At 63.2% G+C, this 55790-nt stretch carries 55 protein-coding genes (1 of these 55 running past the window's edge); 25 read left to right on the forward strand and 30 right to left on the reverse strand.

Features of this window, described 5'->3' with window-relative positions:
* On the reverse strand, nucleotides 1-524 hold a 524-nt coding region (locus AC2FL1_RS02030), incomplete at its 3' end, for a class I SAM-dependent methyltransferase (RefSeq protein ID WP_496875824.1).
* Between the two features lie 84 nt (nucleotides 525-608).
* On the opposite strand from AC2FL1_RS02030, the gene AC2FL1_RS02035 reads away from it, so the two are divergent.
* Entirely contained in the window at nucleotides 609-1493 is an 885-nt protein-coding gene (locus AC2FL1_RS02035; protein WP_496875825.1) for a LysR family transcriptional regulator, read from the forward strand.
* A gap of 55 nt (nucleotides 1494-1548) precedes the next feature.
* Here AC2FL1_RS02035 and pheT read toward each other — a convergent pair whose 3' ends face one another.
* The 3 genes from pheT to AC2FL1_RS02050 all read right to left on the reverse strand — a co-directional run bounded on the left by pheT (nucleotide 1549) and on the right by AC2FL1_RS02050 (nucleotide 6104).
* On the reverse strand, nucleotides 1549-3945 hold the full coding sequence (gene pheT / locus AC2FL1_RS02040) for a phenylalanine--tRNA ligase subunit beta (RefSeq protein WP_496826753.1): 2397 nt from the start codon (nucleotides 3943-3945) through the stop codon (nucleotides 1549-1551).
* A gap of 134 nt (nucleotides 3946-4079) precedes the next feature.
* The gene (locus AC2FL1_RS02045) at nucleotides 4080-5351 is read right to left on the reverse strand and encodes a lytic murein transglycosylase (RefSeq protein WP_496875826.1); all 1272 of its coding nucleotides are present in this window, start codon (nucleotides 5349-5351) and stop codon (nucleotides 4080-4082) included.
* A 63-nt stretch (nucleotides 5352-5414) separates the two neighbouring features.
* Nucleotides 5415-6104: a helix-turn-helix transcriptional regulator gene (locus tag AC2FL1_RS02050; RefSeq protein WP_496875827.1), complete on the reverse strand. Its 690-nt coding sequence runs from the start codon at nucleotides 6102-6104 to the stop codon at nucleotides 5415-5417.
* An 84-nt stretch (nucleotides 6105-6188) separates the two neighbouring features.
* Between AC2FL1_RS02050 and AC2FL1_RS02055 the strand changes: the two genes are divergently transcribed.
* Nucleotides 6189-6887, forward strand: coding sequence for a glutathione S-transferase family protein (locus AC2FL1_RS02055; RefSeq protein WP_496875828.1), 699 nt, complete (start codon nucleotides 6189-6191; stop codon nucleotides 6885-6887).
* A 247-nt stretch (nucleotides 6888-7134) separates the two neighbouring features.
* Here the strand turns inward: AC2FL1_RS02055 and AC2FL1_RS02060 are convergent, their stop codons facing one another.
* The 3 genes from AC2FL1_RS02060 to AC2FL1_RS02070 all read right to left on the reverse strand — a co-directional run bounded on the left by AC2FL1_RS02060 (nucleotide 7135) and on the right by AC2FL1_RS02070 (nucleotide 9358).
* The gene (locus AC2FL1_RS02060) at nucleotides 7135-7605 is read right to left on the reverse strand and encodes an Hsp20 family protein (protein ID WP_496826745.1); all 471 of its coding nucleotides are present in this window, start codon (nucleotides 7603-7605) and stop codon (nucleotides 7135-7137) included.
* Between the two features lie 125 nt (nucleotides 7606-7730).
* The gene (locus AC2FL1_RS02065) at nucleotides 7731-8549 is read right to left on the reverse strand and encodes a trypsin-like serine peptidase (protein ID WP_496826743.1); all 819 of its coding nucleotides are present in this window, start codon (nucleotides 8547-8549) and stop codon (nucleotides 7731-7733) included.
* Complete coding sequence (locus AC2FL1_RS02070) at nucleotides 8546-9358, reverse strand: trypsin-like serine peptidase (protein ID WP_496826741.1); 813 nt, start codon at nucleotides 9356-9358, stop codon at nucleotides 8546-8548. The genes AC2FL1_RS02065 and AC2FL1_RS02070 overlap by 4 nt, the downstream gene beginning before the upstream one ends.
* Before the next feature lie 205 nt (nucleotides 9359-9563).
* Here AC2FL1_RS02070 and AC2FL1_RS02075 point away from each other — a divergent pair, with 205 nt between their 5' ends.
* Nucleotides 9564-10733 (forward strand): YbfB/YjiJ family MFS transporter, encoded by a 1170-nt coding sequence (locus tag AC2FL1_RS02075; RefSeq protein WP_496875829.1) that lies wholly within the window; start codon nucleotides 9564-9566, stop codon nucleotides 10731-10733.
* Here AC2FL1_RS02075 and glcF read toward each other — a convergent pair.
* The 3 genes from glcF to AC2FL1_RS02090 form a co-directional block, all read right to left on the reverse strand.
* Nucleotides 10730-12052, reverse strand: a complete 1323-nt coding sequence (gene glcF, locus AC2FL1_RS02080) for a glycolate oxidase subunit GlcF (RefSeq protein WP_496875830.1) — start codon at nucleotides 12050-12052, stop codon at nucleotides 10730-10732. The genes AC2FL1_RS02075 and glcF overlap by 4 nt on opposite strands.
* A 3-nt stretch (nucleotides 12053-12055) precedes the next feature.
* A complete protein-coding gene (locus AC2FL1_RS02085; protein WP_496826735.1) occupies nucleotides 12056-13141 on the reverse strand; it encodes an FAD-binding protein in 1086 nt (361 codons plus the stop codon).
* A gap of 65 nt (nucleotides 13142-13206) precedes the next feature.
* Nucleotides 13207-14655: an FAD-linked oxidase C-terminal domain-containing protein gene (locus tag AC2FL1_RS02090; protein WP_496875831.1), complete on the reverse strand. Its 1449-nt coding sequence runs from the start codon at nucleotides 14653-14655 to the stop codon at nucleotides 13207-13209.
* Between the two features lie 81 nt (nucleotides 14656-14736).
* On the opposite strand from AC2FL1_RS02090, the gene AC2FL1_RS02095 reads away from it, so the two are divergent.
* Nucleotides 14737-15459, forward strand: coding sequence for a DUF599 domain-containing protein (locus AC2FL1_RS02095; protein WP_496875832.1), 723 nt, complete (start codon nucleotides 14737-14739; stop codon nucleotides 15457-15459).
* A 35-nt stretch (nucleotides 15460-15494) separates the two neighbouring features.
* Nucleotides 15495-15842, forward strand: a complete 348-nt coding sequence (locus AC2FL1_RS02100) for a hypothetical protein (protein ID WP_496826729.1) — start codon at nucleotides 15495-15497, stop codon at nucleotides 15840-15842.
* Nucleotides 15843-15915: 73 nt separating this feature from the next.
* Here AC2FL1_RS02100 and AC2FL1_RS02105 read toward each other — a convergent pair whose 3' ends face one another.
* The 6 genes from AC2FL1_RS02105 to AC2FL1_RS02130 form a co-directional block, all read right to left on the reverse strand.
* Nucleotides 15916-16836 (reverse strand): ABC transporter permease, encoded by a 921-nt coding sequence (locus AC2FL1_RS02105; protein ID WP_234138237.1) that lies wholly within the window; start codon nucleotides 16834-16836, stop codon nucleotides 15916-15918.
* Between the two features lie 6 nt (nucleotides 16837-16842).
* Nucleotides 16843-18126 carry an ABC transporter permease gene (locus AC2FL1_RS02110; RefSeq protein WP_496826727.1) on the reverse strand — a complete coding sequence of 428 codons (1284 nt, stop codon included), beginning with the start codon at nucleotides 18124-18126 and terminating at the stop codon, nucleotides 16843-16845.
* A gap of 70 nt (nucleotides 18127-18196) precedes the next feature.
* A complete protein-coding gene (locus AC2FL1_RS02115) occupies nucleotides 18197-19270 on the reverse strand; it encodes an ABC transporter substrate-binding protein (protein WP_496826725.1) in 1074 nt (357 codons plus the stop codon).
* Between the two features lie 117 nt (nucleotides 19271-19387).
* The gene (locus tag AC2FL1_RS02120; RefSeq protein ID WP_238904674.1) at nucleotides 19388-20488 is read right to left on the reverse strand and encodes an ABC transporter ATP-binding protein; all 1101 of its coding nucleotides are present in this window, start codon (nucleotides 20486-20488) and stop codon (nucleotides 19388-19390) included.
* A 203-nt stretch (nucleotides 20489-20691) separates the two neighbouring features.
* The gene (locus AC2FL1_RS02125) at nucleotides 20692-22086 is read right to left on the reverse strand and encodes an aspartate aminotransferase family protein (protein WP_496826722.1); all 1395 of its coding nucleotides are present in this window, start codon (nucleotides 22084-22086) and stop codon (nucleotides 20692-20694) included.
* Between the two features lie 76 nt (nucleotides 22087-22162).
* A complete protein-coding gene (locus AC2FL1_RS02130; protein WP_496826721.1) occupies nucleotides 22163-22843 on the reverse strand; it encodes a GntR family transcriptional regulator in 681 nt (226 codons plus the stop codon).
* Between the two features lie 146 nt (nucleotides 22844-22989).
* On the opposite strand from AC2FL1_RS02130, the gene AC2FL1_RS02135 reads away from it, so the two are divergent.
* The 5 genes from AC2FL1_RS02135 to AC2FL1_RS02155 all read left to right on the forward strand — a co-directional run bounded on the left by AC2FL1_RS02135 (nucleotide 22990) and on the right by AC2FL1_RS02155 (nucleotide 28280).
* Nucleotides 22990-24075, forward strand: a complete 1086-nt coding sequence (locus AC2FL1_RS02135; RefSeq protein ID WP_496875833.1) for a polyamine ABC transporter substrate-binding protein — start codon at nucleotides 22990-22992, stop codon at nucleotides 24073-24075.
* An 80-nt stretch (nucleotides 24076-24155) separates the two neighbouring features.
* Nucleotides 24156-25283 (forward strand): ABC transporter ATP-binding protein, encoded by a 1128-nt coding sequence (locus AC2FL1_RS02140; RefSeq protein WP_496875834.1) that lies wholly within the window; start codon nucleotides 24156-24158, stop codon nucleotides 25281-25283.
* Nucleotides 25283-26164 carry an ABC transporter permease subunit gene (locus AC2FL1_RS02145; RefSeq protein ID WP_496826715.1) on the forward strand — a complete coding sequence of 294 codons (882 nt, stop codon included), beginning with the start codon at nucleotides 25283-25285 and terminating at the stop codon, nucleotides 26162-26164. Before AC2FL1_RS02140 ends, AC2FL1_RS02145 begins: the two co-directional genes overlap by 1 nt.
* Complete coding sequence (locus AC2FL1_RS02150) at nucleotides 26161-26976, forward strand: ABC transporter permease subunit (protein ID WP_011049149.1); 816 nt, start codon at nucleotides 26161-26163, stop codon at nucleotides 26974-26976. The genes AC2FL1_RS02145 and AC2FL1_RS02150 overlap by 4 nt, the downstream gene beginning before the upstream one ends.
* Entirely contained in the window at nucleotides 26976-28280 is a 1305-nt protein-coding gene (locus tag AC2FL1_RS02155) for an NAD(P)/FAD-dependent oxidoreductase (RefSeq protein WP_496875835.1), read from the forward strand. The genes AC2FL1_RS02150 and AC2FL1_RS02155 overlap by 1 nt, the downstream gene beginning before the upstream one ends.
* 4 nt (nucleotides 28281-28284) lie before the next feature.
* Here the strand turns inward: AC2FL1_RS02155 and AC2FL1_RS02160 are convergent, their stop codons facing one another.
* Genes AC2FL1_RS02160 through AC2FL1_RS02170 form a run of 3 tightly spaced genes read right to left on the reverse strand, consistent with a single transcriptional unit; the run spans nucleotide 28285 to nucleotide 32175 of the window.
* On the reverse strand, nucleotides 28285-29184 hold the full coding sequence (locus tag AC2FL1_RS02160; RefSeq protein WP_496875836.1) for a phosphotransferase family protein: 900 nt from the start codon (nucleotides 29182-29184) through the stop codon (nucleotides 28285-28287).
* A 36-nt stretch (nucleotides 29185-29220) separates the two neighbouring features.
* Nucleotides 29221-29880, reverse strand: coding sequence for a flagellar hook capping FlgD N-terminal domain-containing protein (locus AC2FL1_RS02165; protein ID WP_496875837.1), 660 nt, complete (start codon nucleotides 29878-29880; stop codon nucleotides 29221-29223).
* 15 nt (nucleotides 29881-29895) lie between these two features.
* Complete coding sequence (locus tag AC2FL1_RS02170; protein ID WP_496875838.1) at nucleotides 29896-32175, reverse strand: flagellar hook-length control protein FliK; 2280 nt, start codon at nucleotides 32173-32175, stop codon at nucleotides 29896-29898.
* A 107-nt stretch (nucleotides 32176-32282) separates the two neighbouring features.
* Between AC2FL1_RS02170 and AC2FL1_RS02175 the strand changes: the two genes are divergently transcribed.
* From AC2FL1_RS02175 to AC2FL1_RS02200, 6 genes are all read left to right on the forward strand, one after another.
* Nucleotides 32283-32570 carry a rod-binding protein gene (locus AC2FL1_RS02175; RefSeq protein ID WP_496826705.1) on the forward strand — a complete coding sequence of 96 codons (288 nt, stop codon included), beginning with the start codon at nucleotides 32283-32285 and terminating at the stop codon, nucleotides 32568-32570.
* Nucleotides 32560-32919 (forward strand): flagellar biosynthesis protein FlgN, encoded by a 360-nt coding sequence (locus tag AC2FL1_RS02180; RefSeq protein ID WP_496826703.1) that lies wholly within the window; start codon nucleotides 32560-32562, stop codon nucleotides 32917-32919. The genes AC2FL1_RS02175 and AC2FL1_RS02180 overlap by 11 nt, the downstream gene beginning before the upstream one ends.
* 210 nt (nucleotides 32920-33129) lie before the next feature.
* On the forward strand, nucleotides 33130-34341 hold the full coding sequence (locus AC2FL1_RS02185) for a flagellin N-terminal helical domain-containing protein (RefSeq protein WP_496826701.1): 1212 nt from the start codon (nucleotides 33130-33132) through the stop codon (nucleotides 34339-34341).
* A gap of 68 nt (nucleotides 34342-34409) precedes the next feature.
* Nucleotides 34410-34787: a flagellar biosynthesis regulator FlaF gene (gene flaF / locus AC2FL1_RS02190; protein ID WP_496875839.1), complete on the forward strand. Its 378-nt coding sequence runs from the start codon at nucleotides 34410-34412 to the stop codon at nucleotides 34785-34787.
* Complete coding sequence (gene flbT / locus AC2FL1_RS02195) at nucleotides 34784-35188, forward strand: flagellar biosynthesis repressor FlbT (RefSeq protein WP_496826697.1); 405 nt, start codon at nucleotides 34784-34786, stop codon at nucleotides 35186-35188. Before flaF ends, flbT begins: the two co-directional genes overlap by 4 nt.
* The gene (locus AC2FL1_RS02200) at nucleotides 35185-35982 is read left to right on the forward strand and encodes a DUF1217 domain-containing protein (protein WP_496875840.1); all 798 of its coding nucleotides are present in this window, start codon (nucleotides 35185-35187) and stop codon (nucleotides 35980-35982) included. Before flbT ends, AC2FL1_RS02200 begins: the two co-directional genes overlap by 4 nt.
* A 12-nt stretch (nucleotides 35983-35994) precedes the next feature.
* Here AC2FL1_RS02200 and AC2FL1_RS02205 read toward each other — a convergent pair whose 3' ends face one another.
* The 3 genes from AC2FL1_RS02205 to AC2FL1_RS02215 form a co-directional block, all read right to left on the reverse strand.
* A complete protein-coding gene (locus tag AC2FL1_RS02205; RefSeq protein WP_496875841.1) occupies nucleotides 35995-37572 on the reverse strand; it encodes a DUF427 domain-containing protein in 1578 nt (525 codons plus the stop codon).
* A gap of 376 nt (nucleotides 37573-37948) precedes the next feature.
* Nucleotides 37949-38650, reverse strand: coding sequence for a winged helix-turn-helix domain-containing protein (locus tag AC2FL1_RS02210; RefSeq protein ID WP_496875842.1), 702 nt, complete (start codon nucleotides 38648-38650; stop codon nucleotides 37949-37951).
* Entirely contained in the window at nucleotides 38622-38909 is a 288-nt protein-coding gene (locus AC2FL1_RS02215) for a hypothetical protein (protein WP_496875843.1), read from the reverse strand. The genes AC2FL1_RS02210 and AC2FL1_RS02215 overlap by 29 nt, the downstream gene beginning before the upstream one ends.
* Before the next feature lie 179 nt (nucleotides 38910-39088).
* Between AC2FL1_RS02215 and AC2FL1_RS02220 the strand changes: the two genes are divergently transcribed.
* The 4 genes from AC2FL1_RS02220 (at nucleotide 39089) to AC2FL1_RS02235 (ending at nucleotide 43026) form a co-directional block, all read left to right on the forward strand.
* Nucleotides 39089-39565, forward strand: a complete 477-nt coding sequence (locus AC2FL1_RS02220) for a hypothetical protein (RefSeq protein ID WP_496875844.1) — start codon at nucleotides 39089-39091, stop codon at nucleotides 39563-39565.
* 97 nt (nucleotides 39566-39662) lie between these two features.
* Nucleotides 39663-40295 (forward strand): ribonuclease HII, encoded by a 633-nt coding sequence (gene rnhB / locus AC2FL1_RS02225; RefSeq protein ID WP_496875845.1) that lies wholly within the window; start codon nucleotides 39663-39665, stop codon nucleotides 40293-40295.
* Nucleotides 40296-40386: 91 nt separating this feature from the next.
* Nucleotides 40387-41490, forward strand: coding sequence for a site-specific DNA-methyltransferase (locus AC2FL1_RS02230; protein WP_496826685.1), 1104 nt, complete (start codon nucleotides 40387-40389; stop codon nucleotides 41488-41490).
* Nucleotides 41491-41649: 159 nt separating this feature from the next.
* A complete protein-coding gene (locus AC2FL1_RS02235) occupies nucleotides 41650-43026 on the forward strand; it encodes an adenylate/guanylate cyclase domain-containing protein (RefSeq protein WP_496826683.1) in 1377 nt (458 codons plus the stop codon).
* 6 nt (nucleotides 43027-43032) lie between these two features.
* Here AC2FL1_RS02235 and AC2FL1_RS02240 read toward each other — a convergent pair whose 3' ends face one another.
* Nucleotides 43033-44166 (reverse strand): alkane 1-monooxygenase, encoded by a 1134-nt coding sequence (locus AC2FL1_RS02240; protein ID WP_496875846.1) that lies wholly within the window; start codon nucleotides 44164-44166, stop codon nucleotides 43033-43035.
* A gap of 60 nt (nucleotides 44167-44226) precedes the next feature.
* On the reverse strand, nucleotides 44227-45282 hold the full coding sequence (gene mutY, locus AC2FL1_RS02245) for an A/G-specific adenine glycosylase (RefSeq protein ID WP_496875847.1): 1056 nt from the start codon (nucleotides 45280-45282) through the stop codon (nucleotides 44227-44229).
* 81 nt (nucleotides 45283-45363) lie between these two features.
* On the opposite strand from mutY, the gene AC2FL1_RS02250 reads away from it, so the two are divergent.
* Both AC2FL1_RS02250 and AC2FL1_RS02255 read left to right on the forward strand, forming a co-directional pair.
* The gene (locus AC2FL1_RS02250; protein ID WP_496826677.1) at nucleotides 45364-45870 is read left to right on the forward strand and encodes a DUF721 domain-containing protein; all 507 of its coding nucleotides are present in this window, start codon (nucleotides 45364-45366) and stop codon (nucleotides 45868-45870) included.
* A gap of 14 nt (nucleotides 45871-45884) precedes the next feature.
* Nucleotides 45885-46553, forward strand: coding sequence for a DsbA family protein (locus AC2FL1_RS02255; protein WP_496826675.1), 669 nt, complete (start codon nucleotides 45885-45887; stop codon nucleotides 46551-46553).
* 2 nt (nucleotides 46554-46555) lie between these two features.
* Here the strand turns inward: AC2FL1_RS02255 and lpxK are convergent, their stop codons facing one another.
* The 5 genes from lpxK to AC2FL1_RS02280 form a co-directional block, all read right to left on the reverse strand.
* Entirely contained in the window at nucleotides 46556-47557 is a 1002-nt protein-coding gene (lpxK, locus tag AC2FL1_RS02260) for a tetraacyldisaccharide 4'-kinase (protein WP_496875848.1), read from the reverse strand.
* Nucleotides 47544-48701, reverse strand: a complete 1158-nt coding sequence (locus AC2FL1_RS02265) for a 3-deoxy-D-manno-octulosonic acid transferase (protein WP_496875849.1) — start codon at nucleotides 48699-48701, stop codon at nucleotides 47544-47546. Before AC2FL1_RS02265 ends, lpxK begins: the two co-directional genes overlap by 14 nt.
* 237 nt (nucleotides 48702-48938) lie before the next feature.
* The gene (locus AC2FL1_RS02270) at nucleotides 48939-49742 is read right to left on the reverse strand and encodes an inositol monophosphatase family protein (protein ID WP_496826669.1); all 804 of its coding nucleotides are present in this window, start codon (nucleotides 49740-49742) and stop codon (nucleotides 48939-48941) included.
* The gene (locus AC2FL1_RS02275) at nucleotides 49729-51075 is read right to left on the reverse strand and encodes a TldD/PmbA family protein (protein ID WP_496875850.1); all 1347 of its coding nucleotides are present in this window, start codon (nucleotides 51073-51075) and stop codon (nucleotides 49729-49731) included. Before AC2FL1_RS02275 ends, AC2FL1_RS02270 begins: the two co-directional genes overlap by 14 nt.
* Nucleotides 51076-51204: 129 nt before the next feature.
* Nucleotides 51205-52731: a DUF2125 domain-containing protein gene (locus tag AC2FL1_RS02280; RefSeq protein ID WP_496875851.1), complete on the reverse strand. Its 1527-nt coding sequence runs from the start codon at nucleotides 52729-52731 to the stop codon at nucleotides 51205-51207.
* A gap of 131 nt (nucleotides 52732-52862) precedes the next feature.
* Here AC2FL1_RS02280 and AC2FL1_RS02285 point away from each other — a divergent pair, with 131 nt between their 5' ends.
* On the forward strand, nucleotides 52863-53615 hold the full coding sequence (locus AC2FL1_RS02285) for an SDR family oxidoreductase (RefSeq protein ID WP_496875852.1): 753 nt from the start codon (nucleotides 52863-52865) through the stop codon (nucleotides 53613-53615).
* Nucleotides 53612-54220 carry an enoyl-CoA hydratase/isomerase family protein gene (locus AC2FL1_RS02290; protein ID WP_496826661.1) on the forward strand — a complete coding sequence of 203 codons (609 nt, stop codon included), beginning with the start codon at nucleotides 53612-53614 and terminating at the stop codon, nucleotides 54218-54220. Before AC2FL1_RS02285 ends, AC2FL1_RS02290 begins: the two co-directional genes overlap by 4 nt.
* 95 nt (nucleotides 54221-54315) lie before the next feature.
* Here AC2FL1_RS02290 and AC2FL1_RS02295 read toward each other — a convergent pair whose 3' ends face one another.
* Entirely contained in the window at nucleotides 54316-54642 is a 327-nt protein-coding gene (locus tag AC2FL1_RS02295) for an HNH endonuclease (RefSeq protein ID WP_234138379.1), read from the reverse strand.
* Between the two features lie 47 nt (nucleotides 54643-54689).
* Between AC2FL1_RS02295 and AC2FL1_RS02300 the strand changes: the two genes are divergently transcribed.
* A protein-coding gene (locus AC2FL1_RS02300) for a mechanosensitive ion channel family protein (RefSeq protein WP_496875853.1) crosses the window boundary here: on the forward strand, nucleotides 54690-55790 show its 5' portion. 234 nt of this gene lie beyond the right edge of the window; the window shows 1101 of its 1335 coding nt (coding positions 1-1101); the start codon lies at nucleotides 54690-54692; its stop codon lies off the right edge, out of view.

Genomic DNA, 55790 nt, shown 5'->3' on the forward strand with positions numbered 1-55790 from the left:
GTCGAAAAGATAACCGGGGGTGCCTTGCCCAGCAGTTGCATCACCGGCAGGGCGAGGCGGATCAGGGTGAGCTTCAGGCTGTTGCGGCCCTTGCTCAAGCAGAAAGTCTTGGAGATGAACAACCCGCCAGGCTTTAGCCGGTCATGGATCGCGGCCAGGCTGGCATCGAGATCATCGACCAGATGCAGCAGGTTGAAGGCCAGTACCGCATCGAACGTCCCTTCGGGCGGTGTCTCGGCCCGGGCTTCTACAAACTCGACGTTCTCCACCCCCTGTTCCGCCGCCTTGCGCCGCCCCACGGCCAGCATTGCAGGCGCAATGTCGGTGGCGACGATCCCAGCCACCTTCGGCGCCAGCCGCAAGGCGGTGGTGCCGGTGCCGCAGCCCAGTTCTAGAACCCGGTCGATGGGCTTCAGGTGGGCGGCGGTGCGTTCGAGTGTATAGTCATAGGATGCCATGTCCGCGATCGGGCTGCGGGCGTATTTTTCGGCAATCCGGTTCCAGAATGTGACGCTGTCAACCATGCGTGTCTCCTTTTGGCGGCACAATAGATATACGCAGAGTCATTAGAAATTGCCGAAATTCGCAGTTTGCTTATACAGGAATGCATGAATGATCTGACCAAGCTGGACTGGAACCACATCCGCGCCTTTCTGAAAACCGCCGAGGCGGGATCGCTGTCGGCGGCCGCGCGGCGATTGAACCTGACACAGCCGACGCTCAGCCGCCAGGTCGCGGCGCTGGAGCAGGATCTGGGTGTCTTGCTGTTCGAGCGGATCGGGCGGGCGCTGGTGCTGACCGAGGCGGGGGCCGACCTGCTGGAGCATACGCGCGCCATGGGGGCAGCGGCGGAGCGGGTGGCGTTGGCGGCTTCGGGCCAGGCTCAATCCATCGAGGGCCGGGTCCGGATCACCGCCAGCGACGTAATGTCGGCCTATGTGCTGCCGGAGGCGCTGCGACGTATCCGCAATCAGGCCCCCCGGCTGGAGATTGAGGTCATCGCCGCCAACGATATCCGCGATCTGATGCGGCGCGAGGCCGATATCGCCATCCGCCATGTCCGACCCGAACAGCCCGATCTGATCGCCCGGTTGGTGCGCGAGGCGACGGCGCATTTCTATGCCGCCTCCTGCTATCTCGACTGGCGCGGGCGTCCGGTGACCAAGGATGATCTGGCGACACATGACTTCATCGCCTTTGGCGATGTCAGCGAGATGCTTGGGCACTTGGCGCCGCTGGGCTTGCCGCTGACGCGTGCGAATTTCCGGCTCGGCTCGCAAAGCGGCGTGGTGGCCTGGGACTATGTGCGGCAGGGGTTCGGCATAGCACCGATGAGCGATGATGTAGCCGCATTGACCGAAGGCGTGGAGCGGATATTGCCAGAGATGGAGCCGCTGGTGTTCCCGGTCTGGCTGACCGCGCATCGCGAGGTGCATACCAGCCGGCGCATCCGTCTGGTGTTCGACATATTGGCCGATTTTCTGGCCGCTTGAGACGCAAAAGGGCGCACCGGGAGGCACGCCCTTGTACAGTGATACGGGAGCCGGATCAGCCGCGCAGGGTTCCGCCGGTGGCCTTGGCGACCTTCTCGACGATCTTGGCGCTGACGGCCTCGATATCCTTTTCCTTGAGCGTTGCCTCGGTCGGTTGCAGGCGCACGGTGATGGCGAGCGATTTCTTGCCTTCGCCCAGCGAACCGCCAATGAACTCGTCAAAGACGCGCACATCCTCGATCAGCGCCTTGTCGGCCCCGGCGGCGGCATTGACCAGTGTCAGCGCCTCGACGCCTGCATCGACCACAAAGGCAAAATCGCGTTCGACCGCTTGCAGGTCGCGCAGTGCAAGCGCCTCGCGCGTGGTGCCCGATTTGCGGGGCAGCGGCACTTCTTCGGGCCAGAGCACGAAGGCGACCGCCGGTCCCTTGACGTCCATTGCCTGCAACACGCGGGGGTGCAGCTCGCCAAAGATGCCCAGAACCTTTTTCGGGCCAAGGCAGATACGGCCATGGCGGCCCGGATGCCACCAGCCCTCGGCCCCGCGCAGGATCTGCACCTTGGCGGGCGCCCCCATGGCGGCCAGTACCGCCTCGGCATCGGCCTTGGCGTCATAGACATCGACCGGGCGCGCGGCGCCATGCACGTCCTTGGGTCCGGTACGGCCGACCAAGAGGCCCGCGATCTGCGCCCGCTGTTCGCCCGGCTCACCGCCGTGGAACACAGGCCCCGCCTCGAACAGGGCCAGATCGGCAAAGCCGCGCGCCTGGTTGCGGGCAGCGGCAGCCAGCAGGCCCGGCAGCAGGTCGGGGCGCATGTGGCTCATTTCCGACGAGATCGGGTTTTCCAGCATGGTCGCATCAGTCCCGCCGCCGAACAGCGCGGCCGAGGCCTGGTCGATGAAGGTGTAGCTGACGCATTCGTTGTACCCCAGCGAGGCCGCCGTGCGGCGCGCCATCGACAGGCGGCGCTGTTGCGGTGTCATCACCGGTTTCGGCACGCCAGAGGTCAGACGCGGAAGCGGCTTGCCCACCAGCTTGGTCAGCGACGCGATGCGGGCCACTTCCTCGACCAGATCGGCCTCGCCCTGCACATCCGGGCGCCAGCTGGGCACATGCGCCATGTTGCCTTCGAGCCGGAAGCCAAGGCGCGTCAGCGTCTGGCGCTGTTCGCTTTCGGGGATGTCCATGCCGACCAGCGACCGCACGCGTTCGGCGTCCAGCTTGTAGGCGCGGGAATGGTTGGGAACCGCACCCGCGATCACCACGCTCGAGGCCTCGCCGCCGCAGATATCGAGGATCATCTGGGTCGCGTGTTCCAGCCCTTCGAGCGTGTATTCCGGATCGACCCCGCGCTCGAAGCGATAGCGCGCGTCCGAGTTGATCTTGAGTGCGCGGCCCGCAAGCGCGATCTGCACATTGTCCCAATAGGCGCTTTCGAGGAAGACATTCACCGTCTCCTCGGTACAGCCAGTGGCGTCACCGCCCATGATACCGGCGATGCTCTCGGGCCCTTCATCGTCCGAGATCACCATCATGCCGGGCTGGAAGGTGTATTCCTTCTCGTCCAGCGCCTTGAGCGTTTCGCCCCCTGCCGCGCGGTGGACGCGCAGGTTGCCCTTGACCTTGTCCGCGTCAAAGACGTGCAGCGGGCGGTTGTGGTCATAGGTCATGTAATTGGTGATATCGACCAGCGCCGAGATCGGGCGCAGGCCGATGGCGCGCAGCTGGTCCTGCAACCATTGCGGGCTGGGGCCATTGCGCACGTCACGGATCAGGCGGCCGGTGAACAGCGGGCAGCCGTCGCGGGTATCCTCGTCGATGGTGACCTTGATCGGGCAGTCAAAATCGCCTGGCACCGGCGCATAGGCGCGGGTTTTCAGCGTACCAATGCCGCGCGCGGCCAAGTCGCGGGCGATGCCCGCCACGCCCAGCGCGTCGGGGCGGTTGGGGGTGATCGCGATCTCGATCACCGGGTCGACCTTGGCCGGGTCGTTCTCGGCCAGCCAATCGATGAACAGCTCGCCCACCTCGCCCGAGGGCAGTTCGATGATGCCGTCATGTTCCTCAGACAGTTCCAGCTCGCGCTCGGAACACATCATGCCGTGGCTTTCGACACCGCGGATATTGCCGACCGAGAGGGTCACGTCGATGCCGGGCACATAGTCGCCCGGCTTTGCCAAAACCACGGTGATGCCTTCGCGCGCGTTGGGGGCGCCGCAGACGATCTGTTTCTCGCCCTCGTTGGTTTCCACCACGCAGACGCGCAGGCGGTCGGCATCGGGGTGTTGCTGGGCCGATTTGACATGGGCCAGAGTGAACCCGGCCAGACGCGCGGCTGGGTTCTCGATGCCTTCGACTTCGAGCCCCAGATCGGTCAGCGCCTCGGCGATTTCGTCCACGCTGGCGGTGGTGTCCAGGTGGTCCTTCAGCCAGGAGAGGGTGAATTTCATGTCGTCGTCCTGTCCTTGATGCGGGTCAGCCCGTCGCCGGTTCCGGTACGCTGCTGCCAAGGTTCGTTTTGGTCAGACCGGCTTTAGCGGATTAGGTCAGGATGGAAAAGAGTGGACCGCATATGTGCGGGCTGTCAGCTTGCGTTGCGCAGCCGTTCCAGCACCCGCAACGAGGCGTAGCCGTCAGGCGCCAGGCCCTGATCCAGCTGATAGTCGCGCACCGCGTTGATGGTCAGCGGTCCGATCTTGCCGTCGATCTTTTGCGTATCGAACCCGGCGGCGGTCAGGCGCTCTTGCAGCTCGATCCGTTCGTCCAGGGTCAGCGCCCGGTCGGCGCGTGGCCAGCTGCCCCGGATCGGCCCCCCACCGGCGATGCGGTCGGCCAGATGGCCGACCCCGATCACATAGGCATCGGCGGTGTTATAGGTCTCGATCACCGCGAAATTGTCAAAGATCATGAAGGCCGCGCCGCTATGCCCGGCGGGCAGCAGGATGCTGGCGGGGCCATGGTCGGGCACCGCGTGGCCCTGAACGTCGCGCACGCCCTGAGCGGCCCAATCCGACGGCATCCTTGTCAACTCGCGCCGTGCGCTTGTCAGGTCGAACCCCTTTGGCAACTGCACCTCGACCCCCCAGGGTTGGCCGCTGACCCAGCCATTGGCCTTGAGATAAGCAGCGGTCGAGGCCAGCGCGTCGCTGGGGTCGTCCGACCAGATATCGCGGCGCCCGTCGCCGGTGAAATCCACCGCGTGATCCTGATATGAGGTCGGCATGAACTGGGTATGGCCCATCGCGCCCGCCCAGCTGCCGCGCAGATCGCGCAGCCGGGCATCGCCTCTGTCAAGAATGCGTAGGGCGGCGATCAGCTGTTCTTCGAAGAACGCGGCGCGACGCGTGTCAAAGGCCAACGAAGCCAGCGAACGTAGGGTGCTGTCGCTCCCGCGTACCGCGCCATAGGCGCTTTCCAGTCCCCAGATGGCGGCGACCACATGGCGGTCGACGCCCCATTGTGCCTCGATCCGGGTCAGCAGGTCGGTATGGCGCGCGACGGCCTTGCGGCCATTGGCGATGCGGGCCTCGGACACGGCAGTGTCGAGGTAATCCCAGATCGTTTTGGTGAACTCCGCCTGGTTGCGGTCGCGCCGGACCACTTCGGCATCATAGCGGAGGCCGGGCAAGGCGGCATCCAGCGTAGCCGGGGTGATGCCGAGAGCCAGCGCACGGGCGCGAAACCCGGCCAACCAGGTTTGAAACTGCGCTTCGAGATCCTGAGAGGCAGGCGTGAGTGTAACCGGCCGCAATACTGGGCGCAGCGATTGCGCCACCGCCGGTATCAGCGTGGCGGGTGTTTCCGCCGCAACGCTGCCGCCCAGGCATAACGCCAGAGATGTCAGGAACCGGATCATGGGTCGCGCCCTGTTTTGCTGCTCGCCCCCAGACTACTGCGAAAGCGGCGGCGGACAAAGCACTCACACCTGTTGCGCGCGGATCTGTGCCAGTGCATCGCGCAGCATCGGCACCCTGCGCGGGCGAAAGCTCTGCCCGGTGACCTCCAGATCGCGCATCCGGTCCAGCCGGAACACCCGCACATCCTTTCGCAACAGGCACCAGGCAATCAGCACGCTGGAGCGATCCATATAGACGATGGACAGCGGATAGACAGTGCGCGAGGTGGCGGCGCCATGCATGTCGGTATAGTTGAAGCTGACCGCCATCTCGTCCCAGGCGGCGGCGCGCAGCTGGGCCACCGGGATTGTCGGTGGCTGGGGCCGGTCAAACCGGGTCGCGGTCAGCACCGCATGTGACAGGCGGTGCGACTGGCGCGGCGGCAGACGGCCCTGAAGCTTGCGCAAGGCGGCGCTGGCGGCCTGGCTGAGTGCCGGGTCGCCGATCAGTTCCGCCTCGCGCAGACCCAGAACCAGCGCCTCCAACTCGTCATCGGTAAAGCCGAGCGGGGGCAGGGTGGCGTCCTCGATCAGGGTAAAGCCAAACCCTGCTTCGCCGTCGATCACGGCGCCAAGACCGCGCAGCGCGTCGATGTCGCGATGGATGGTACGGGAAGAGACGCCCAGATCCTGTGCCAGCGCCGTCGAGGTATGCGGCGCCGGGCCCGAGCGCAGGGCCTGCATCAGCTGGAACAATCTTGCGGTTTTGGACATGGCGCAGGGTAACCCGATGCTGATGACAGAAACTGGCATTATGCTGCCCTATCCAGTCGGCAGTTGAAACCAAGGATCGGACAGATGTTGACCCTGATTATGTTTCCCAAGGCCTTCGGGCTATACTCTGCCAGCCCGTTTTGCGTGAAAGCGGCCTATCTGATGCAACTGAGCAGGCACACCTGGCAACGACAGGACATGAACGATCCGCGCCGCATGCCTCATGGCAAACTGCCCGTCCTGCGCACGCCGGAACGGCTGGTGCCCGACAGCGATGGTATCCGCGCCTGGCTGGAGTCGCGGGGCGCGGAATTCGACCGTGGTCTGACCGATGCCCAGCGGGCCAGTGCGCGGGCGCTGATCCATATGGCCGAGGATCACCTGTATCCCTATCTGGTGCTGGATCGATGGGGCGATGACGCGGTCTGGGCAATCATTTGCGACACATTCTTTGGTGAGATCCCGCGCCTGTTGCGCAAACCGGTCACCAATCGGATCCGGGCGCAAGTGCTGCGCGGGCTCGACTTTCAGGGCATGGGCCGGTTTTCCGAAACAGATCGGCGCGACCGGGTCGAGCGCAGTTTCGAAGCGGTGACCGCACTGTTGTGGCAGAAACCCTTCCTCTTTGGTGATACGCGAACCGGTGCCGATCTGTCGGTCGCGCCGATGCTGGCCGCGATGCGGGCGACACCGGTCGCGACCCCGCTGCAACGCCGCGTCGCGGGTGACCGGCTATTGTCGGACTATGTCGACAGGATGGACGCGACCATTCCCCTGACATGACCAGCCCTTTGGATTAAAAGCTTGTTTCGGTTTGCGGCCTGTCCGACCGCACAGCGCGGGTCTGGTCAACTTGCGCGCGCTGGCTGGCCATCTGTTGCGCCAACCCCGGATCACGGCTCGAAACGAACGGCGCGCCCCATGCCTGGAGGAACATGAGGCGCGCGCAAGGCGCGACAACCGAGGGAGGTCCGGTTTATCGCGAATGACCCGCGCGCCCATCAAACCGCAGGGGCGCGCGGATCGGAGGTTAGTTGACCGACTTTGCCTCGATCCGTTCGGGCGTGTCGGCGGATTTGACCGAAGCGATCTCGATCCGGCGCGGTTTCAGCGCCTCGGGAATCTCGCGCTTCAGGTCGATATGCAGCATGCCGTTTTCGTGGCTGGCTCCGGTCACGCGCACGTGATCGGCCAGAGTGAAGCGGCGTTCGAACGCACGGGTGGCGATGCCGCGATGCAGATAGGTCCGTTCGGCCTCGTCGGCGGCCTTGCGGGCCGAGATCACCAGGGCATTTTCCTTGACCTCGACCGACAGGTCGCTATCGGCGAAACCGGCCACCGCGATCGAGATGCGATAGGCGTCTGCGGCGGTTTTCTCGATGTTATAGGGCGGATAGCTGGGCTGCCCCACGTCGCTTGACATGACCCTGTCCATCAGATCGGCGATCTGGTCGAAACCGATGCTGGCGCGGTGCAGCGGGGCGAAATCGAAACTGCGCATATGTCGTAATCCTCTTCTTCGAGCGATTGATTCCAAAGCCCTCCGTCACGGACGGGCGGTTTCAGGCCCGGACCCCGCTTTGCGGCGGCCCGGTCAAATTGACATGGGAAAGCGCAGAAGTGTTTTCAAGAGCCGCCGGGACGCAGGAACTTGGCCCCAGAGGCGCCCGACGACAGGCCGCCGCCCACTTGCAGGCGGCGGATATTGGCCGCCGGCGCCAGGGCATTGGCGCGCAGCTTCTGTTTCAGGGCGGCGACGGTTTCGGCCAGTTCCATGCCATAGCCGATAGAGCGGCCTTCGATCACGGCACCGGCGGAAACCAGCGACAACACGCGGCCCCGGCTGCCTTCGCGCGCAAGGATGGCCGCGCCGGACGAGCCAAAGGTCACGTCACAGTCAAAGGCGATCAGCCCCTCTTGCCGCCAGAGCATCTGGCAGGCGCGCTGGCGCGATATCGCCTCGGCCCGACCGCGCCCGTAGGACGAGACGCTGATTTCGCTGCCGGTCACGTCGCCCGAATGCAGGGCGAAGGGGTCGGCCAGCGCGGTCGGCACCGGATTGTCCAGCCGCATCAGGGCGACATCGACCCGGATACGCTCGGCCGAGACAGCGCCCGCGGGCTGGAATTCGGAAGGTGTCACGATCTGCACGACACGGCGGTCGGCTATGGAGGTGCCATCGCGGAAACCGGCGCGAAAGGTGATCTCGCCCGCGCGGTAATGTGCGCTGGTGCGCCCGTCAAAGGCGCAATGGGCGGCGGTCAGAACCAGGTCGGGGGCAATCAGGGTGCCAGTGCAAAATCCCTGTTCGGCAATGTCAAGCCGCCCGACTGCCTCCCACCCGAACAGGTCGTCGCGGTCGGTCAGGCGGCGGAGCCCGGAATTCTGTGCCAGGGCAGGCAGGGCCAGCAGGGCCGAGAGTGCAAGGGCGCATAGTGCCTTCATGGTTTGACAAACTTGGCGCCCGATGCGCTGCCCCGATTGCTGACGGACAGGCGGTTGACGCGAGGTACCGTCGGATTGGCAACCCGTTTGCGACTGTCCAGTTCTCCCATCAGATAGGTCAGAGTGTCATCGAGCGAGGTGCCAAGCGCCACGCGTGCGCCATCGACCTCGGCCTTGGCCGAAACCACCGAGACGATGCGTGGTGTGGTGTCCGACAGGCTGAAGACCGGAGACCCCGAGGCGCCGAAGTCCACATCGCAGGTCATGACCAGCACGCCCTGCTGCCGGGCCATGACCGCGCAGGACCTTTGCAGCGAGGGCGCCTCGGCCCGGTCATGGGCATAGGAGACCACCTGGACCGCATCGCCCCGCATCGGGTGGCTGCCGGTCTCAAACGGGATGACGGTGGTGTTGCGGATCGGCTGGCTCAGCTTCAAAAGCGCCAGGTCGTTGCGTACCCGGTCGGCGGTGACCGAACCTTCGTAAAGATAGTCGGGGTGATGAACCGCCCGCGCAACCCTGCGATAGGCCGAGGCGCGCCCGCGCCGCCAACCTGCCAGGAACTCGATCCGGGCCGGGTCGATCCGCTGTCCGGTGGTTTTGTCGTAAAGACAATGGGCGGCGGTCAGCACCAGATCGGGCGCGATCAGGGCGCCGGTACAGAACCCGGTCCCGTCGATATCCAGCCGCCCGACTGCAAGCCAGCTGCGCCCGGCATCGGTGGTTTCAAGGCTGGTCAGCCCGCTGTCCTGCGCACCCGCGATGGTCGCCGCGGTGGCAAGAACGAATGCCAGTATGGATTTGCGCACGCGGTCCTCCGCACCTGTTGTCGGGGACAGAAGTAGTGGGCGCATTGGGCGAAAATGGGGCGCGGTCGGGACTTCTTGACGGATATGCGCGAGCTGCCGCTTGCGCCAAACGGTCAGGCTTGGCAGGGTCGCATCAGTTGCCGCGTGGCTGACGACACCGACATAACAAGGGTTCCGAATTGTCTCTGCATCTATCGGTCGAGCAATGACATTGTCTGCTACACGGTCATGGCTGGTGCTGGCGGGGCTGGCGCTTGGGGTGACAGTGACCAACGGGTTTGCCCGCTTTGCCTATGGTCTGCTGCTGCCAGCGATGAAATCGGAGATGCAGTGGAACTATGCCCAGGCGGGCTGGCTGAACACGGCCAATGCGCTGGGCTATATCGCGGGCGCGGTGCTAACCATGATGGCGATCCGGCGCGTCGGCCCGGTGCGCTTGTTCGTCATCGGTCTGATTGCCACCACACTGGCGCTGCTGGCTACCGGAGCGAATGCCGAACTGTGGTGGCAGACATCTTGGCGCATTCTTGCCGGGTTCTTTGGCGCGATGTCCTTTTCCACTGCCGGAACGCTGACCGCTGGCCTGTTCCGCGACGATCCGAGGCGTAACGCGCTGGCTATCGCGATCTTGTTCGGGTCAGGCGGAGGCTTCGGCATTGTGCTGGCCGGAGCCGCGCTGCCGCTGTTTCTGGAGGCATATGGCCCGGCAGCATGGCCGCTGGCCTGGTATCTGATTGGCGGCGCCAGCCTGACCTTCCTGCCGCTGGCCCTTTGGGCGGCGGTGCAACAACGCGCCCTTGTCCAGTCGCAGGCGGGGCAAGCCCCGTTGCCGCTGCGCCGGATGCTGCCGGAACTGGCGGGTTATGCCGGGTTTGGTCTGGGATACATCGTCTATCTGACCTTTCTGTCGGCCTGGATGACCGAGCAGGCGGCCAGCGCACCCTTCATCGCTCTGGTCTGGGTAATCCTGGGGCTGTGCATCTCGGTCTCGCCGCTGGTGTGGCGGCCGGTGCTGGCGCGCCATGCCTCGGGCCTGCCGTTGGCGATGATCCTGACCGGCATCGCCGTCGGCTCCGCCTTGCCGGTGGTGTTGCCCAATGGTCCGGCCCTGTTGGTCTCGGCGGTGGTCTTTGGTCTGTCGGTATTTATGGCGCCGGGGGCGGTGACCAATTTCGCGCGCCAGAACCTGCCGCCCGAAAGCTGGGGCCGGGCGATCAGCCTGTTCACGGTGGTGTTTGCCGTTGCCCAGACGCTCGGCCCCTATGGGGCCGGGTTGGTCGGCGATCTGGTCGGCGACATCGGCGTCAGCCTGCTGGTCGCCGCCGGCCTCTTGCTGGCCGGGGCGGCGATTGCATCGCGGCAGCGGCCGCTTTAACGCAGGATCGGTACTTCGGGCGCGCGCTTGCCCGGCGCGGTCATCGCCGGTGGCTGTGGCCCGCCCGTGGCCCAGTCCAGCAGTTCCACCGTGTGCATGATCGGCAGTTCGGTGCCCGAGCCAATCTGCATCATGCAACCGATATTGCCCGCCGCGATCAGGTCGGGCTTCTTTGCCTCAAGCGTGCGGACCTTGCGCGCCTTGAGCTTGCCCGAGATCTCGGGCTGCATCAGGTTATAGGTCCCGGCCGAGCCGCAGCAGAGATGGCTGTCGGCAGGTTCGACCACCTTGAACCCCGCGCGTTTCAGCAGGTCCTTGGGATAGGTCTTGATCTTTTGCCCGTGTTGCAGCGAGCAGGCAGCGTGATAGGCCACGGTCAGCCCCTTGTCGGTACCTTCGGGCAGGTCGAGCTGCATCAACAACTCGCTTATGTCCATCGCGATGGACGACACGCGGGCGGCCTCGGCTGCCAGCGGCTCGTTGCGGAACATGTGGCCGTAATCCTTGACGGTGGTGCCGCAGCCGCTGGTGTTGATCACGATCGCGTCCAGGCCCGCACCATCCATTTCGCGCACCCAGGCGCGGATGTTCTTTGCCGCCGTCGCGTGGCTTTCACCGGTGCGCCCCATGTGATGGGTCAGCGCGCCGCAGCAGCCCGCCCCCTCGGCCACCACGACCTCGCAACCCAGCCGGGTCAGCAGGCGGATGGTGGCGTCGTTGATATCGGTGTTCAGCGCCTTTTGCGCACAGCCGGTCATCAGGGCGACGCGTTTCTTGCGCGCGCCGGTCGGGGCAAAGCTCTGCGGATCGTCGTTGCGGCTCACTGGCGGGATATGTTTCGGCGTCATGTCGAGCATCGCGCGCAGCCGCGCATCGGGCATCAACCCGCGGAACGGACGGCCGATCTTGGCCCCCAGCAAAGCCAGCCGGAACCGTGTTGGATAGGGCAGGACGCGCGCCAGAATCCAGCGCAGCGCCCGGTCGCTGAACGGGCGGCGGTAATTCTGCGCGATATATTCGCGCGCGTGGTCGACCAGATGCATGTAATTCACGCCCGAGGGGCAGGTGGTCATGCAGGCCAGGCAGCTGAGGCAGCGGTCGATATGCTTGACTGTCTTTGCATCCGGTACCCGGCTGTTTTCCAGCATGTCCTTGATCAGGTAGATCCGTCCGCGCGGGCTGTCGAGTTCGTCTCCCAGCACCTGATAGGTCGGGCAGGTGGCGGTGCAGAACCCGCAATGTACGCAGGAACGCAGGATCTCGTTGGCGCGCTGGATGCCGGGATCGCTCAGCTGTTCGGCGGTGAAATTCGTCTGCATCGCTTACCCCATCAGTCCCGGGTTGAAGTGCCCTTTCGGGTCGAACCGCTGCCGCAGGCCGCGTGACAGCGCGGCAAGCGGGGCCGGTTCCGGCTGGAACATGGCGCGCTGCGTCCGATCCCCTCGGATCAGGGTCGCATGGCCCGCAAATTCGCCCAGCCGCGCGCGCAGGTCGGTGCCTTTGGGCATCAGCGCCCAGATCAACCCGCCGCCCCAGTCGAACAGCAATGCCTCGGCCTTGCAACGCGCGGCCAGCTCGGGCGCATCGCCCGGTTTCACCGAAATTCGCCAGACCTCGCCTTCGCGCCCGTGAAATGGCGCCACATCGCGAATACCCGGCCAGGGATCGTCCTCCAGCCGCGCGACGGCTCCGAATGGTGCCAACAGTCGGCTCAGCGCCTCTGCCCGATAGGCGACCGAGGCCTCGAAGCCCTCGATCCGAACCAGCGCCGATCCCAAGGCTGGGTCATAGGCCGCACCGGTCACCTCATAGGGAGAGCCAAGCCCGGCCGACAACGCGCGCACTGCGGATGCCGCATCGGGTACCGAAACGGTCAGAGTGGCTTGTGTCTCGGCCCTTGGCAGCACTTTCAGCGAGACCTCGCTCAGCACCCCCAACGTGCCCCAGGACCCGGCCATCAGCTTGACCAGGTCATAGCCGGTGACATTCTTCATCACCCGACCACCATTGCTGATCACCTGGCCCAGCCCGTCGACATAGCGCACCCCCAGTAGGAAATCGCGTGCCGCGCCCGCCTGTATCCGGCGGGGGCCCGAGATATTTCCGGCCACCACGCCGCCGATGGTGGGCGTGCCCTCGGTCCCCATCAATCCGCGATGATCCATCGGCTCAAAGGCGAGCCGCTGCCCCTCAGCTGCCAGCGCCGCCTCGATCTCGGCCACGGGCGTTCCCGCTTTGGCAACAAGAGTCAGCGCGCCGGGTTCATAAAGCGTGATGCCACTCAACCCCGAGATATCCAACTCGGCCTCGGGTCCCGGAATGCCGCGCGTGCCACCGCCCAGAATTCGCACCGGCCCGCTCAGCCCGGCCACGATCTCGGCCAGTTCAGCCTCTGTCTCGGGTTTCATCTTTTCACTTTGCTCCAAATACTCCGGGGGGAATTGGCCGCAGGCCAAGGGGGGCGGCGCCCCCGTTACTCTGCCGCAACCTGTACCGCGCGGCGGCTTTCCGAGACCGACAGTGGAAACACCTTGGCAGGGTTCAACAGCCACTGCGGGTCGAACACGTCCTTGACCGCCATCTGCGCCTCAAGATCTTCTGCTGCATATTGGTGCAGCATCAGGTCGCGCTTCTCGATCCCTACCCCGTGTTCGCCGGTCAGGCAGCCGCCCGCATCGACGCAGAGTTTCAGGATATCAGCACCAAATGCCTCACATTTTTCCAGGTCACCGGGCTTGTTGGCATCGAACAGGATCAGCGGGTGCATGTTGCCATCGCCTGCGTGGAACACGTTACCCACCTTCAGCCCGTATTCCTTGCTGAGTTCGCCAATCCGGCGCAGCACCATTGGCAGGGCGGAGACGGGGATGGTGCCGTCAAGGCACATGTAATCGTTGATCTGCCCCATGGCGCCAAAGGCCGATTTGCGGCCCAGCCAGATGCGGGCGCTTTCCTCGGCCGACTGGCTTTCGCGCAGTTCCAGCGGGTTATGGCGCCGGGCGATCTCGATGATGCGGGTCAATTGGTCGTCGATTTCGGCCTCGGACCCCTCGACCTCGACAATCAACAGCGCCTCGCATTGCGGATAACCCGCCTTGGCAAAGGCTTCGCAGGCCTCGATACAGAGCCGGTCCATGAACTCGATCGCCACCGGCAGGACGCCCGCCTTGATGATGTCGCTGACGCAGGCGCCCGCAACCTCGTTGCTGTCGAACGCCATCAGCACCGGGCGCGCACCCTCGGGCTTGCGCAGGATGCGCAGTGTGGCTTCGGTGACTACGCCCAATTGCCCCTCGCTGCCACAGATGACGCCGAGCAGGTCCAGCCCAGCCGCATCCAGATGCGCACCGCCGATCTCGACCACGGTGCCGTCCATCAGCACCATGGTGACGCCTAGCAGGTTGTTGGTGGTCACCCCGTATTTCAGGCAATGCGCCCCGCCCGAGTTCATCGCGATATTGCCCGCGATGGCGCAGGCCAGCTGCGACGAGGGATCAGGGGCGTAAAAGAAATCTTCGGCCTCGACCGCGCCGGTGACACTCAGGTTGGTACGGCCCGATTGCACCCGGATGATGCGGTTGTCATAGTCCGTCTCCAGCACCTCGTTCATTCGGGCCACGCCCAGGATCACGCTGTCGGCTGTCGGCAATGCCCCCCCCGCCAGCGACGTGCCCGAACCGCGCGGCACCACTGGCACGCCCTCTTCATGGCAGATGCGCAGCACGTCCGAGACGTCCTGTGTCGAGGCGGGCAGCACCACAAGCAGTGGCGGACAGCGATAGGCGGTCAGCGCGTCGCATTCATAGGCGCGGGTCTCGGACAGGTCGTCGATCACCGCATCGGCGGGCAAGACCTGCCGCAGACGTTGCACAAGGCGCGGCTTCTTGGCCAGAACGGTTGGATTCGGGGCGGGCATATCCATCGGGGATCCTCCATCTGGTAAAGTAATATTACCAATTTTGCGATCTGGCAAGGCAAAGCGGTAAGACGTACTGTCGCGCCCATGACCTGGATCGACCGCGCCCTTGCTTTTGCCCCGATGGACTACCTAGCCGTTGCCGTCTTGCTGGCGGGGTGGCTGTGGATCGGCTGGCGGATCGAGAATCCATCGCCGGGGAGGCCTTCGGTCTCGGCCTTGATGGCGGATTTCCGACGCGACTGGATGCGCCAGATGGTGACCCGGCAGCCGCGCGTTTTCGATGCGCAGCTGATCTCGATCATGCGGCAGGGGACATCCTTCTTTGCTTCGACCGCGGTGATTGCGGTGGGCGGCGGGCTGGCGCTGATCGGCAATACCGACCGGTTGTCGGACATCGCACAAGACCTTGCGATAACCAGCGCGCCGGCGCTGGTGTGGGAGGTCAAGATATTGATCGTGCTTCTGTTTCTGTCCAATGCCTTCCTGAAATTCGTCTGGGCCAATCGCCTGTTCGGGTACTGCGCGGTGCTGATGGCCGCCGTTCCGAACGAGCCCGAGGATGCGCGCTGTCTGCCGCGCGCGGCACAGGCGGCCGAGATCTGCATCACCGCTGCGCGAAGCTTCAACAAGGGGCTGCGCTCGACCTATTTCGCGCTCGCTTCGGTGGCCTGGTTGGTCGGGCCACTGGCGCTGATCGGGGCAGGGGTGTTGACGGTTGCGGTGCTCTACCGACGCGAATTCGCCTCCCACTCGCGAACGGTCCTGCTAACCCTGCCAGCCGAAGGGAGCCTGGACACGGCATCGTGAGCGTGCCGACGGGACGACCGGGTTAGGCTGTTGCTATGCGATTTCTGATTCCGTTCCTTCTCCTGGCGGCCCCGGTTCTGGCCGATCCGCCCGCGATCGAGAAAGTCACCGCGCACCAAAGTGGCGATGGTTGGCGCTTCGATGTCACCCTGCGCCACCCCGATACCGGCTGGGATCACTATGCCGATGGCTGGCGGGTGTTGGATATGCAGGGGCAGGAGTTGGGGATGCGTACCTTGTTCCATCCGCATGAGACCGAGCAGCCCTTTACCCGCTCGCTGGGTGGGGTGGCTGTCCCAGCGGGCACCCGGCAGGTACAGATCGAGGCGCGTTGCAATGTGGATGGTTGGGCGCCGCTGCGTCTGGTCGTGGACCTGCCTTGACCTGAACGGACACGGGCAGCAACGCAAAAGGGGCCGGTTGTCCGGCCCCTGCGTGTTGGTCCTGTGCCGGATTTCAGCCCGGCGACATGCCGCGCAGCTTTTCGGAACGACGCCGCAGCAGTTCCACCACGGTCAACAGCGCAATCGAGATCACGACGAGGATCGTGGCCACCGACAGGATTGCCGGGCTGATCTGTTCGCGGATACCGTTCCACATCTGGCGCGGGATGGTCTGTTCGTCCAGGCCGCCGACAAAAAGCACCACCACAACCTCGTCAAACGAGGTGACAAAGGCGAACAGCGCACCCGAAATCACACCGGGCAGGATCAGCGGCATCTGCACCTTGAAGAAGGTGGTGACGGGATCAGCGCCCATATTCGCCGCGGCCCGCGTCAGCGAATGGTCGAACCCGACCAGCGTTGCGGTCACAGTGATGATCACGAAGGGGATGCCAAGCGTGGCATGGGCGAGAATGATACCCAGATAGGGTATGCCCCAGTCCTGAATGCCGATCGACGAGTAGAAGAAGAACAGGCCCGTCGCGGTGATGATGATCGGCACGATCATCGGCGAGATCAGGATCGCCATGACCGCGCGCCGTCCGGGCATCTCGGGCCGGGACAGGCCCAGCGCCGCGATGGTGCCCAGCGTGGTGGCCAAGATGGTCGAGAAGAAACCGATGATGATCGAGTTCTTGGTGGCCTGGATCCACTGTGCGTTCGCCCATGCGTCGGCCCACCATGAACTGTCGCGCGGTGCCTCGGGTTCAAGCATGCCAAAGGTCAGCAGCAGATCATACCAGCGGGTCGAAAACCCCTCGGCATCAAAGGACAGCATCTTGTCGGTAAAGGTGAAATAGGGCTCGGCGTTGAAGCTGAGTGGAATGATCACCAGGATCGGCGCGATCAGGAACAGAAAGATCAGTGCGCAGATCACGAGATAGGCGTAGTGCCAGACCCGTTCCAGGGGCGATGCGTGTTTGGGAAGTGCCATGTCCGATTACCCCAGTTTCAGATTGTCGATGCCGATCAGGCGATCGTACAGCCAGTAGAGAAGCAGGACGCCGGCCAGCAGCAGCGCTGCCAAGGCGGCGGCGAGCGACCAGTTCAACGATTTCTGCATGTGGAAGGCGATCAGGTTCGAGATCAGCTGACCATCTGCACCACCGACCAGCGCGGGTGTGATGTAATACCCGACCGCCAGGATGAAGACGAGCAGCGCCCCGGCGCCGATCCCGGGCACGGTCTGTGGAAAGTAGATGCGGCGGAACGCGGTCCAGCTGGTGGCGCCCAACGAGCGCGCGGCGCGTACATAGGACGGGTTGATCATCCGCATGACCGAATAGAGCGGCAGCACCATGAACGGCAGCAGGATATGCGTCATCGAGATCACGGTACCGGCCCGGTTATACATCAGCTGCAAGCGGCCATCGTCGCCAAGGATACCGAGGCCAACCAACGTATCGTTCAGCACACCCTGACTTTGAAGCAGCACCATCCAGCTGGTGGTCCGCACCAGCAGCGAGGTCCAGAAGGGCAGAAGCACCAGGATCATCAGCAGGTTGGAATGGCGTAGCGGCAGCGTCGCCAGCAGATGTGCGATCGGATAGGCCAGGATGAAGGTCAGGAAGGTGATCAACAGTGACAAGGTCAAGGTCCGCATGAACAGCTTGACATAGACCTGCCGGTTCTCGGGCACCATGGTCACCGCGCCGCTGGCATCGCGTTCGCGGTCGATGGCGGCAAGGTAGAAGTTCGTCGTGTATGAGGACGAGGCCCCGCGCATCGCCTGCCAAAGCTCGGGATTGCCCCAATCCTTGTCCAGCTCGAGAATCGCCTCCTTGTAGGGCGGTTCCAGCTTTTTGGCGCTGCGGGCGGCCTTGGTGAACATCGAACGTGAGCCCGACAGTTCATAATTGATCCGGGTGCCCGCCTGACCGGGTGCCTTCAGATCGCGCAGCGTCACCAGATCGGCGGCCAGCGCGGCAAAAGCGGCCTCGTCTGGCACCGTGCCCGGCGGGTTGGCCTCGAACCAGGCGGCAAGGTTGGTCATGATCGGGGTGCGGTCGCCCGAGGTTACGTCCTCGTGCCAGGTGAACCCGTCGTTATAGACCGAGCGGTAAAGCATCTGCCCAATCGGGAACACGAAGGTGATCAGGATGAAAGCCAGAAGCGGCAGAACTAAGAGAAAGGCGCGGCGCCGCGCACGGGCCTGCGCCCTGAGCAGCGCGCCCTTGAGCGGTTTGCCGTCCGCAGTGGTCAGCGGCTGAGCGATATCGGTCATCGGGGCTTCGTCCTGGGAAACTTGTGTGGGAAAGAGCCGCCCCGGAGAGGGGCGGCCCGGCAGTGTCAGATCAGTTCGCCAGCCAGGCGTTGAACCGCTCGTTCAGTTCAGCGTCCTTGTCGACCCAGAACTCGAAGTTGTTGACCAGAGCATTCTTCAGGGCTGCTTCCGAGGTCGGCATATGCGGTGCCATCTCGGTCTTGCCGTCCTGGTAGAGGCCGACCAGCGCGCCCGAGGACTTGCGTGCCGGGCCATAGCTGATCCACTTGGCCTGATCCGCCAGCGCTTGGGTGCTGGTGGAGAAGGCGATGAACTGCATGGCGGCGTCCTTGTTCGGTGCGCCTTTGGGGACCACGAACAGGTCGAAGTCGAGGATCTGACCGTCCCACATGATTTCGAAGGGCTGGCCTTCGGCCACAGCGGCGTTGAAGATACGGCCGTTATAGGCGGTCGACATCACCACTTCGCCGTCTGCCAGCAGCTGCGGCGGCTGTGCGCCGGCTTCCCACCAGACGATATCGTCCTTGATCCGGTCCAGCACCGCGAATGCGCGGTCTACACCTTCGTCGGTATCCAGCATCTCATAGACGTCGCCGGCCGGCACGCCGTCACCCATCAGCGCCATTTCCAGCGTGGCCTTGGCGGATTTGCGCAGGCCGCGCTTGCCGGGGATCTTGTCGGTGTCGAAGAAATCGGCGATCGAGCTGGGGGCCATTGACACGTTTGCGGTGTTGTAGGCAACCGAGGTCGACCAGACGATGTTCGCGACGGCACAATCCTGCAGCGCGCCATCGATAAAGTCGTCGGTCGCGGCGGTGCCATCGGGGGCTGCGGACAGGATTGCGGGGTCGATCTCTTCCAGCAGACCCTCGTCGCACAGGCGCACGGCGTCCGAGAATTCAACGTCAGCGACGTCGACAGACACGTTGCCGGCCTCGACCTGGGCCTTGATCGGGGTTGCCGGGTTGTCGGCGTCGACCGAGTTCACCTTGATGCCGGTCGCGGCGGTGAACGGCTTGTGATAGGCTTCTACCTGGCTCTTGGTATAGGCGCCGCCCCAGGACATCACGGTGACTTCCTGCGCGGAAACGGCAAAGGCTGCCGAGGTCAGCGCGGTTGCCAGCAAAGCTGTCTTAAGTTTCATGGATTGCTCCCTTGTTGACCCGTTTGGTTTTTTTCACGGGACCGGCCGCGACGGGCGCTGCGGCCAGATCCGGTTGCATCCGCCCCGGTTCACGAGGCGAGCGTTTCCGGCGCTGGATCAGGCGTCCAGCGCGCGGCAATCTTCGGGCAGCCAGCCGATTTCGATCTGGGCGCCGGGTTCCAGTCGCACCTGATCGGGCGCGTTCCGTGTCTTGATGATGAATTCATCGTTGCCGGCAACGCGGACACGGGTGCGGAAGATGTCACCCATGTAGATGAATTCCATCACCTCGGCCTTGAGCGTGTGCGCACCTGCTTTCAGACGGCTCTTGTTGAATTCGACACGCTCGGGGCGGATCGACACACGGGTACGCTCGCCCGGGCGGCTGACATTGACCGGTTTGCAGTCGATCAACTCGCCGTCGTCGAGACGGACCACCGCGATACCGTTGCGGATCTCCTGCACCTCGCCTTCGAGAGTGTTGTTCTCACCGATGAACTGGGCAACGAAGCTGTTGGCAGGCTGCTCATAGAGCTCGTCGGGCGGCGCCAACTGCTGGATCACACCGTCGTTGAACACCGCGACGCGGTCGGACATGGTCAGCGCCTCGGTCTGATCGTGGGTCACATAGACCACGGTGATTCCCAGATCATGTGCCAGGCGGGTGATTTCGAATTGCATCTTTTCGCGCAACTGCTTGTCCAGCGCGCCCAGCGGTTCGTCCATCAACACCAGTTCCGGTTCGAAAACCAGTGCACGGGCCAAGGCAACGCGCTGCTGCTGGCCGCCGGACAGCTGTGCCGGGCGACGGCCGCCAAAGGCGCCCATCTCGACCATGTCGAGTGCGCGCTTGATCTTGGCCTCGCGGTCGGATTTGCCGATATTGCGCACTTCCAGCGGAAACGAAAGGTTTTCGGCAATCGTCATATGCGGGAACAGGGCATAGTTCTGGAACACCATGCCGATGCCGCGCTTGTGCGGCGGGATATTGTTGATGGGCCGCCCATCCAGCTTGATTTCGCCATGTGTGGCGGTTTCGAACCCGGCCAGCATCATCAGGCAGGTTGTCTTGCCGGAACCCGACGGGCCGAGCATCGTCAGAAACTCGCCCTTGGGCATGGTCAGGTTGAGATCTTTTACAACAAGCGTTTCGCCGTCATAGCTCTTCTGGACGCGTTCGAATTCAACGAACGCATCGTTGCTGGTGCGTGTGGTCAATGCCAGCTCCCCGTACACTTACACTGCGATCTTGGCCGCTATTGCCCTGAGGTTAAGCGCGCACTGGGGGGAGTTGCAACCGATTTGCGACAGTTTAGCGACGGATGCGACGCATTGCTAAGCTGTGACCGCTAATGCTGTCGGAATAAGCAAAGCCGGCCCCATTGGGACCGGCTTGAGATTCTGTGCCGATTGTCCGCCGATCAGGAGGCGGATTTCATCAGGCCCTGTTTCTCGATTTCAGCCTGCGCCTCGTCGAGTGATTTACGGATACGCACGAACATCTCGTCGATCTCGGCCGGCGTGATCACCAGCGGCGGCGAGATGATCATCCGGTCGCCCACGTGGCGCATGATCAGGTTGTTGCGGAAGCACCGTTCGCGGCAAATATAGCCGATGGTGCCTGGTTCCGACGCGAACTTGGCGCGGCTGGCCTTGTCCGGGGTCAGCGCGATCGAGGCCATCATGCCGACGATCTTGGCTTCGCCCACCAGCGGATGGTCGGTCAGCGCCTCCCATTTTTTCTTGAGATAGGGCGCGGCCACGTTGCGGACGTGGTCGATGATGTTCTCTTCTTCAAGGATGCGCAGGTTCTCAAGCGCGACGGCGGCGGCCACCGGGTGACCAGAATAGGTGTAACCGTGATTGAACTCGTCCATACCGATCACATGGGCGACCTCGTCACAGACAATCGAACCTCCGATGGGCGCATAGCCCGAGCTGAGCCCCTTGGCGATGGTCATGATATGGGGACGGATTCCCAGGGTCTGGATCCCGAACCAGTTGCCCGTCCGGCCAAAGCCGCAGATCACCTCATCCGCGATCAGCAGGATATCGTATTTGTCACAAATCCGCTGAACCTCGGGCCAGTAGCTGTCGGGCGCGACGATCACGCCACCGGCACCCTGTACTGGCTCGGCGATAAAGGCCGCGACGCGGTCTTCACCCAGTTCCTGAATGGCTTCTTCCAGCTCGCGGGCGCGGGCCAGGCCGAATTCCTCGGGGTCCATGTCGCCGCCTTCGGCCCACCAGTTGGGCTGATTGATATGGTGAACACCTGGGATCATGCCGCTTTGCGCATGCATGCCAGCCATGCCGCCCAGTGCCGACGACCCCACGGTCGAGCCGTGATAGGCATTCTTGCGGCTGATGATGACGTTCTTTTCGGGCTTGCCCTTGTTCTGCCAATAGGTGCGGACCATGCGGATATTGGTGTCGTTGGCCTCGGACCCGCCACCGGCAAAGAACACATGGTTCAGATCGCCGGGCGCCAGCTCGGCCAGTTTCTGCGCCAGCGCGATGGCCGGCACATGGGTGGTCTTGAAGAAGGTGTTGTAATAGGGCAGCTCGCGCATCTGGCGGGCCGCGACCTCGGCCAGTTCGTCACGGCCATAGCCGATATTTACGCACCACAGCCCGGCCATCGCATCGAGGATCTCTTCGCCCTCGCTGTCGTTGAGCCAGACGCCGCGGGCGCGGGTGATGACACGGGTGCCTTCTTCGCCGAGCGCGTTGTTTGCCGAGAACGGATGCAGGTGATGGGCCGCATCCAGCGCCTGCAACTCGGCGGTGGGCATGTGATTTGTGATGGTCGCCATCGGGTGAGTCTCCTGCAAAAACGGTCTTGATGGCAGAATATGATCAAATTTGATCGTGTCAAATCGAATCGTGATCTCAGACGTTTTCCGCCAGCACTCCGGCCATCTGTTCCATGCCCTGTTCGACGTCCTGTTCCATGGCGAGAGCGACCCCATTGATATCGCCTGCGCGTAATGCATCGAGCATTTCCTTGTGCCGGTCCGGCAGGTTCTGGGTGCCGAAACGACCACAGACCACCCTTAGCGACGGCCCGAATCGCAGCCATAGCCGTTCTGCCATTTCGGTGAGGATCGGAGCGTCCGCCACCTTATAGAGCAGAGCGTGAAAATCATAGTTCGAGCGAAGATATCCGCCCACATCGCCACTCTCGATGGCCTGATCAAGTGACGAATCCAGCTCCACCAGTTGTGCCACCGCCTCGGGCGTCATCCTCTCGGCCGCGCGGCGAGCCAGTTCTGCCTCGATTGATTTCCTTACGAAAATAACCTGCTGCAAATCGTTTTGGGTCAGCACCGGTACGATGACCCGCCGGTTGCCCTGAAATGACAGCGCACCTTCGGACATCAGGCGGCGGATCGCCTCGCGTACCGGAGTCATCCCGACACCCAGCGAATCAGTCAGCCCCTGGATGGTCACGGCCTGCCCCGGAGCCAGCTCTCCGAACAGGATTCGGGCCCGCAACATCTGATAAACCTGTTCGTGAACAGGCTGTTTTCCTTCACTGGGAGTGGGCCCGGATGCAGCTTTTTTGATCATATTCAAAGGAGTTGCCCCTATTTCGTCATGACGACTTGTCATACCTGCGACTAGGTGAAAACATAAACACTGTTGCCGCAGAAGGCAAAACTTGATCAAATCTACCGAGGTGGGAAAATACCCGCCACCTTGCAGGGAGACACTCAATGACATTCAAATCGCTGACACTCACGGCGGTGGTTGCGCTGGCAAGCTCGACGGCCTTTGCGGACGAAGTGCGCGTCTACAACTGGTCGGACTATATCGACGAGGAGCTGCTGGCCAAGTTCGAGGCCGAAACCGGCATCACGCTGATCTATGACGTGTTCGACAGCAACGAGGTGCTGGAGACCAAAATGTTGGCCGGCGGGTCCGGCTATGACGTGGTTGTGCCGACCGGGACCTTCCTGCAGCGCCAGATTCAGGCGGGCGCCTTCCAAAAGCTGGACATGTCCAAGCTTCCGAACCACGCTAACATGTGGGACCAGATCGAATCCCGTACCGCGCAATACGATCCGGGCAACGAGTATTCGATCAACTACATGTGGGGGACCACCGGCTTGGGCGTGAACGTCGGCAAGGTCAAGGAAGTGCTGGGCGACGACGCGCCGATGAACAGCATGGACCTGGTGTTCAAGCCCGAGAACATGGAAAAGCTGGCCGCCTGCGGCGTGCATTTCCTGGATGCGCCGACAGAGATCATCCCCGCGACGCTGAAGTATCTGGGCGAAAACCCCGACAGCCACGACGCCGATGTGATCGCCAAGACCGAACCGGTGCTGATGGCGGTACGCCCCTACATTCAGAAGTTCCACAGTTCGGAATACATCAACGCGCTGGCTAATGGCGATATCTGCGTGGCGATCGGCTGGTCTGGCGACATCCTTCAGGCGCGTGACCGAGCGGCCGAGGCCGACAATGGCGTCGAGATCGAGTATCACGCCTTCAAGCAGGGCTCGCTGATGTGGTTCGACCAGATGGCCATTCCGGTCGACGCACCGAACCCGGATGCGGCGCATGTGTTCCTGAACTTCATCATGGACGCACAGAACATGGCCGCCGCGTCGAACTATGTCTATTACGCCAACGGTAACAAGGCGAGCCAGGAGTTTCTGGTAGAGGACGTGATCGGCGACACCGCGATCTATCCGGACGCGGAAACCATGGACAATCTCTATACCACGACGCCTTATCCGGCGAAAATCCAGCGGACGGTGACCCGTCTTTGGACCAAGGTCAAATCGGGCACCTGATCCGGTCCGGACCTTATCAGGGGCGGGCCTGACGGCCTGCCCCAGTCTCAACCCCATTTAGCCGAATACGGGGGCCAGCCTTGCAATCATCGACCTTCGCGCCTTGGGAAGACCCCGATGCGAAACCGCTGATCCGTTTCAAGAACGTGACCAAGCGGTTTGGCGAATTCACCGCCATCGACAACCTGACGCTGGATATTTTCGAGCGCGAGTTCTTTGCCCTGCTTGGCCCGTCCGGCTGTGGCAAGACCACGATGATGCGCATGCTGGCCGGGTTTGAAACCGCCACCGAGGGCGTTATCGAACTGGCGGGTCAGGACATTGCGCCGGTGCCGCCGAACAAGCGCGCTGTGAACATGATGTTCCAATCCTATGCGTTGTTCCCGCATCTCAGCGTCTGGCACAACATCGCCTTTGGTCTGCGCCGCGACCGTAAATCCAAGGCAGAGATCGAAGCCCGGGTCGAAGAGATGCTGCGTCTGGTCCGGCTTGAGAAATTTGCCCATCGCAAGCCGCACCAGATCTCGGGCGGGCAACGGCAGCGGGTGGCGCTGGCCCGGTCGCTGGCCAAGGCGCCGAAACTGTTGCTGCTGGACGAGCCGCTGGGCGCGCTGGACAAGAAACTGCGCCAGGATACCCAGTTCGAACTGATGGACATCCAGGAAAAGACCGGCACTACCTTCGTGATCGTGACGCACGATCAGGAAGAGGCAATGACCGTGGCAAGCCGTGTCGCGGTCATGGATCAGGGCCAGCTGATGCAAGTCGCCACGCCTGACCGTATCTATGAAACCCCCAATTCGGTCTATGTGGCCGACTTTATCGGCGACGTGAACATCATCGAGGGCCGCGCCACGCCCGAGGGCGAAGACGGCTATCACATTGACTGGGCCGAGGGGCAGCCGGCGCTGACCGCGAAATCCTCTGCCAAGTTCGACAAGGGGCAGAAATGCCATCTGGCAATCCGCCCCGAAAAGGTGGCGATCAGCGCCGAACGCCCTGCCGATGCCGCCAACGCAGTGCAGGGCCGGGTGCATGACATCGCTTATCTCGGCAACCTATCCACCTATTATGTGGAACTTGCCGACGGCACGATCATCAAGGCGCAGACCTCGAACACGCGCCGCATCTCGCGTCGCAGTTTTACCTGGGAAGACACCGTCTGGCTGTCATGGACAGCCACGGCGGGTGTGCTGCTGGCAAACTGATGCGCCGGTTCCTGCTGATCGCCATTCCCTATGCCTGGCTTCTGGTGCTGTTCCTGGTGCCCTTTGTCATCGTGCTGAAAATCTCGCTGTCGGATGCGGCCATCGCCCGACCGCCCTATTTCCCGCAATTCGACTGGGCCGAAGGCATCATGGCCTTTGTCCGGGAGCTGGATTTCGAAAATTTCATCTTCCTGACCGAGGATGACCTGTATTGGAAAGCCTATCTGAGCAGTCTCAAGATCGCGGTCACCGCGACCCTGCTGACGCTGGTGGCGGGCTATCCCATCGCCTATGCCATGGCGCGCGCGCCCGAGGAATGGCGCCCGACCCTGATGATGCTGGTGATCCTGCCGTTCTGGACCTCTTTCCTGATCCGGGTCTATGCGTGGATGGGTATCCTGTCGAACGAAGGTTACCTGAACCAGATCCTGCTCTGGACCGGGATCATCAACGAGCCGCTGACCATTCTGAACACCAATACGGCGGTCTATATCGGTATTGTCTATACCTATCTGCCCTTCATGATCCTGCCGATCTATTCGGCGCTTGACCGGCTGGACGGGTCGCTGATCGAGGCGGCCGAGGATTTGGGCTGTTCGCGGGCGCAGGCCTTTTGGCTGGTCACCATCCCTCTGTCCCGGCCGGGTATCATCGCCGGCTGTTTCCTGGTCTTCATCCCGGTTCTGGGTGAATTCGTGATCCCCTCGTTGCTGGGTGGTTCCGGGACGCTGATGATCGGCAAGGTTCTCTGGGAAGAGTTCTTCTCGAACCGCGACTGGCCAGTCGCCTCTGCGGTGGCGGTGGTGCTGCTGTTGATCCTCGTGGTGCCCATCGTGCTGTTCCAGCGCAACCAGCAGAAACAGGCGGAGGCCGAGAAATGAACAGGATGAGCTGGTTCAACACCGTGTCGCTGACACTGGGGTTTGCGTTTCTCTACATCCCGATGCTGATCCTGATCGTCTACAGCTTCAACGAGAGCAAGCTGGTGACGGTCTGGGCCGGGTTCTCGACCAAATGGTATGGCGAGCTGTTTCAGAATGATGCGTTTCTGAACGCGGCCTGGGTCACGCTAAAGGTGGCGGTGATGTCCTCGACCCTTGCCACCATCCTGGGCACGATGGCGGCGCTGGTGCTGGTGCGGGCAGGGCGGTTCATGGGACGTACACTGTTCTCGGGCATGATCTATGCACCGCTTGTGATGCCCGAGGTGATCACCGGCCTGTCGCTCTTGCTGCTGTTCATCGGGATCGGCCTGGATCGCGGGGTGATGACCATCGTGCTCGCGCATACGACCTTTGCAATGTGCTATGTCTCGGTGGTGGTGTCCTCGCGGCTGGTTACTTTCGACCGTTCGTTGGAAGAAGCGGCGCTGGATTTGGGCTGTTCCGCAGCCGAGGCCTTTCGGCTGGTCACCCTGCCTATCATCGCGCCCGCGGTGATCTCGGGCTGGCTTTTGGCCTTTACCCTGTCGCTGGACGATCTGGTGATCGCGTCCTTTACCTCGGGTCCTGCCGCGACAACCCTGCCGATCAAGATCTTCTCGGCGGTCCGCCTGGGGGTCAGTCCCGAGATCAACGCGCTCAGCACGATCATGATTGGCATCGTCACCGTTGGCGTGATCAGCGCCTCGTTGATCTCGAAACAGGCGCTGGTGCGCCAGAAGCGGGATGAACAGGCGGCGGCCCGCGGCTGATGCGCCGGATCTTTTCGGATTACGCCTATGGCAACGGGCCGCGCGCGGGCTGCTGGTGGGACGAGACCATCGCCGCGCCAGACTGGCCCGTTGCTGCGGGCGACATCCGGGCGGATGTCGCCATCGTTGGCGGTGGCTTTACTGGCATATCGGCCGCTTTGCACCTTGCCGAAAACGGAGTGTCAGTGGCCGTATTCGAGGCCGAAACGCCCGGTTGGGGAGCGTCGGGCCGCAATGGCGGCTTTTGTTGCCTGGGCGGCTCCAAGCTGAGCGATGCCCAGAAACGCAGACGCTATGGTGAGGCGGGGGCCCGCGCCTACGATGAGGCCGAGAAAGAGGCGGTTGCTCTTGTCGCCAGCCTGATTGAACGGCACCTGATCAGTGCTGACACCCATTCGCATGGCGAAACGCAATTGGCGCATTCCGCCCGTGCCATGGAGGCTCTACGCCGTCAGGCCGACGCGGGGCAGGGTCGATTGCATGAGAAACACGAGCTGGCGACCGAAGGTCTGAACGGAAAGTTCCTTGGCGGGCTGACCAGCGATGTCGGCTTTGCCCTGAACCCGCGAAAATATCTGTTCGGCCTGACCGCTGCTGCGGCGGGGTCGGGTGCGCGCCTGTTCCAAAACAGCCCTGTCAACCGGATCGAGCAGAGCGCGCGGGGCCATATCCTGCATACGCCAAAGGCCCGGATCGAGGCAGAGACCGTACTGATCTGCACCAACGGCTATTCCAGCGATGACATTCCGCCCTGGCTCGCTGGCCGTTACATGCCCGCGCAGTCGAGCGTTATGGTCACCCGTCCCCTGTCCGAAGCAGAACTGCAAGCGCAGGGCTGGACCTCGGACCAGATGGCCTATGACACGCGCAACCTGCTCCACTATTTTCGCCTGATGCCGGACCGGAGGTTTCTGTTCGGTATGCGCGGTGGGCTGCTTTCCTCTCCCCGTGCAGAGGCTGGCATCCACGCCCGGTTGCGTCGGCATTTCGATTCGATGTTCCCAGCATGGACCGGAGTCGAGGCAACCAACCTGTGGTCCGGGATGGTCTGTCTGACGCGGGGGTTGATGCCCTATGTTGGCCCGGTGCCGGGGACGCCGGGCCTGTTTGCCGGGCTGGCCTATCACGGTAACGGGGTGGCGATGGGAACCTATTCAGGGCGCGCATTGGCGCGGATGGCGCTGGGCTCGGACCCCAGTTTGCCGCTCGCGATGAAGACGCCCTTGGCGCGTTTTCCCCTTGGCCGGTTCCGCCGAACCCTGATGCCGCCTGTCTATCTGGTGCTGGGTCTGGGCGATCTCTGAGCGGTCAGCAGGCCGCCAGCGCCGCGCGCTCGAACCGGAAGGCGGGGGCATAATCGGGCGCCCCGTTCTGAGCCCGCCAAAGGCAATAGGCCGCCATGCGCCAGTGAAACCACGGCTTCAGGACAAGATAACGAGCTACCGTTTCCCGGTTTTCATAGGCACCCAGAAACTGGCTCTCTTCGGTCGCGGTCAAGGGAACGCCCCGATAGACCTGCTGCATGGCCGGTGACAGGAACATGGCCAAATCCTCGGCCGGGTCGCCGATGGCGGGGCATTGCCAGTCGATCAGGACAGCCCGCGCGTCCGATACCAGAAGATTGCCCGCGACCGGGTCGCCATGGATCAGGCAGGTCGGCCCCGCTTCAACCGGTGCAGTGTAGGGGCGCATCCGAATGAGTTGGCCGCGCTCTGGTTCAGCGCAGCGCGTCAGAATGGCTAGGGCATGCCGACTGATGGCGGCGCTGCCGTTGCAACCGGGTGGTGCGGGGACATCGGGTGATTGCGCATGCAGGTCGGCCAGAACACGGGCCGCGATGGCGCAATCCGCTCGCCATGGGGCGCCGGGCGCATGATCGTAGACAACCCATGCCTCTTGCCCGTTGGTGCCAGAGGCGCGCAAGTGTGGGGCAAGGCCGGTTCCTGCCAGCCGTTCGAGGCAGAGCGCCTCAAGCCGGGCGTCATTTCCGAACAGGGGATTGTCGAAGTCCTTGCGATAGAGTTTCAGAACCAGATCGTCGGCCGGGCCGTGCAGCCGCCAGACACGATTGGTCCGCCCGCCATAGAGCGTCTCGAACCGGTCGCCGGCCTGCACCAGACCACGTTTGCGCAACTGCGCGACCAGCCCCTGAGGCGGGATATCCGGGTTCTCGATCAGCTCGACCTCGGGCTTTTGGGCGCAGATCAAACTAGACTGCGCCCGTGACCCCAGCGGGCCGCGAGATCAGCTGTTTGCCCGCACAGCGGTTACCATGCTGGCCAAAATCGCCTGTCCGCCGTCAAGGATCAAGATCACTTCGCCATTCTCGACCTGTGCTTCGCGCACCGTGTGATAGACGGCCGCAGCCTCGTCCAGCAGCAACTCGTCCGCCTTGTAGCTCTGGATGGTGAAACTGTAGAGTCCATGCGCGCGCTCACTCCCGTCGCTTTCCTTGCCAGTCCAGACAACCGGCTCCGCAGAGACCGGCACCTGGTAGCGGTCAACGATCTCGCCCTGTGCGTCGCGCACCACCAGATAGGCCTTGTCGGCGGCCGCAAGCGGGGCCGGTGATACGGTGACAGGCGCCCCCTTGAAATTGGCGGGGGCCACAGCGCGGGCCTGCTTGTCGATCCAGCTTGACAACTTGGCCATATCTGTGGCGCCAAGCTTGTCGACCAGCGCGGCGAGCATATCGTTGGTCTTGGTCTGTTGCTCAACCATCGAGAACTGCGCCAACTGCGCGGCATATTCAGAAGAATCAAGCGGCTCCAGAGGATCCTGATATTTCGCCTGAGTCGTCAGCATGCGGATGAACGTGTCGAAATCGGAACTTAGGCTGCGTTTTTCTTGCGGATTGCTGCTCTGCGCGGATTGCTGCTGCGCCGACGCAGATGTCGAATTCACGTTTGTGACCATGGCTCAAAGCCTCATGTCCAGTCCGTTGGCGGCGATACGCGGCCGATCTTCGGCAGTGTCCGGACGGTCTGTCTCTGCTGTTTCGGAAATCTGGCCCCTCCCACCGGAGCGCTGATGCGGGTCTCCGTTGGCACCGCCATGGGATCCCCCGAAGCTGAAGGTAACATCGGCATATCCCATCTGTCGGAACTCTGATGAAAGTTGGTCAATATTGCGTCTCATCAGCTCAACGGTCTCCGGTCGCTCGGCGACGATTGTCAGGGTCAGGACATCACCACGGGTTTTCAGGTTCATCTGGACGCGGCCCAACTCTTCAGGGTCCAAAGCGATCTCGACACTGTCCGCACCGGTCTGATTTGCAACCGCCGTTGCCAACTGCCCGCCGATATGGCGGGCCGAGTCGGCCTGGATGCCCGGTGCCGATGGTGTCGTGGGTACGCTGCCATGACCCGCCGACACAAATAGCGCGTCTGGCGGCAACTCGCTTCTGTGTTCAGGTCGCATCCCCAGTTCGGCGACGAACCCCGCCTTGACCAAGTTGTTGGCAGGGAACGGCCTTGCAGCGTCCCAGGTCCGGGACTGTGTAACAGGTGTCGTCGAAAACGCGCCCGATGCGGCTTGCGTAGCGGATTCCGTCCACCGCCGTGACATCGCGTCCGGCTGGCTGGTGCCTTCTGCTTCTGGCAGCAACCGATGAGAGAAGGTGGATATTCCGCCGGTTGACGCTTCCGCTGGAATGGTGGGTGCCCTTCCGGATTCCTGCGCGATGGCCTGCGGTTTATACTCCGAGCCGGGGCGTGTTGGTGCTGTATGTTCCGAAGTCCGGGCCCGTGTCATGTGGGGGAGGGGGGCTGACTGAAACCGATCCGGAGAGGTCGGTGTTGTGGCCAGCTCGGGCCGAACCGACGGAACGGAGCGTGGGAACGCTGACGATTCCGAACTTGACGCCATGTGCACATTGGCCAGGCCTGCGAGATAGCGGGGTTCGCCGCTGGCCTGCGCTTTTGGCGCGTGCAGAGATTTGTCGATACTGGCGGTTTCAGCTGTGGACGATGATTGTCCTGGTGATGGATCGGTATTTGGCGCTGCGTAACCGGGTTGTGCAGCGGTTCGATCAGTGAAACCTCTGGCGACAGCAGCCATGGCCACCGCCGGTTTGTCCGTTGCCGTGGTATGGGGGGCATGTCGGAGACGAGGCGTTTCGACTTCCCGTGACGTGACCGCGTCTACGAAGTCACGCGGTTCGGTTTGATCCGTCGATACTGCCTGTGCCTGGGCCTGGGCCGGCCGAACCGAGGGGGAATGGGACCCGATATCGGTTCTCGTGGGGATTGCCCGGCTTCGGTTGGTTGTGGTGATGTTGCGCACCCCGTCTACATTCGTTGCGGATGAAACGGCCGAATTTCGTGCTTCTGACACTGAGTGCCCACCGCTCGTTTGACCGGAAAGGCTCGTGCCAGGTTCGAAGATTTTCGCCTGGGTTTCGGTGGTTGCCACACCGCGCAGTTGCCGAGGTTCTTCGATTGCGTTTGGGCGAGGCACTGGTTCTTTCGGCAAAACCTCCGTCTGAATGCTGGTTTCAGATACACTCGTCTCGAGGCCGCCTGTCGGGCTGGGCGCCCGGTCCTCGGCCACGGGGGGGCGCTCGGACACTGATCGTGACCAGGACGACCGGTTTGAAAAAGCCGGCGGCGTGTCGGCATCGCCTGATATCATCGAAACCTTGTCCGATGTCTCGCCAACGATCGTCTCGCCGGACAAAGCTGAGGCCGCGGGGTCCGGTTGCCACCGATGCGTTATAATCGTTCGATCTGATGAGAATAGACGCGGCGGGGATGCCCCGTAGCCGTCACTGGAATCGTGTGGAAGCCGCTGTTGGTCCTTATTGCGCGCAATCTGCCCTGGGCTGATCTGCCCGCTTTCGGCTGGCTCAGAGACAATCGGCGCGGCGGTATCTGCTTGGGCCCCTTCCGGTCCAGCCTTGTCGCTGATTGCCCTTTGTCCATTGCCTCGCGTTTCATGATCAGAAGCGTGTTGGGGGGTCTTGCCCCCTTTGCGCCCAGACTGCCCCAAATCATCTGGCTGCGCCGAGGCTTCGGGGTCTTCGGAAACGACGGCTTCGACCGTTTCCTGGATTTGTTTGATCTCTTTTTCGTCGTCGAACACGGCAGCGAAATCCGCGTTCGGGATTCCAGCCACCATCTGTTGACGTGACGATACGATTCCCGCCTTGGCGGGTTGGCCGGCAAGCGGCGGAACATGGAAACTGGTCGGTCCGGTCATGCGAATTTCTTTCGTTGCAAGACCGACCATTGCCGCAAACCGGTTACGTTTATTTTAACCGCTTATCTGTCTGATCGGGAAAGTTCGAAACAATTTCGAGGCGCCCGATGGAGATACCCCTGACACCCCAGATCGTCCCCCGGCCCGGCAAGGCCCAGTCGTCCGACAGTGCCTTGCGTGCGGTTGCGGTCGAGCTTGAGGCGACGTTTCTGGCCGAGATGCTCAAGGCTTCAGGCCTTGGCAAGGCACGCGACGCATTTGGCGGCGGCGCGGGCGAAGAGCAGTTCTCTTCGTTCCTTGTGCGCCAGCAAGCCGATCAACTGGCCCAATCCGGCGGCGTCGGGTTGGCCGAATCACTCTTCAACGCATTGAAGGAGACCCGCGATGGACACTGAAGACCTCGACGATCTGATCGCCGCGCTTGATGAACTGCTGGAACTGGAGCGCGGCGCGCTGGTTCGAGGAGAGCTGGAACAGCTTGGGCGCATGACAGAGGAGAAGGAAAGGCTGGTCGCACGGATCAATGCGGCGCCGGACCTGAGCCGCGACCGGCTGGGTTCGCTTCACCTCAAGGTGACCCGCAACCAGGCGCTGCTCAGCAGTGCGCTGGAAGGAATTCGGGCAGTGGCCTATCGCATGTCCGAACTGCGCAAGGTCAGGCAGGCGCTCGAGACCTATGACAGCGCTGGACACAAGCAACGCTATGTGACGTCGGCCAAGACACGGCTGGAGAAACGGGCGTGAGCGGACAATTGAGTCAAATTCGCCGAAACCAGCATAGCCGCTTTAGCAAACCATTAGGAGATCGGGGGCAAATCTGGCGTCGCACCTCGGAATGAGCGTGGCGCGAGACCGGCTCCCGGACTTTCGCACTCGTCAGAAAGACGTTTCCGAACGCCTGAACGGGCGGATGCAACCCCGGGCCAAAGGCCCACAAGATCAAAGGATGATGCTATGTCCAGCATTCTGACGAACAATGGCGCAATGGTGGCGCTGCAAACCCTCAAGTCGGTCAACATGAACCTGGGGCAAACCCAGAACGCCATCTCGACCGGCAAGAACGTGGCCACCGCCAAGGACAACTCTGCCGTCTGGGCCATCTCGAAAGTGATGGAATCCGACGTCAAGGGGTTCAAGGCGATCAAGGACAGCCTGAGTCTGGGTGAATCGACCGTCGCAGTCGCCCGTAACGCGGCCGAAACGGTGACCGACCTGCTGACCCAGATGAAGGGCAAGATCGTTGCCGCTCAAGAGGACAACGTCGACCGCACCAAGATCAACGCCGACGTCACTGCGCTGAAAGACCAGATCGCGGCCGTTGTTGGCGCGGCCCAGTTCAACGGGCTGAACCTGGTCAATGGCTCCGCGGGTTCCGCTTCGATCCTGGCATCGCTTGACCGTGACAACGCCGGCAACGTGACCGCGTCCTCGATCACGGTGACGGGGCAGGATCTGTCTACTGGCGGTTACACTGCCAATGACATCTTCTCGGGCAGCTCGGCGGGTGCATCGACAAATGGCGACACCGTGGCCATCGCGCTCGACAATGGTGGCGGCAACGAGCAGATCGAGATTGCCGAGAATGGCGCGGCTTTTGTGGCCGGTGACAAGGTCAGCATCACCGTTGGTGACGAGACCGTGTCCTATACGGTGACCGCCGACGATGCGGCGGCGACCACCACGGCAGACATCGTCGCTGTGGCTCTGAAGGCCAAGATCGACGATCTGGGTGTCGCCGGACTTGTCGTCGATTACGACAGCGGTACGCCGGGCACGCTCGACTTTACCAATGGTGGCGCGAACGACCTGACCGTAAGTGGCCAGTTCACGAATGCCGGTTCGGGCGGATTGGGCGCGCTGAGCACGATCGACGTATCGACCGGTGTTGGTGCGACGGCCGCGCTCGCCACGGTCGAGACCCTGATCGACACCTCGATCGACGCCGCCGCAGCCTTTGGTTCGGTGCAGGGGCGGATCGAGACGCAAAAGACCTTCATCTCGAACCTGACCGACTCGCTGAAGTCGGGCATCGGTTCGATGGTGGATGCGGATATGGAAGAGACTTCGGCGCGCTTGCAGGCGCTGCAGGTGCAGCAGCAGCTGGCGGTTCAGTCGCTGTCCATCGCCAACCAGGCACCGCAGTCGATCCTGTCGCTGTTCCGCTAAGCGATCCTGCCGGGGCGTTCGCGCCCCGGCCCCTCACCGCCGATATCTCCCAACTGTAAGGACATCACGTGAACGCGCTTCTTCAGGCACGACAGGCCTATTCGGCCGCTTCGGCTCCGACCCGGACGCCACGGAACATGGAATACGAAGTCCTGTCCCGGATTACCCACCGCATGCACAGCGCTGCCAAGCAGGGGCGTGCAGGGTTCGGCGCATTGGTCGAGGCGTTGCACGAGAACAACCGGTTGTGGGGGGTCCTGGCGGCCAATGTGGCCGAGGCTGACAACGCTCTGCCGCCTGATCTTCGGGCCCGGTTGTTCTATCTGGCCGAGTTCACCCAGGTACATACCAGCAAGGTATTGCGCCGCGAGGCATCGCCACGCCCCTTGCTTGAAATCAACACGGCCGTCCTGCGCGGTCTGCGTCAAGGGGGCGCGACGGAATGAGCGGTTTGGTCCTGAAACTGGCGCCCAAGGAGCGGGTGCTGATCAATGGAGCGGTGATTGAGAATGGCGACCGGCGGGGCAGGTTGTCGATCATGACGCCGGATGCCAATATCCTGCGCCTGCGCGACGCCATCCATCCCGAAGAGGCAACGACGCCGGTTCGCCGGGTCTGTTATGCCGCGCAGCTGGTATTGTCCGGCGACAGCGAACCCGAGCAGGCCAGGATGTCGCTATTGCGCCGGATCGAGGAACTTAGCCAGGTTTTCACCGACCCCGACAGCCGCAAGGCGCTGGCCATGGCAACCGAGGCACTGGTCGCGGATCATCCCTATAAATGCCTCAAGGCGCTGCGTAGTCTGCTGCCCCGTGAAGAGCGCATCCTGGCGCTGCGGCCGCAATGAGTTACCAGCCGGTTCTGATATCGGGCGGCATTGCCGGCTGGCGGTTTCTGCAACGGACCTATGACGCCCAGGCGCAGAGTTTCTCCAGTTCCGCAGCACGCAATCGCGAAAGCTCCTACTTCATGGAGAAGATCGGTCAGGTGAAAAATGCCGAGGATCTGGTGTCGGACCGGCGGCTCCTGCAGGTGGCATTGGGGGCGTTCGGTCTCGGGGACGATCTGGACAATACCTATTTCGTGCGCAAGATCCTCGAAGACGGGACAACCTCGTCCGATGCCTTGGCCAACAAGCTATCGGACAAGCGCTATCGCGAGTTCTCCAAGGCGTTCGGACTGGGGCCAGGTGAGGTACGGACAACCGGTCTGGTCACCTTCATGGAGGATATCGTCGCCAAGAACGAGGTGGCAGGGTTCGAACAGGCGATCGGCGAACAGGACGAAACCATGCGGATCGCTCTTTATGCGCAGCATGAACTGAAGGCCCTTGCCGAAGACCGCTCAAGCGACAATGCCAAATGGTTCAGCCTGATGGGAGTTCCGCCGCTGCGCAAGATGATGGAGACCGCGCTGGGCCTGCCCTTGGGCCTTGGGCGTATCGACATCGACCAACAGCTGGAGATATTCGAGGATAAATTGCAGGCCCTGACCGGTTCGTCCAAAGTGTCTCAATTCACCGATCCGGAGATGCTGGACAAGGTGACTATTGCCTACCTGGCGCGATCACAGATCAACAACCAGTCGCTGGCAGCGTCAGCGGCCCAGAACGCTTTGACGCTGTTAGGCAATCTGCGGTGATCGGTGGGGCGCTCAGCTCTTGGTCTGTTGCGCCCGAAGGATTGTCCGTTCGACCTCGACCGCATAGCAGGTCACGGGGTGCGAGACATTGTGTAACGCGACTTCACCCAGCGGCAAGCAATTGCCGCAGGCGCTTTCGACCTCTTCCGAGACAACAATTCTGTGCCCGGTGGCTTTGCCATAGTCGCCCAGCCGCGCCGCGATATTCGCGGCCTGACCGATCACGGTGAAATCGAGACGTTCCTTCGATCCGACATTGCCATAGGTGACCCGGCCATAGGCCAGCCCGATGGCACAATCCAGCGCCACGGACCCCTCGGGTGTTTCGGCCAGCTTCGTAACGATCCCGGTTGCCGAGGTCATGGCCTGACGATGGGCGGTCTGGGCATCCGCACCGGCAGGAAATACCGCAAGCACCGCGTCGCCGATGAACTTCAGGACCTCGCCCTCATGGGCATGCACGATTTCGGACACCGTCTCGAAGAACCGGTTCAACGTGGCGATATAGCTGGCGCGCCCCAGCTCCTCTTCCAGCCGGGTCGAACCGCGCAGATCGCAGAACATGATCGCGGCGTCGATCTCGTCGCCGTCTCCACGGCGGATTTCGCCACCCAAAACCCGGGCCCCGCTGCGTTTGCCAACATAGGTCTCCAGCAGTGACTGCGCATTCTCGCGCTGCATGAACACCTCGTAATAGCGGCCGATTACGGCGGAGCATTCAAAGATGAGGCCCAGATTGGCGGTGGTGAACCCGTCCGGGTGATCGCAGCTCATGGTCAAGACGTTTATCCGGCCGTCGGAAAACGGCATCGGCATAGCGACATAGTCGGTGGCGCCCTGCGCGCGCAGCTCCTGCATGATCGGGAATTCTGTATCGGTCGGCCCGTCTGTCAGCCGCTGCCGGATGCCGCCCAGCCCGTTTGATACATGTCGCAGCGGGCTGTTGTTGAAGGCCGGATGATCGTGGATTTCATAGGTCGGCGCATACGTCGAGATCTCGGCCTTCCCCTTTTCCCAGATGTAATGCTTGCCTGCGATCAGCGGATGCAGCGACCAGGCCAGAACGCTCAGCCGCGAGACCGCGATCCCGTGATCCAGCATCTTCTCAGCCAGTGCGCGGGTGAATTCCTCGGCCGTGCGGAACGAGGCTGCACCGCGCAAGAGCCAGTCGACAAGCGGTCCGCTGACATGGCCATCCGCCCCCTCGTTCAGGCTGTTGTCGCCCAGTTCGATCCGCGTATGGGCCTGCGGCATGAACCCGACATAACCGCATATGCCGGCGCTCTCGGGCAAAGGCGTGTCGTAGGACCAGACCGCGTTGGGCACCTTTTCCTCGCCGACATACATGTCGCGGTAACTGGCCGTTCCCTTGAACGGGCAAAAGGTCTGAAGCTCGGTCGGTTCTCCCAGCGGCACCAGTACGTCGTCGCGTGGGATGTAGATTGCCGGTGCCAGGCGGGTCTCATACATCACCATTGCGCGGGTCGTTGCCGCCAGCAGTACATCATCGCGATACACCTCGACCTTTCCGTCGAGCGGCTCGATACTGATGTCATAGCTCTGGGCCCGTGGGGTGGTATGGACGTTCATCGACAACCTCCTTTTTGCCCGTCAGGTCATAGGATGGGGGCAGGGGGGGTGATTGCCAAGGGCACGAAACTGAAATTATCGGTGAGGCAGCTGATGCGATTTCTTCTGATGACAGCTCTTGTCATTGCGCCAATTGCACCGCTAGAGGCGCAACACAGCCGGATGCCCCAGCCGACGCGGGATCAATGTATCTGTATCGCGGTCTGCCAGGCGACGAACCGTCCGGCCTGGGTTTCGGGGCCGCCGCCTACCTGCCCACATATCCGTGATGAGTTGATCCTCGACAATCGCGCCAACTGCGCCTGCCCGGCCTGGCCGCCCGCGCAATCGCGCCAACGCCCGGCGCCGGGACGCGAGTCGCCCAATCACTGATGCGTCAGACCATCTGGATCACGCTTTTCTCGATCGCCAGCATATAACCGCGCTTGGCGATGTTCTTGACCAGTAGCGCGCTGATCATCTGGTTGCCCAGTGTGTCGCGCAGCCGCTTGATCCGGGTGGCCCCAGCGGCCTCGTCACAATCGGCGGCAGCCCGGCCCGAGATAACGGATTCGATCTGCGACCCCGATAGCACCTCGTCATCCATCCGCGCCTCGGCCAGCACGGCGAGGGTCTCGATGGCGGCGGGGGTCAGCTGGAACTCCATGTTGTTGAGGTAAACGGTGTTCTCCTCGCGGCTGATCAGCAGCGAGGTCACCTGAATGCCGGTGCGTTCGATCTGGGCCATGCGGCGGTTGAGCAGCACCAGCATCGCCAGAAAGGCCAGTGCCGCGATCATCATGGCGCTGGCAAAGACCAGCAGCACGAAAATTACCATGCGATAGCTCGACAGGGTGTCGGCAAAGGCGGTGCCGGATTGGGCCAGGATTTCCAGCAACCGGATCTCGGCCTGGGTGGTCAGATCGTTTTCGATGAAAACCCGCTCGACCCGTGCGTTGAACGCGTTGGCGTCGGGCAGGGTCAGCAGCAGAAAGGTGGCCGCAGTCGCCAGGATGACGACGATGGCGCCAATGCCGAACCCGATCAGCCGCGTGCCCGACCGGCGCGCCTCAGAAACGGAGAAAATAGTGTCCGGCATCGGCCTTCCTCTGGTCCAGTCCCTCGGGTCCAAAGACCGAAAGCACGTTGAGCAGGGTCCAGCCGGCGGCTTGCAGGCGGGCGGCGACCTCGGGTGTGGCCTGTCCCGCCGCGCAGCCGGAGACCTGCATGACACCGTAATGCAGCCGCAACGGCTGTTCCTGCTTGGCCTTGTAATCGGCATAGCATTCGGCGGCACCGGCGCTGGCGGGGGCCGCGATCAGGGCCAGAACGGCCAGGATTTGGGAGAACTGTTTCATGGCCATTATCCTGCGCCCTGAGGCGAGGATATTCAATAACCGCAGGGCGATAGCAGGGCTGATATCGGATAACAGCGAGGCGATATTGCTTGTCCGGACGGGGCGGGCGCAGGTTTGGCGCATCACAACCGCCCGTGACGATGCGGGCCAGAGAACAGACAACCGAAAGGATCCCTCTCATGCACCGCAAGTTCATCGCTCTTGTCCTGTCCACCGCCATTGCCGTCACCGGTGTCTCTGTCAGCCAGGCTCGTGCTGCCGATGCGCATGACATTCTGGGTGGTCTGGCGGCCATCGCCATCCTGGGTGCCGCCGTTCATCACTATGACAAGAAGAAGGATCGCCGCCGCCAGCAGCAGCATGCCACCCGCAACCAGCACAACCCGTATCCGACACATGATCCGCATCGCCGCGCCAAGCCGCTGCCGACGGATGTGGCACGGTATAACCTCCCGTCGCGCTGCCTGCGCGAGGCCGACGGATATCGCGGTCATGGTCCAGTGCTGGGTGCGCGTTGCCTGTCGCGCCATTACGGCCATGCCAACAGCCTGCCGCAGCAATGCAAGGTGTCCTATTGGAATGGCGAGCGGACCCGCAACGCGTTTGAGCCCAACTGCCTACGCCAGTTTGGCTATCGCGTCGCCTATTCCAACTGAAGTCGAGCAGGAGGCCCGTAAAGGGCTGTGGGGCAGGGGGCATGGCTCCCTGCCTTTTTGCTTGTCCCGGGGCGTGAATTGCGATCAATCAAGGGGCATGACACAGCCCGATTACCAACTAGAGGCGGCCCTGGCAGCGCAGGGCCATATCCGCATTGCCGGCGTTGACGAGGTCGGGCGCGGCCCGCTGGCGGGGCCGGTGGTCGCGGCGGCGGTGGTGCTGGACCCGCAGGCCATTCCCGCGGGGCTAAACGATTCCAAGAAACTGACGGCCGCCCGGCGCGAGCGGTTGTACGATATTCTGCATGCCACCGCCCAGGTGAGCATCGCCGAAGCCAGCGTCGAGGAGATCGACGCCCTCAACATCCTGCGCGCCTCGCATCTGGCGATGGAACGCGCGGTCGCCGCGCTGAACCCCGCACCCGATTTCCTGCTGATCGACGGAAACCTGATTCCCGCCGGGCTCAGCATCCCGTCGCAGGCGGTGATCAAGGGCGACGGGCGGTCGGTGTCGATTGCGGCGGCCTCGATTGTGGCAAAAACATGGCGCGATCGGCTGATGGTGGATTTGGCGCAACAGCATCCCGGCTATGGTTGGGAGCGCAACGCCGGATACCCGACAAAAGAGCATCGTGCCGCTTTGCAAGATCTTGGTGCAACCCCACACCATAGGCGTTCTTTCAAGACGGCGCACAAGATATTGTATCAAGAGCAAATCGTAACTCGCTGATTCAAAAAAGAAATTGACCGCGAATCCGGTTTGACTCATCCTGTCATCAACCAAATGAGCGCAAAAAGCGCCGTGGAACTTGAGGCAGACTATGACGACGACCAAGACAAAGGGCGCAACAGCGCTCCCTTTAAACACGATTATAGCCGGCGACTGCATCGACGTGATGAACGCGATGCCAGAGGCGTCGGTGGATCTGATCTTTGCCGATCCGCCATATAACCTGCAACTCAAGGGCCAGTTGCATCGCCCCGACAACAGCCAGGTGGACGCGGTCGATGACCACTGGGACCAGTTTTCCAGCTTTGCTGCCTATGACCAGTTCACGCGCGACTGGCTGAAAGCCGCCCGGCGACTGTTGAAACCCAATGGCGCGATCTGGGTGATCGGGTCCTATCACAACATCTTCCGGGTCGGTTCGGCGTTGCAGGATGCGGGGTACTGGATCCTCAACGACGTGGTCTGGCGCAAATCGAACCCGATGCCGAATTTCCGTGGCAAGCGGTTCACCAATGCCCATGAGACGATGATCTGGGCGTCCAAGGCCGAAGGCGCCAAGTACACTTTCAACTATGAGGCGCTAAAGGCGCTGAACGAAGGCGTGCAGATGCGCAGCGATTGGGTCATGCCGATCTGCACCGGGCATGAGCGGCTCAAGGATGAAAACGGCGACAAGGCGCACCCGACCCAAAAGCCCGAGGCGCTGCTGCACCGGGTTCTGGTCAGCTCGACCAATCCGGGTGATGTGGTGCTCGACCCGTTCTTTGGCACCGGCACCACCGGTGCGGTCGCCAAGATGCTGGGCCGCGAGTTCATCGGCATCGAGCGTGAGGAGGCCTATCGCAAGGTCGCCGAAAAACGTATTGCCAAGGTGCGCAAGTTCGACCGCGAGGCGCTGGAAGTCAGCGCCAGTAAGCGGGCCGAGCCCCGCATTCCCTTTGGCCAGTTGGTCGAGCGCGGTATGCTGCGTCCGGGCGAAGAGCTGTATAGCATGAACCAGCGGCACAAGGCCAAGGTGCGCGCCGATGGCACGCTGGTCGGCCAGAACATCAAGGGTTCCATCCACCAGGTGGGCGCGCATCTGGAAAATGCGCCGTCGTGCAATGGCTGGACGTATTGGTGTTTCAAGCGTGACGGCAAGACGGTGCCGATTGATGTTCTGCGCCAGCAAATCCGGGCAGAACTGGAAAACTGACCTCGTAAAATCCCAGGAATACCGCCGGTGCCTGTGGCCTGACACATGGCACTACACCTTGCCCCGCCGCATGTCGGCGGGGTTTTTTCTTTGTCGCACCCGGTACCCGCCCCGGCCTATTATGCCTATCTGTAAGGGCAGGAACGAAGGAAAGCACTCATGACCGACAGCACAGCCGCGCCCCCGCGCCGTGAGCGGTTCTTTTTTACCCAGCCCGACGAGTTCGATTTCGACAACCGATTTACCCAGGCGGCGCTGAGCAAGCACAAGCGCGAAGGGCTGGAACTGGCGGTGCGCGCGCGCTGGGTCGCGATGGCAGTGATCTCGGTGCTGCTGATCTTTGTGAACCCGCATTGGGACGTGATCTACTACCACGGCATACTGGCGCTGCTTGCCGTCAATGGCTGGTTCATCCGACGGGCGGGTCGTGTAGGGCAATCGCGGCTGGAACTCCTGCTGATTCTGGTCGATCTGCTGATCATGACGTTGGGCATGGTGATACCCAATCCGCTATCCGATGATGTGAGACCGCTGGCGATGCAGTACCGGTTCGACAATTTCCAGTACTTCTTTGTCATCCTGGCGGCAGGAACGCTGGCGTATTCCTGGCGTACGGTGATTACAATCGGCACCTGGACCGCGATCCTGTGGACGCTTGGCTGGGTTGTCGCCCGATGGCAGTCCGAGCCGATTGCCGAATTGTCCGACCGCGCGCGGGCAGCATTCGCAGGTTTCCCCGACGTGGCCGAGCTGATGGAGCCCAACAGCTTCATGGTTCAACTCCGCGTGCAAGAGGTGGTGGTGTTCCTGATCGTTGCGGTCACGCTGGGGGTGACCGTGCGGCGGTTCAACCGGCTTTTGACCACCAATGCCGGGCTTGAACGCGAACGCGCCAACCTGTCGCGCTATTTCTCGCCCAATGTGGTCGATGCGCTCAGCCAGAATGACGAGCCGCTGAAACAGGTGCGGCAACAGGATATCGCCGTTCTGTTCATCGACATCATCGGCTTTACCCGTTTTGCCGCAGGGCGAGACCCCTATGAGGTGATCGAGGTGCTGCGCGGTTTTCACGCCCGGATGGAGGGTGAAGTGTTCCGCCATAACGGCACGCTCGACAAGTATCTGGGGGACGGGCTGATGGCGACATTCGGCACCCCTGTGGGCGGCGAGACCGATGGCAGCAACGCGCTGGCCTGCGCCCGCGCCATGGCCAAGGTGATCGGCGATTGGAACCGCGAACGCCGCCGCCAGGGCGAGCCCGAGATCCGGGCCGGGATCGGTGTGCATTACGGCCCTGCGGTTCTGGGTGATATCGGTGCCAATCGGCTGGAATTCGCCGTGATCGGCAATACGGTGAATGTTGCTGCCAAGCTGGAAGCCCAGTCGCGGGTCTATGACGCCGGCATTGTGATCAGCGACGATCTGCGCCGCCAGGTTGAGGCCGAGGGCGGGGCGATCCTGATGGACGGGTTCGACGAACGCCGGGACGAGATGATCCCGGGTATGACCGATCCAATGGTGGTCTGGGTTCTCTGACAGAACTCAGCGCGGGGTCGGGTTCAGCGCCTTGTTATAGGGCTTCCAGTCGGTGATCTCGGGGTAATACCGGTGCCGCCAAGCCCGTACACGCGGGTTCATCACCCGGCGCCAAAGCGGCGGGATCATCGCGGCCACCGTCATCACCGGATATCCATAGGGCAGCTGCGGCGCGTCCGCCTCGGTATGGTTTTGCAACAGGGGAAACCGCCGGTCGGGCTTGTAGTGATGGTCCGAGTGGCGTTGCAGGTTGATCAGCAGCCAGTTCGAGGCCTTTTGCGCCGCGTTCCAGGAATGGCGCGGCATTACATGTTCGTATTTGCCGTCGCCCAGGTATTTGCGGGTCAGGCCGTAATGCTCGACATAGTTCACCAGTTCCAACTGCCAGATCGCAATGCCCGCCTGCACCAGGAACAGGCCGATCCCGGCCCAGCCCCCCAGCAGCCCGGCCAGCGCCAGCATCAGCCCCTGCAAAGCCCAATAGCGCCAGAACGGATTGGCCGGATCGGTCCAGCGCCGGTCCTTGCGGGCCAGCATCTCGCGTTCTGCGCGAAAAGCCGAGCGTAGGCATTGCACCAGGACGCGCGGATAGAAGCGGTGGAACCCTTCGTTGTAACGCGCGGTGACAGGGTCGCGCGGTGTGCCCACATGACGGTGATGCACCAGAAGGTGCTCGGACCGGAAATGCGAGTAAAGCACCATGGCCAGCAGGATATCGCCCAGCCAGCGTTCGAACCGGTTCTTCTGATGCATCAGCTCGTGGGAATAGTTGATGCCGATGGTCCCGGTAATCACCCCGACCCCAAAGAAAAGCGCGATCTTTTCAAGGGTCGACAGGTGTTCGGCGCGCGTGGCGTACCAGATCAGCCCGTAGAGCGTGACGAATTGCAGCGGCACCCAAAGCTTGGGCAGCAGGATGTACCAGCCCAACTCCTCGTCACCGGTCTGGGGATCGGCGTTTTCCTCGTTGAGGCCCGTTACCTGATCATAAATCGCAAACGCCCACCAGGTCGACAGCGGCACCACCAACAGCCACCATCCGCCCTGGCTGGCCACGATCCAGACCATCGGGATCAGAAGGAAGGACAGCCAGAACGGCAAGGCGCTTTGCCAACGGGCCAGGGTTTCCGTGGGGATCATCGCGGGCTCCACATCCGAGTGCCTGAAACATAATCGTTTTTTCGGGGTATGCCCATGATGCTATTGGCCGCGCCAGAGGTCGAAGGCCTTGCGCATTACTGTCGGCAGATCCGATGGGCGAAAGGCGTGTTTGTCGATGATGACCAGTCCCTCGGGCGCGGTGTCGACCTCCAGCGGCGCCGTATGAATGCGCAGGATCAGGTGGAAATGGGTAAAGGTGTGGCGCACCTCTGCGGGCAGTTCGCGCCAGTCGGCCTCGAATGGCGGTGAAGGTTGGGGCGCCTCGGACCAGTCCGAGCCGGGCCAACCCAGCATGCCCCCCAGCAGGCCCTTGTCCGGGCGCCGCTCCATCAGCCAGCCACCGTCAGAATGCTGCGCCAGATAGACATGCCCATGGCGGATCGGCTTGGGCTTCTTGGGGCTCTTGCGGGGCAGGTCGGACGCGGTGCCGCGCTGGCGTGCCAGGCAGGGGGGGCGCAGAGGACAGATCCCGCAGGCAGGTGCGCGCGGGGTGCAGATCGTCGCGCCCAGATCCATCACCGCCTGGGCGTGATCGCCGGGCCGCTTGGCCGGGGTTATCGCGGCGGCGTGCTCCTTCAGCACCGGCTTCACTCCCGGCAGCGGTTCTTGCACGTCGTGTAGCCGCGCCATCACCCGTTCCACATTGCCGTCCAGCACGGTCTCGGCCCTGTCAAAGGCGATGGCGGCGATGGCAGCGGCGGTATAGGGGCCGATACCGGGCAGGGCGATCAAACCTTCGTAGCTGTCGGGAAACTGGCCGCCGTGCTCCTCGGTCACCGCGCGCGCACATTTCAGCAGGTTGCGGGCGCGGGCGTAATAGCCAAGGCCCGCCCATTCGCCCATCACCGCCTCGTCCGGGGCGGCAGCCAGCGCCGCAACCGTTGGCCAGCGGGTGGTGAAGCGGTGGAAATAGTCGCGCACTGCCGCCACGGTGGTCTGTTGCAGCATCACTTCGGACAGCCATACGCGATAGGGATCGGGGCGCGTGCCTGCCGCGCGCGCCGCTGGCCCCACCCGCCATGGCATTTCGCGCGCGTGACGGTCATACCAGTCGAGCAGCGTGCCGCTCACGTCAAAGTGTTGGAGGTCGCGCACGAAAATTCCCTCGCTTCTATCGGTTTCACTGGTGCCGCAGTGCGTGGGCTTTAGAATAGCGGCAACAGAGTCGGATTCCAGATGGCAAGCAGACGTTCCTCGACCCGTGGCTTCAAGCGCACCGCCAGCGTGCTGGGTGATCAGATTCGCCGGGCTGGCGAAACACGCGGCTTTGCCGTGGGCCGGGTGCTGACCCACTGGGCCGAGATCGTCGGACAGGATCTGGCCGCCATCGCCCGACCGGTCAATATCGGCTATGGCAAGGGTGGCTTTGGCGCGACGCTGACCGTGCTGACCACCGGGGCCCAGGCGCCGATGCTGGAAATGCAGAAGGAGCAGCTGCGCGAACGGGTGAACGCCGCCTATGGCTATAACGCCATCAGCCGGGTCCGCATCACCCAGACCGCGCCCGTCGGCTTTGCCGAAGGTCAGGCCACATTCGAGCATCGCCCAAAGGCTGCAGCCAGCGCCCCGCGCCCCGAGATCGTGGCCGAAGCGGCGCAGGTGGCCGACGGCGCCAAAGATGAAGATTTGCGCGCGGCGCTTGAAAGATTGGCGCAGAACGTTTTATCGAGACAGAAATCTTGAAGAAGGGCAGAAAGATGAACCGTTTGGGAACTTTGGTGTTTGCCGGTGTGGCCGTCGTGGCGGGGGCCTATTGGCTGACCCTGCCCTCACAGGGCAACCTGCCCGCCAACCCGCTGATTGGCAGCGCCGAGGCGCAGCAGGCCGAAATCGATACTTCGACCATTGTCGAAATGGTGCAAGGGGCCGAGGACGCGCCGGTCGAAATCATCGAATATGCCTCATATACCTGCCCGCATTGCGCGGCCTTTCACCAAGGCCCCTACAAGCAGCTCAAGGCCGATTTCATCGACACAGGCAAGGTGCGCTTTGTCTATCGCGAGGTGTATTTCGACCGCTACGGTCTCTGGGCCTCGATGGTGGCGCGCTGCTCGGGTCCCGAGAAATTCTTTGGCATTTCCGACCTGATCTACAAAGGGCAGGCTGAATGGTCGCGCGCCGGTGGTCCGGCCGAGATCGCCGAGGAACTGCGCAAGATCGGTCGGCTGGCGGGGATCGAGAATGATAAGTTGGAGGCGTGTCTGGGCGATGCCACCATGGCACAGACGTTGGTCGCCTGGTATCAGGAACACGCGACCCGGGACGAGATCAACTCGACCCCCAGCTTCATCATCAATGGCAAGAAGGTCGAGAACCAGGCTTATGAAGGGTTCAAGGCCCTGATCGAGGCCGAACTGGGCAGCTGACCTCAGGGCGGCGGCGGCGCGGCGGCCAGCAGGATGCCGCGCAACCTGTCCTCGTCCCCTACCTCCAGCCGGACGGGCAGGGTGATTACCTTGGCGCGGAATGCTGGGGGCAGCCGCACGGCATCCTTCTCCGTCGTCACCATCTGGGCGCCCAAAAGCCGCGCTTCGTTCTCCAGCCGGGTCATCAGCGCTGGAGTCAGCGGCTGGTGATCGTCCAGCGCTTCGGCCCGGCGCAGATCGGCGCCCTCGGCCCGAAGCGTGCGAAAGAACTTGGCCGGGTTGCCGATCCCGGCAAAGGCCAGCACCGGCGTCGCGGTCCAGTCCATCCCGGTGCGCAGCGGTTTCAGCTCAGCGGTGACCAGCGGCACGGTCACGTCCGGACCCCAGGTTGCGCGGAACCGGTCCTGTGCCTGCGCATCTCCCAGGGCCAGAACCAGGTCGGCACGGGCAAGACCTGTTGCCACCGGTTCCCGCAAGGGGCCGGCGGGAATACAGTGACCGTTGCCAAAGCCCTGCGCCGCATCGACCACGATAATCGAGAGATCCTTGGCGACGCTCGGGTTCTGGAACCCGTCATCAAGGATGATTGCGGTGGCCCCCGCCGCTGCCGCCGCGCGGGCGCCGGCGGCACGATCCTTGGCCACCCAGACCTCGGCAAAGGCAGCCAGCAGCAATGGCTCGTCGCCCACCTCCTCGGCGCGGTGGCGGCGCGGATCGACCTGCACCGGACCTTCGAGCGTGCCGCCATAGCCACGGGTGACCACATGCGGTTCGTGCCCGGCATCACGCAGCCGCTCGGCCACCCAGATCGCGCTGGGGGTCTTGCCGGTGCCGCCCGCGTTCAGGTTGCCGATGCAGATCACCGGTACAGGCACCTTAACCGGATCACCGCCCGCCAGCCGCCGTGCGGTCGCCCGGGCATAGACTGCGCCCAACGGCGCCAGCAGCCGCGACTGCCAGCCCGGATGTGCGGGGTCGTTCTGCCAGAACTCAGGTGCTCGCATGAATTGCCTTTCGCCGGTCCAGCCGGTCCAGCACCATTTCGATCAATTCATCGGTCAGATGCGCGGTCTCGGTGGCCACCTGCCAGCCGGCCAGGGCCATGCGGGCCGCGGCGTCCGGGGCCAGCAGGTCGACGACCTCGCGCCCCAGTGCCTCGGCATCGCGCACCGAGCGCGCCGCGCCGGCAGAGGCCAACCGCACATATGTATCCATGAAACTGCGCACATTGGGACCGTAGAGCAGCGCCGAGCCCAGTGCCACCGCTGTCAGCGGGTCGCGCCCGCCGGTGCCGAACTCCAGCGAGCTGCCCATGAAGGTCAGCGGGGAGATCCGGTACCACAGACCCAGATCCTCGGCATGGGCGCTGATCACGACCTGGGTCGAATCCTCGATCCGGTCACCGGCATCCCAATCGGCACAACGCAGATCCATCGCCTCGAGCCGGGTCTGCAACGGACCGGCCTCATCAGGATCGGCCACATGCACAATCAGCAACAGCCTGTGCAACAGCCGCAGCGCATGGCGATGCGCGGTCAGTACCGAGATGAACTCCTTGGGCTGGGTCCAGGCCGACAACCAGACCGGCCTGCCGCCCAAGGTGGTGTTGGTTTCGACCAGTTCCTCTTCGGACCAGGGGGCGGGATTGGCACTGACCTGAAGCGGGTTCGATGCGCGGACCTTGGTTGGCGCGACACCGGTCCTGCGCACATAGCGCGCGGTCGCTTCGCCGTCGGTCAGGATCATGTCAAAACAATCCAGCATGGTACGGGTAAGATCGGGTAACCAGCGGTGGCGCCGGGCCTGCAACTCGCGTTCGGTGATGTCGATCAGCAGCATCGGTATGCCGCTGCCAGCGGTTTCGTCAATCAGGTTGGGTTTCAGGGCACCGCCAGACCAAAGGCACAGGTCGGGTCGCCAGTGATCCAGGAAACGCCGCGCAGGGGCGGGATGATCGTCGGGCAGCACCGAAATCAGGCCACAGGGCGCGATCCAGTCATCGATACGTGTCTCCGCCGGGATGGTGAACAGAAGGCTCAGATCTGGGCGAAGCGAGATCAGTCGCTGTGACAGATCGCAAAGCGCGGGAAACCGGCTGCGATCGGTGACATGTATCCAGATCAGCTCTCCCTTTGGACGGTCCGGCATGTCCCGGCCTGGCGGGTTCACCCCCCGCCAGTTCAGGACCCGGTACGCGGCAAGGCTGAGCGACCGCACCATGGCTCAATCCAGCCCAGATAGCGCAATGCCAACAGAGGCGCCGGTTCGCCGGTCTATGGGGACGGTGGCTGCCATGCGGCACTCCTGACGGAGGGGTTGAAATCGGCGGCACCCTAAGGGTTTGGCAGGCCGGGTCAAGGCATCGGGGGGCGAGGCCCGCATTCGTCAATGGGCCGGAATACCCGCGCTTGCCGGATCAAGGGCACCAAACAGGCCGCGATGCACGGTGTCGCCGCCTGCGATGACCCCATCCAGCCGGGGTCTGGGATTGTTGAACTTCAGCGCTGCGCCGGTCCGGTCGGTACAGCGCCCGCCCGCTTCGCGCAGGATCAGATCGCCAGCGGCGATATCCCATTCCCAGCTGGGTCGCAGGGTCAGCATCCCGTCGAACCGGCCCTGCGCCACCAGTGCAAGGCGATAGGCCAGCGAGGGGCGATAGTCGCGATGGAAGGCGGGTGCCTGACCGCCGGTCCAGTGTTCGGGGCGCAGATTTGGTCGCGCGGCCAGAATATGCGCCTGGGCCAGGTGGGTGGGCGCCGAGACCCGGATCGGTTGGCCGTTCAGAAAGGCACCACCGCCCGCTGCGGCGGTGAACAGCAGGTCGCGCTGGGGCAGATAAACGGCGGCGGCGGTAACCACGCCCCGGTCCGCGACCGCCAGCGCATGCGCCCAGGTGCGCGACCCTTCGGCAAAGCTGCGGGTGCCATCGATCGGGTCGATTATGAAAACACGGTCGTGATCCAGCCGCGCGGCGGTATCCTCGGTCTCTTCGCTGAGCCAGCCATAGCCGGGGCGGGCAGCGGGCAGCATTTGCGCCAGCATCGCATTCACCGCCAGATCGGCCTCGGTCACCGGGCCCGCGCCATCGGGCTTGTCCCAGCGCTGGGCATCGCGGCCTGAGTAGCGGGTGGCGATGCGCCCGGCCTCACGTGCAGCGCGGATCAACAGGTCGAGGTCAGTTTCCGGCAAGCGTCATCCCCTCGATCAGGATCGACGGCACCACCCGCGAAAGCCAGGGTCGGGCATCGTTCGCCGGGACCATCCGCAGCAGCATGTCGCGCAGATTGCCCGCGATGGTGCATTCGTTGACCGGATAGGCGATCTGGCCATTCTCGACCCAGAACCCCGAGGCCCCCCGCGAATAGTCGCCCGTGTTGGGGTTGATCGTCGACCCGATCAGCGAGGTCACCAGCAGCCCGGTTCCCATGTCACGGATCAGATCATCACGGCTGGCCGTGCCGGGCGTCAGCGTCAGGTTCCAGTTGCTGGGCGAGGGAGGACCCGACACGCCGCGCGTGGCATTGCCGGTCGAGGCCAACCCCAGTTTGCGCGCGCTGGCCAGGTCGAGCGTCCACCCGGTCAGCACCCCGTCTTTGACGATTGCGCGGGCCTGCGTTGGCAGGCCCTCGGCATCGAAGGGGCGCGACCCTGAAACGCGTGGGCGATGCGGATCCTCGACCAACGACAGGGCGGCGGGCAGCACCTGCTCGCCCAGATTGTCCTTGAGCCATGACGACCCCCGCGCGACGGAAGCGCCATTTGCCGCTGCCAGCAGGTGCCCGATCAGCGAGGCTGAAATACGTTCGTCAAACAGCACCGGATAGCTGCCGGTCGCCGGTTTGCGCGCCCCTTGCAGGGCAACCGCCCGTTCGCCGGCGCTGCGGCCGATGTCTTCGGGGCTGCGCAGGTCGGACTGATAGGTGCGGCTGTCGCCATCGGCGTCCCGCTCCATCCCCGTTCCGCTGCCCGAAATTGCCACGCAGGAAAGCGAGCGCACACTGCGCCCGTAGCCGCCGGAAAACCCGTTGGTGGCGGCCAGATGCACATGGTGCTGACCATAGGCGGCAGCGGCATCCGACACCTGAGACACGCCAACTACCGCTGCTGCGGCGGCCTCGGCGGCCAGCGCGTCCTGCATCAGCGCTTCGGGCCCCGGTTCGGCGGCGGGGTCGCGTAGATCGAGCGCGGCAAGATCCCAGTCGCGGGCCAGCTGATCGGGATCGGCCAGCCCGGCAAAGGGGTCCTCGGGCGCTTCGCGCGCCATCGCCACCGCGCGTTCGGCCATCGCGGCCATCGCCTCGGGGCGGCTGTCCGAACTGGACACGATCGCCTGCCGTTTGCCGACAAACACCCGCAGGCCCAGATCGGTCCCTTCGGAACGCTCGGCATGTTCCAGTGCGCCGCCGCGCACCTCGACCGAGACCGAAGTACCCTCGACCACCAACGCATCGGCGGCTTCGGCGCCAGCCTGGCGGGCGGCGTGCAAGAGGGCGTGGCTGAGGTCTTCGGCCTTGTGCGGCATGGGCTGTCCTTTGGCTGTTGTCAGGGAGGTAGCCCCCGCCGCCGCCCGCTGCAAGACCTACGGCGCGCGATGCGGGTGACCAAGGTGTCAGCAGGGCGCGCAGCCGATGCGCGCACCCCGCTGGAGCCGTTATTTGATACGCTGACCGTTTGCGAGGATATGGCCCTGTTCGTTGATCTCGATCTTCGAGTTCAGCGTATCGGGCGCATCGCCGGGTACTGCCAGCATGCCCATCATCATCCGCGCGCCCATGGCGTCATCCTCGGACACGAAACCCATGGCGATCAGCTTGTCGAGCAGCGCATTTGCCCCGGTCAGGGTCAGGTTCGCCACACCGGCAGGCGCCGGGATGCCGTCAAAGGTTTCGTAGTCGGAATTGTCAAACGTGAAAGCGCCAGTACCGGTCAGCTTGGCCCCCACCAGCGAGACCAGCAGCTGGTTGATGGTCAACTCGTTCAACTCGCCCGGCGCACCGCCGGTCGCTTCGAGCGTTTCGGCCACGGTCGGGTCGAGAAAATCGACCAGGACTGTCACCATGCCCGACAGATCAAGTGCGACGGTTGCCGGATCGCGCGGCAGTGCACCGGCGGGGTCGAACATGCCCCAGATCATGTCCGACATGGTGAAACCGGTCAGGTTCATGCCAAAGCCAAAAGGTTGCGGATCGTCGCCCGCCTGGGTGGGGATATCCAGCTTGAACCCCGATTCCGCCATGGCCAGATCGATCGGAAAGGGCAGGTTCTGTGTCGTCATGGAAATCTGCGACTGGCGGCCCTTGAGATCGTAGACCACGTGGCTGGCATCCATGGCGATCCGGAAATCACCGCCCTGCGATGAGGATGTCATGGCAAAATCGTCGCCATCACCCTTGGCCGCCATATTGCCGCTGCCAGCGCCATAGCTCATCAGTGCGTCAAAGGCGAAACCCGATTTCAGCATGTCCGAGAAGTTGGTCGCGTCAAAACTGCTCGGCAGGCTGCCGGTGCCGGAATAGCGTACATCCGAAAGCGTGCCCGAGAAGTTCCCCGCATCGTCCGAGTCGGGATCGTCGAAAGACAGCGCATATGTCAGGCCGGAGGCGGTGAAGCTTTGCACCAGATTGCGCATCTCGCCCAGAATCATTTGCGAGGTGCCGGTGACGGCGGTCATCTCCAACAGGAAACTCAGCGCATCGGCGGGCATCGTCTCGCCATCGGCCTCCAGCGAGGCAAGCCGCAGGCTGACCTGATCGGCGCTATAATCATAGGTCATGTCATCCGGGTCGCCGGTCGCGACCATGGACATGTTGCGGTTGGCATATGTGAGCGTGCCCGTTACCGGTGCCTCGTCCTCGACAGAGAAAACGAAGGTCAGCGGGAACTCTTCGGGCAGGCCGATCCGCACCGATCCGTCGCCCTGATCGGTCATGGTGATCTGTGGCATCGAGAAAGACATCGCGCTGTCCTGCTCGGGAATGCCCATGGACATGCTGAAATCGGTGATCGTCAGCGTGTCGCCCGATCGGCTTTCCGTGCCTGCGACCTCATAGCCCATGCCGCCCAGATAGGCGCTCCAGTCGGCCCAGACCTGTTCGGCGGTCAGATCGGCCCAGGCGCCCTGGGTTGCAATGGCATAGGCGAGTATGGCGCCGGACGTGCGGCGGAGGAAAACGGGCATCACAAGAACCTCTCTGGATCAATTTCGTCCCTATCGTGTTTCGGTGGGCAACGGGCGTCAAGGGGGCTGGTACTGGACCCTTCCCGCGTCACGGCGTAGGACTTGGCAGAGCAGACACGGGAGGAAGGTGGATGACCGGAATGCAAGGAAAAACCGTTCTGATCACGGGCGCAAGCCGTGGGATCGGGGCCGAGGCCGGGCGCGTCTTTGCCGCAGCCGGGGCCAATGTCGTCTTGTTGGCACGCAGCGCCGAGACGCTCGCCGAGCAGGCATCCGAAATCGGCGAGACCGCACTGGCACTGGCTTGCGACGTGGCCGACGCGGCGCAGGTGGCGGGTGCGGTGAACGCGGCGGTGTCGCGGTTCGGCGGGCTCGACGTGCTGATCAATAACGCAGGTGTGATCGAGCCGATCTCGCATTTGGCCAACTCGGACCCGGCAGGATGGGGGCATGCCATCGATATCAACCTCAAGGGCGTCTATTACGGCATGCGCGCGGCATTGCCGGTGATGCGCAAGGGGGGCGGCGGCACCATTCTGACCGTCAGTTCGGGCGCCGCCCATAACCCGGTCGAGGCCTGGAGCCACTATTGCGCCTCCAAGGCGGGGGCAGCGATGCTGACTGCCTGCCTGCATCTGGAAGAGGGCCATCACGGCATTCGCGCCATGGGCCTGTCGCCTGGAACCGTCGCCACCCAGATGCAGCGCGAGATCAAGGGGTCGGGCATCAACCCGGTCAGCCAGCTCGATTGGTCGGCGCATATCCCGGCCGACTGGCCGGCGCGGGCGCTCTTGTGGATGTGCGGGCCCGAGGCGGACCCGTTTCTGGGAACCGAAATCTCGCTCAGGGACGAGGATATCCGCAAGCGGGTGGGACTGGCATGATCGAGCTGGAAAAGGAGGGCGGTTTGTGGACCGTCACCCTGAACCGCCCCGACAAGGCCAATTCGCTGACCGTGGCCATGCTGGAACGGCTGGTCGAGATCGCCGAGGCGGCGGGCGAGGCACGGGCGCTGATCCTGACCGGGCGCGGTAGGGTGTTCAGCGCAGGCGCTGATCTTGAGGCCGCACGGGCGGGGCTCGCGACCTCGGACCTGTGGGAGCGGCTGTCGGGCGCGATCGCGGCGCTGCCTTGCCTGACGGTCGCGGCCCTGAACGGCACATTGGCGGGGGGCGCCAACGGCATGGCGCTGGCCTGCGACCTGCGCCTCGCGGTGCCCGAGGCCAAGGTCTTCTACCCGGTGATGAAGCTTGGCTTTCTGCCGCAACCTTCCGATCCGGCCCGCATGGCGGCGCTGATCGGCCCGGCGCGGACCCGGCTGATCCTGATGGCGGGCCAAAAGATCACCGCGCAGGAGGCCTATGACTTCGGCCTGATCGACCGGATCGTACCCGCCGAACAGTTGATGGAGACCGCCCGCGCGCTGGTGGCCGATTCCCTGGCCGCCGATCCGGCGGTTGCGGCAGGCATTTCCCGGCTCTGTTCCTGACCAGCCCTTCAGGAGAGCGCCGGTTTCGTGCAACGAAACCGGGCCGGAAACCTTGCAGGTTTCCGGTCGCCGTCGCGCGTCAAGGCTGTGAATCGCTAGCGTTTGCGCCGCCCGCCCGGCACTTTCGAGCGAAACCCGGGGGGTCGTTTGCGCACCCAGGCGAGGAACTTCGCCAACCGGGGATGGGCGCGCAGAGCCTCTACCGTGTGAAAGCTGCGCGCCAGTTCCGCCTCGGTCAGGGTGGCATGGATCTCCTTGTGGCAGATGACATGCAACAGGACCGTCGGTCCTCCCTTGCCACCCTTCAGCCGGGGGATCAGGTGGTGCTGGCTGCCGTCGCCTTCGGGTATCGGCCGTTCGCATAACGGGCAGACCCCTTCGGGTGGGGGGAGATCCGGGCACTTGTTTTCCTTGTCTGTCATGGGCAAGAGGATGCACCACCGTGCAAACGGCGCAAGTGGAGAGACCCATGGAATTCGGAACACAGGCCCAGACCGAGCTGCTGAACAGCCTGATCGAACAGGGCGAGCGTCTCTGGACAATTGCGCTGGGCTGGCTGTCGAGCCCGGCCGCCTGGTCGCAATTCGCCCTGTTGATGGTGGCCTATCTGGTGGCGCTCTATGCCGCGCGCCGGTTGCGTGAGCCACTGTCGCGCCTGCTGACCCCACCCTCGGGACAGATGGATCCGCTGTCGCGGACCCGCCGTTTCGTGTTGATCTTCGTGCCGCTGCTGCTGCCGCTCCTGGCCTATGTCTTTACCGGCATCGGCGAGAGTGTCACCCGCTCGCTGTTCGGCTCGGGCGCGGTGATTGCCTTTGGCAAGCGGGTGTTCCTGTTCCTGGCCGCCCGCATTCTGGTGCGCGAAATCCTCGACGATCCGCTGATGAAGCTGCTGGGCCGTTACGTGTTGATCCCGGTGGCGGCGCTCTATGCACTGGGCCTTCTGGAACCGGCCATGGCCAGGCTGGACCAGACCGTGGTGCCGCTGGGCAACCTGTCCTTTTCGCTGCTCTTCGCGTTGCGTTTCCTTGTCGTGGGCGGCGCCATTTTCTGGCTCGGGCGCTGGTCCAACGACCAATCGGCGCAATTCATCAAGCAACAGCGTGAAATGCGCCCGGCGATGCGCGAACTGACCGTCAAGGCGGTCGAGATCGGTATCTTCGGCATCGCCTTCCTGCTGGTGATGAACATCATGGGGATCAGCCTGACCTCGCTGGCGGTTCTGGGCGGGGTCATCGGCGTCGGTCTCGGCTTCGGCCTGCAAAAGATCGCGTCGAATTTCATCTCGGGCGTCATCCTGCTGCTCGAAGGGCAGGCAACCGTCGGCGATTACGTTGAACTCGACGGGGGAGAGGCGGGGACCATCGTCAAGATGACCGCGCGCGCCACCATCCTCGAGACATTCGACGGGCGCTGGATCGTGGTCCCGAACGAGGATTTCATCACCACGCGGGTGGTCAACTTCTCGGATCAGGGAAGCGCCAACCGGTACGAGGCGCCGTTTTCGGTGAGCTATGACACCGATATCAACCGGGTGCCCGCGATCATCGAGGCGGCGGTGGCGGCACAT

It is taken from the genome of Ruegeria sp. YKSF070 (genome assembly GCF_059612725.1).

Excerpts from the sequence above, each read along its gene's own strand:
- AC2FL1_RS02035 (WP_496875825.1), top strand. The coding sequence starts at position 609 with ATGAATGATCTGACCAAGCTGGACTGGAACCACATCCGCGCCTTTCTG.
- pheT (WP_496826753.1), bottom strand. The coding sequence starts at position 3,945 with ATGAAATTCACCCTCTCCTGGCTGAAGGACCACCTGGACACCACCGCC.
- AC2FL1_RS02045 (WP_496875826.1), bottom strand. The coding sequence starts at position 5,351 with ATGATCCGGTTCCTGACATCTCTGGCGTTATGCCTGGGCGGCAGCGTT.
- AC2FL1_RS02050 (WP_496875827.1), bottom strand. The coding sequence starts at position 6,104 with ATGTCCAAAACCGCAAGATTGTTCCAGCTGATGCAGGCCCTGCGCTCG.
- AC2FL1_RS02055 (WP_496875828.1), top strand. The coding sequence starts at position 6,189 with ATGTTGACCCTGATTATGTTTCCCAAGGCCTTCGGGCTATACTCTGCC.
- AC2FL1_RS02060 (WP_496826745.1), bottom strand. The coding sequence starts at position 7,605 with ATGCGCAGTTTCGATTTCGCCCCGCTGCACCGCGCCAGCATCGGTTTC.
- AC2FL1_RS02065 (WP_496826743.1), bottom strand. The coding sequence starts at position 8,549 with ATGAAGGCACTATGCGCCCTTGCACTCTCGGCCCTGCTGGCCCTGCCT.
- AC2FL1_RS02075 (WP_496875829.1), top strand. The coding sequence starts at position 9,564 with ATGACATTGTCTGCTACACGGTCATGGCTGGTGCTGGCGGGGCTGGCG.
- glcF (WP_496875830.1), bottom strand. The coding sequence starts at position 12,052 with ATGCAGACGAATTTCACCGCCGAACAGCTGAGCGATCCCGGCATCCAG.
- AC2FL1_RS02085 (WP_496826735.1), bottom strand. The coding sequence starts at position 13,141 with ATGAAACCCGAGACAGAGGCTGAACTGGCCGAGATCGTGGCCGGGCTG.
- AC2FL1_RS02090 (WP_496875831.1), bottom strand. The coding sequence starts at position 14,655 with ATGGATATGCCCGCCCCGAATCCAACCGTTCTGGCCAAGAAGCCGCGC.
- AC2FL1_RS02095 (WP_496875832.1), top strand. The coding sequence starts at position 14,737 with ATGACCTGGATCGACCGCGCCCTTGCTTTTGCCCCGATGGACTACCTA.
- AC2FL1_RS02100 (WP_496826729.1), top strand. The coding sequence starts at position 15,495 with ATGCGATTTCTGATTCCGTTCCTTCTCCTGGCGGCCCCGGTTCTGGCC.
- AC2FL1_RS02105 (WP_234138237.1), bottom strand. The coding sequence starts at position 16,836 with ATGGCACTTCCCAAACACGCATCGCCCCTGGAACGGGTCTGGCACTAC.
- AC2FL1_RS02110 (WP_496826727.1), bottom strand. The coding sequence starts at position 18,126 with ATGACCGATATCGCTCAGCCGCTGACCACTGCGGACGGCAAACCGCTC.
- AC2FL1_RS02115 (WP_496826725.1), bottom strand. The coding sequence starts at position 19,270 with ATGAAACTTAAGACAGCTTTGCTGGCAACCGCGCTGACCTCGGCAGCC.
- AC2FL1_RS02125 (WP_496826722.1), bottom strand. The coding sequence starts at position 22,086 with ATGGCGACCATCACAAATCACATGCCCACCGCCGAGTTGCAGGCGCTG.
- AC2FL1_RS02130 (WP_496826721.1), bottom strand. The coding sequence starts at position 22,843 with ATGATCAAAAAAGCTGCATCCGGGCCCACTCCCAGTGAAGGAAAACAG.
- AC2FL1_RS02135 (WP_496875833.1), top strand. The coding sequence starts at position 22,990 with ATGACATTCAAATCGCTGACACTCACGGCGGTGGTTGCGCTGGCAAGC.
- AC2FL1_RS02145 (WP_496826715.1), top strand. The coding sequence starts at position 25,283 with ATGCGCCGGTTCCTGCTGATCGCCATTCCCTATGCCTGGCTTCTGGTG.
- AC2FL1_RS02150 (WP_011049149.1), top strand. The coding sequence starts at position 26,161 with ATGAACAGGATGAGCTGGTTCAACACCGTGTCGCTGACACTGGGGTTT.
- AC2FL1_RS02155 (WP_496875835.1), top strand. The coding sequence starts at position 26,976 with ATGCGCCGGATCTTTTCGGATTACGCCTATGGCAACGGGCCGCGCGCG.
- AC2FL1_RS02170 (WP_496875838.1), bottom strand. The coding sequence starts at position 32,175 with ATGACCGGACCGACCAGTTTCCATGTTCCGCCGCTTGCCGGCCAACCC.
- AC2FL1_RS02175 (WP_496826705.1), top strand. The coding sequence starts at position 32,283 with ATGGAGATACCCCTGACACCCCAGATCGTCCCCCGGCCCGGCAAGGCC.
- AC2FL1_RS02180 (WP_496826703.1), top strand. The coding sequence starts at position 32,560 with ATGGACACTGAAGACCTCGACGATCTGATCGCCGCGCTTGATGAACTG.
- AC2FL1_RS02185 (WP_496826701.1), top strand. The coding sequence starts at position 33,130 with ATGTCCAGCATTCTGACGAACAATGGCGCAATGGTGGCGCTGCAAACC.
- flbT (WP_496826697.1), top strand. The coding sequence starts at position 34,784 with ATGAGCGGTTTGGTCCTGAAACTGGCGCCCAAGGAGCGGGTGCTGATC.
- AC2FL1_RS02200 (WP_496875840.1), top strand. The coding sequence starts at position 35,185 with ATGAGTTACCAGCCGGTTCTGATATCGGGCGGCATTGCCGGCTGGCGG.
- AC2FL1_RS02205 (WP_496875841.1), bottom strand. The coding sequence starts at position 37,572 with ATGAACGTCCATACCACCCCACGGGCCCAGAGCTATGACATCAGTATC.
- AC2FL1_RS02210 (WP_496875842.1), bottom strand. The coding sequence starts at position 38,650 with ATGCCGGACACTATTTTCTCCGTTTCTGAGGCGCGCCGGTCGGGCACG.
- AC2FL1_RS02215 (WP_496875843.1), bottom strand. The coding sequence starts at position 38,909 with ATGAAACAGTTCTCCCAAATCCTGGCCGTTCTGGCCCTGATCGCGGCC.
- AC2FL1_RS02220 (WP_496875844.1), top strand. The coding sequence starts at position 39,089 with ATGCACCGCAAGTTCATCGCTCTTGTCCTGTCCACCGCCATTGCCGTC.
- rnhB (WP_496875845.1), top strand. The coding sequence starts at position 39,663 with ATGACACAGCCCGATTACCAACTAGAGGCGGCCCTGGCAGCGCAGGGC.
- AC2FL1_RS02230 (WP_496826685.1), top strand. The coding sequence starts at position 40,387 with ATGACGACGACCAAGACAAAGGGCGCAACAGCGCTCCCTTTAAACACG.
- AC2FL1_RS02235 (WP_496826683.1), top strand. The coding sequence starts at position 41,650 with ATGACCGACAGCACAGCCGCGCCCCCGCGCCGTGAGCGGTTCTTTTTT.
- AC2FL1_RS02240 (WP_496875846.1), bottom strand. The coding sequence starts at position 44,166 with ATGATCCCCACGGAAACCCTGGCCCGTTGGCAAAGCGCCTTGCCGTTC.
- AC2FL1_RS02250 (WP_496826677.1), top strand. The coding sequence starts at position 45,364 with ATGGCAAGCAGACGTTCCTCGACCCGTGGCTTCAAGCGCACCGCCAGC.
- AC2FL1_RS02255 (WP_496826675.1), top strand. The coding sequence starts at position 45,885 with ATGAACCGTTTGGGAACTTTGGTGTTTGCCGGTGTGGCCGTCGTGGCG.
- lpxK (WP_496875848.1), bottom strand. The coding sequence starts at position 47,557 with ATGCGAGCACCTGAGTTCTGGCAGAACGACCCCGCACATCCGGGCTGG.
- AC2FL1_RS02265 (WP_496875849.1), bottom strand. The coding sequence starts at position 48,701 with ATGCCGGACCGTCCAAAGGGAGAGCTGATCTGGATACATGTCACCGAT.
- AC2FL1_RS02275 (WP_496875850.1), bottom strand. The coding sequence starts at position 51,075 with ATGCCGCACAAGGCCGAAGACCTCAGCCACGCCCTCTTGCACGCCGCC.
- AC2FL1_RS02280 (WP_496875851.1), bottom strand. The coding sequence starts at position 52,731 with ATGCCCGTTTTCCTCCGCCGCACGTCCGGCGCCATACTCGCCTATGCC.
- AC2FL1_RS02285 (WP_496875852.1), top strand. The coding sequence starts at position 52,863 with ATGACCGGAATGCAAGGAAAAACCGTTCTGATCACGGGCGCAAGCCGT.
- AC2FL1_RS02290 (WP_496826661.1), top strand. The coding sequence starts at position 53,612 with ATGATCGAGCTGGAAAAGGAGGGCGGTTTGTGGACCGTCACCCTGAAC.
- AC2FL1_RS02295 (WP_234138379.1), bottom strand. The coding sequence starts at position 54,642 with ATGACAGACAAGGAAAACAAGTGCCCGGATCTCCCCCCACCCGAAGGG.